This is a genomic window from Arenimonas aestuarii (assembly GCF_054781715.1).
In genome coordinates, this window is record NZ_BAAGTW010000008.1 from 1 (window position 1) to 56,100 (window position 56,100).

General features: G+C 68.3%; 49 protein-coding genes (1 of these 49 only partly in view). 20 read left to right on the top strand and 29 right to left on the bottom strand.

What is annotated here, in order from left to right; translation table 11 throughout:
• The 6 genes from ACYVJH_RS11930 to ACYVJH_RS11955 form a co-directional block, all read right to left on the bottom strand.
• Window positions 1–3,266 (bottom strand): non-ribosomal peptide synthetase (locus ACYVJH_RS11930; protein ID WP_460454876.1); only part of this gene is annotated, 3,266 nt, incomplete at its 3' end.
• Between the two features lie 6 nt (window positions 3,267–3,272).
• Complete coding sequence (locus tag ACYVJH_RS11935; protein ID WP_460454877.1) at window positions 3,273–3,998, bottom strand: 4'-phosphopantetheinyl transferase family protein; 726 nt, start codon at window positions 3,996–3,998, stop codon at window positions 3,273–3,275.
• On the bottom strand, window positions 3,977–4,495 hold the full coding sequence (locus ACYVJH_RS11940; RefSeq protein WP_460454878.1) for a GNAT family N-acetyltransferase: 519 nt from the start codon (window positions 4,493–4,495) through the stop codon (window positions 3,977–3,979). The genes ACYVJH_RS11935 and ACYVJH_RS11940 overlap by 22 nt, the downstream gene beginning before the upstream one ends.
• The gene (locus tag ACYVJH_RS11945) at window positions 4,492–5,745 is read right to left on the bottom strand and encodes a pepsin-like aspartic protease (RefSeq protein ID WP_460454879.1); all 1,254 of its coding nucleotides are present in this window, start codon (window positions 5,743–5,745) and stop codon (window positions 4,492–4,494) included. The genes ACYVJH_RS11940 and ACYVJH_RS11945 overlap by 4 nt, the downstream gene beginning before the upstream one ends.
• Window positions 5,746–5,872: 127 nt before the next feature.
• A complete protein-coding gene (locus ACYVJH_RS11950) occupies window positions 5,873–6,565 on the bottom strand; it encodes a hypothetical protein (RefSeq protein WP_460454880.1) in 693 nt (230 codons plus the stop codon).
• Between the two features lie 90 nt (window positions 6,566–6,655).
• Window positions 6,656–7,909 (bottom strand): S8 family serine peptidase, encoded by a 1,254-nt coding sequence (locus tag ACYVJH_RS11955; protein ID WP_460454881.1) that lies wholly within the window; start codon window positions 7,907–7,909, stop codon window positions 6,656–6,658.
• 114 nt (window positions 7,910–8,023) lie between these two features.
• Here ACYVJH_RS11955 and ACYVJH_RS11960 point away from each other — a divergent pair, with 114 nt between their 5' ends.
• From ACYVJH_RS11960 to ACYVJH_RS11970, 3 genes are all read left to right on the top strand, one after another.
• Entirely contained in the window at window positions 8,024–8,536 is a 513-nt protein-coding gene (locus ACYVJH_RS11960) for an RNA polymerase sigma factor (RefSeq protein ID WP_460454882.1), read from the top strand.
• A complete protein-coding gene (locus ACYVJH_RS11965; RefSeq protein ID WP_460454883.1) occupies window positions 8,533–9,255 on the top strand; it encodes an anti-sigma factor in 723 nt (240 codons plus the stop codon). The genes ACYVJH_RS11960 and ACYVJH_RS11965 overlap by 4 nt, the downstream gene beginning before the upstream one ends.
• Window positions 9,256–9,340: 85 nt before the next feature.
• Window positions 9,341–10,954, top strand: coding sequence for an HD domain-containing phosphohydrolase (locus tag ACYVJH_RS11970; RefSeq protein ID WP_460454884.1), 1,614 nt, complete (start codon window positions 9,341–9,343; stop codon window positions 10,952–10,954).
• 18 nt (window positions 10,955–10,972) lie between these two features.
• Here the strand turns inward: ACYVJH_RS11970 and ACYVJH_RS11975 are convergent, their stop codons facing one another.
• The 8 genes from ACYVJH_RS11975 to ACYVJH_RS12010 are packed head-to-tail and all read right to left on the bottom strand — an operon-like array spanning window position 10,973 to window position 21,587.
• Window positions 10,973–12,721, bottom strand: a complete 1,749-nt coding sequence (locus tag ACYVJH_RS11975) for a carboxypeptidase regulatory-like domain-containing protein (protein WP_460454885.1) — start codon at window positions 12,719–12,721, stop codon at window positions 10,973–10,975.
• Window positions 12,718–14,820, bottom strand: coding sequence for a hypothetical protein (locus ACYVJH_RS11980; protein WP_460454886.1), 2,103 nt, complete (start codon window positions 14,818–14,820; stop codon window positions 12,718–12,720). Before ACYVJH_RS11980 ends, ACYVJH_RS11975 begins: the two co-directional genes overlap by 4 nt.
• Window positions 14,817–15,971 (bottom strand): BatA domain-containing protein, encoded by a 1,155-nt coding sequence (locus tag ACYVJH_RS11985; RefSeq protein ID WP_460454887.1) that lies wholly within the window; start codon window positions 15,969–15,971, stop codon window positions 14,817–14,819. The genes ACYVJH_RS11980 and ACYVJH_RS11985 overlap by 4 nt, the downstream gene beginning before the upstream one ends.
• A complete protein-coding gene (locus tag ACYVJH_RS11990) occupies window positions 15,968–16,864 on the bottom strand; it encodes a DUF58 domain-containing protein (RefSeq protein WP_460454888.1) in 897 nt (298 codons plus the stop codon). Before ACYVJH_RS11990 ends, ACYVJH_RS11985 begins: the two co-directional genes overlap by 4 nt.
• An 8-nt stretch (window positions 16,865–16,872) precedes the next feature.
• The gene (locus tag ACYVJH_RS11995; protein ID WP_460454889.1) at window positions 16,873–17,865 is read right to left on the bottom strand and encodes an AAA family ATPase; all 993 of its coding nucleotides are present in this window, start codon (window positions 17,863–17,865) and stop codon (window positions 16,873–16,875) included.
• Window positions 17,866–17,881: 16 nt separating this feature from the next.
• Window positions 17,882–18,580 (bottom strand): DUF4159 domain-containing protein, encoded by a 699-nt coding sequence (locus ACYVJH_RS12000; RefSeq protein ID WP_460454890.1) that lies wholly within the window; start codon window positions 18,578–18,580, stop codon window positions 17,882–17,884.
• 22 nt (window positions 18,581–18,602) lie between these two features.
• The gene (locus tag ACYVJH_RS12005; protein WP_460454891.1) at window positions 18,603–19,937 is read right to left on the bottom strand and encodes a TldD/PmbA family protein; all 1,335 of its coding nucleotides are present in this window, start codon (window positions 19,935–19,937) and stop codon (window positions 18,603–18,605) included.
• 21 nt (window positions 19,938–19,958) lie between these two features.
• On the bottom strand, window positions 19,959–21,587 hold the full coding sequence (locus tag ACYVJH_RS12010) for a TldD/PmbA family protein (RefSeq protein WP_460454892.1): 1,629 nt from the start codon (window positions 21,585–21,587) through the stop codon (window positions 19,959–19,961).
• 161 nt (window positions 21,588–21,748) lie between these two features.
• Between ACYVJH_RS12010 and ACYVJH_RS12015 the strand changes: the two genes are divergently transcribed.
• From ACYVJH_RS12015 to ACYVJH_RS12030, 4 genes are all read left to right on the top strand, one after another.
• Window positions 21,749–22,564 (top strand): DUF3014 domain-containing protein, encoded by an 816-nt coding sequence (locus ACYVJH_RS12015; RefSeq protein ID WP_460454893.1) that lies wholly within the window; start codon window positions 21,749–21,751, stop codon window positions 22,562–22,564.
• A gap of 40 nt (window positions 22,565–22,604) precedes the next feature.
• Window positions 22,605–23,360: a C40 family peptidase gene (locus tag ACYVJH_RS12020; RefSeq protein WP_460454894.1), complete on the top strand. Its 756-nt coding sequence runs from the start codon at window positions 22,605–22,607 to the stop codon at window positions 23,358–23,360.
• 94 nt (window positions 23,361–23,454) lie between these two features.
• Window positions 23,455–24,483, top strand: a complete 1,029-nt coding sequence (locus ACYVJH_RS12025; protein WP_460454895.1) for a class I SAM-dependent methyltransferase — start codon at window positions 23,455–23,457, stop codon at window positions 24,481–24,483.
• Complete coding sequence (locus ACYVJH_RS12030) at window positions 24,480–25,184, top strand: pseudouridine synthase (protein WP_460454896.1); 705 nt, start codon at window positions 24,480–24,482, stop codon at window positions 25,182–25,184. Before ACYVJH_RS12025 ends, ACYVJH_RS12030 begins: the two co-directional genes overlap by 4 nt.
• 27 nt (window positions 25,185–25,211) lie before the next feature.
• On the opposite strand, the gene ACYVJH_RS12035 is transcribed toward ACYVJH_RS12030, so the two are convergent.
• A complete protein-coding gene (locus tag ACYVJH_RS12035; protein ID WP_460454897.1) occupies window positions 25,212–25,694 on the bottom strand; it encodes a YajQ family cyclic di-GMP-binding protein in 483 nt (160 codons plus the stop codon).
• 184 nt (window positions 25,695–25,878) lie between these two features.
• Here ACYVJH_RS12035 and ACYVJH_RS12040 point away from each other — a divergent pair, with 184 nt between their 5' ends.
• Entirely contained in the window at window positions 25,879–26,553 is a 675-nt protein-coding gene (locus ACYVJH_RS12040; protein ID WP_460454898.1) for an RcnB family protein, read from the top strand.
• Window positions 26,554–26,607: 54 nt separating this feature from the next.
• Here ACYVJH_RS12040 and dinB read toward each other — a convergent pair whose 3' ends face one another.
• Window positions 26,608–27,702 (bottom strand): DNA polymerase IV, encoded by a 1,095-nt coding sequence (gene dinB, locus ACYVJH_RS12045; RefSeq protein ID WP_460454899.1) that lies wholly within the window; start codon window positions 27,700–27,702, stop codon window positions 26,608–26,610.
• A complete protein-coding gene (locus ACYVJH_RS12050) occupies window positions 27,699–28,583 on the bottom strand; it encodes a LytTR family DNA-binding domain-containing protein (RefSeq protein WP_460454900.1) in 885 nt (294 codons plus the stop codon). The genes dinB and ACYVJH_RS12050 overlap by 4 nt, the downstream gene beginning before the upstream one ends.
• A gap of 151 nt (window positions 28,584–28,734) precedes the next feature.
• On the opposite strand from ACYVJH_RS12050, the gene ACYVJH_RS12055 reads away from it, so the two are divergent.
• A complete protein-coding gene (locus ACYVJH_RS12055; protein ID WP_460454901.1) occupies window positions 28,735–29,925 on the top strand; it encodes an acyltransferase family protein in 1,191 nt (396 codons plus the stop codon).
• Here the strand turns inward: ACYVJH_RS12055 and ACYVJH_RS12060 are convergent.
• From ACYVJH_RS12060 to ACYVJH_RS12070, 3 genes are all read right to left on the bottom strand, one after another.
• Window positions 29,875–30,882: a GlxA family transcriptional regulator gene (locus ACYVJH_RS12060; RefSeq protein WP_460454902.1), complete on the bottom strand. Its 1,008-nt coding sequence runs from the start codon at window positions 30,880–30,882 to the stop codon at window positions 29,875–29,877. The genes ACYVJH_RS12055 and ACYVJH_RS12060 overlap by 51 nt on opposite strands.
• Window positions 30,869–31,303, bottom strand: coding sequence for a hypothetical protein (locus ACYVJH_RS12065; RefSeq protein WP_460454903.1), 435 nt, complete (start codon window positions 31,301–31,303; stop codon window positions 30,869–30,871). Before ACYVJH_RS12065 ends, ACYVJH_RS12060 begins: the two co-directional genes overlap by 14 nt.
• Before the next feature lie 106 nt (window positions 31,304–31,409).
• A complete protein-coding gene (locus tag ACYVJH_RS12070) occupies window positions 31,410–32,294 on the bottom strand; it encodes a hypothetical protein (protein ID WP_460454904.1) in 885 nt (294 codons plus the stop codon).
• A gap of 165 nt (window positions 32,295–32,459) precedes the next feature.
• On the opposite strand from ACYVJH_RS12070, the gene ACYVJH_RS12075 reads away from it, so the two are divergent.
• From ACYVJH_RS12075 to ACYVJH_RS12100, 6 genes are all read left to right on the top strand, one after another.
• Complete coding sequence (locus tag ACYVJH_RS12075) at window positions 32,460–32,987, top strand: EF-hand domain-containing protein (protein WP_460454905.1); 528 nt, start codon at window positions 32,460–32,462, stop codon at window positions 32,985–32,987.
• 424 nt (window positions 32,988–33,411) lie between these two features.
• Window positions 33,412–34,764 (top strand): dihydrolipoyllysine-residue acetyltransferase, encoded by a 1,353-nt coding sequence (aceF, locus tag ACYVJH_RS12080; protein WP_460454906.1) that lies wholly within the window; start codon window positions 33,412–33,414, stop codon window positions 34,762–34,764.
• Between the two features lie 7 nt (window positions 34,765–34,771).
• The gene (locus ACYVJH_RS12085) at window positions 34,772–35,830 is read left to right on the top strand and encodes a mechanosensitive ion channel family protein (RefSeq protein ID WP_460454907.1); all 1,059 of its coding nucleotides are present in this window, start codon (window positions 34,772–34,774) and stop codon (window positions 35,828–35,830) included.
• 55 nt (window positions 35,831–35,885) lie between these two features.
• Window positions 35,886–37,451 (top strand): GNAT family N-acetyltransferase, encoded by a 1,566-nt coding sequence (locus tag ACYVJH_RS12090; protein ID WP_460454908.1) that lies wholly within the window; start codon window positions 35,886–35,888, stop codon window positions 37,449–37,451.
• A 26-nt stretch (window positions 37,452–37,477) separates the two neighbouring features.
• Entirely contained in the window at window positions 37,478–39,274 is a 1,797-nt protein-coding gene (lpdA, locus tag ACYVJH_RS12095; RefSeq protein WP_460454909.1) for a dihydrolipoyl dehydrogenase, read from the top strand.
• Between the two features lie 2 nt (window positions 39,275–39,276).
• A complete protein-coding gene (locus tag ACYVJH_RS12100) occupies window positions 39,277–39,906 on the top strand; it encodes a hypothetical protein (RefSeq protein ID WP_460454910.1) in 630 nt (209 codons plus the stop codon).
• Window positions 39,907–39,989: 83 nt separating this feature from the next.
• Here ACYVJH_RS12100 and ACYVJH_RS12105 read toward each other — a convergent pair whose 3' ends face one another.
• The 8 genes from ACYVJH_RS12105 to ACYVJH_RS12140 all read right to left on the bottom strand — a co-directional run bounded on the left by ACYVJH_RS12105 (window position 39,990) and on the right by ACYVJH_RS12140 (window position 47,585).
• Window positions 39,990–40,196, bottom strand: coding sequence for a DUF2061 domain-containing protein (locus ACYVJH_RS12105; protein WP_460454911.1), 207 nt, complete (start codon window positions 40,194–40,196; stop codon window positions 39,990–39,992).
• Between the two features lie 294 nt (window positions 40,197–40,490).
• Window positions 40,491–41,858 (bottom strand): SLC13 family permease, encoded by a 1,368-nt coding sequence (locus ACYVJH_RS12110; protein WP_460454912.1) that lies wholly within the window; start codon window positions 41,856–41,858, stop codon window positions 40,491–40,493.
• A 2-nt stretch (window positions 41,859–41,860) separates the two neighbouring features.
• Window positions 41,861–42,193, bottom strand: a complete 333-nt coding sequence (locus tag ACYVJH_RS12115; RefSeq protein ID WP_460454913.1) for a Na+/H+ antiporter subunit G — start codon at window positions 42,191–42,193, stop codon at window positions 41,861–41,863.
• The gene (locus tag ACYVJH_RS12120; RefSeq protein ID WP_460454914.1) at window positions 42,190–42,459 is read right to left on the bottom strand and encodes a K+/H+ antiporter subunit F; all 270 of its coding nucleotides are present in this window, start codon (window positions 42,457–42,459) and stop codon (window positions 42,190–42,192) included. Before ACYVJH_RS12120 ends, ACYVJH_RS12115 begins: the two co-directional genes overlap by 4 nt.
• Window positions 42,456–42,941: a Na+/H+ antiporter subunit E gene (locus ACYVJH_RS12125; protein WP_460454915.1), complete on the bottom strand. Its 486-nt coding sequence runs from the start codon at window positions 42,939–42,941 to the stop codon at window positions 42,456–42,458. The genes ACYVJH_RS12120 and ACYVJH_RS12125 overlap by 4 nt, the downstream gene beginning before the upstream one ends.
• Window positions 42,938–44,464: a monovalent cation/H+ antiporter subunit D gene (locus tag ACYVJH_RS12130; protein ID WP_460454916.1), complete on the bottom strand. Its 1,527-nt coding sequence runs from the start codon at window positions 44,462–44,464 to the stop codon at window positions 42,938–42,940. Before ACYVJH_RS12130 ends, ACYVJH_RS12125 begins: the two co-directional genes overlap by 4 nt.
• Complete coding sequence (locus ACYVJH_RS12135; protein ID WP_460454917.1) at window positions 44,464–44,820, bottom strand: Na+/H+ antiporter subunit C; 357 nt, start codon at window positions 44,818–44,820, stop codon at window positions 44,464–44,466. The genes ACYVJH_RS12130 and ACYVJH_RS12135 overlap by 1 nt, the downstream gene beginning before the upstream one ends.
• Window positions 44,820–47,585, bottom strand: a complete 2,766-nt coding sequence (locus ACYVJH_RS12140; protein ID WP_460454918.1) for a monovalent cation/H+ antiporter subunit A — start codon at window positions 47,583–47,585, stop codon at window positions 44,820–44,822. Before ACYVJH_RS12140 ends, ACYVJH_RS12135 begins: the two co-directional genes overlap by 1 nt.
• A gap of 163 nt (window positions 47,586–47,748) precedes the next feature.
• On the opposite strand from ACYVJH_RS12140, the gene ACYVJH_RS12145 reads away from it, so the two are divergent.
• From ACYVJH_RS12145 to ACYVJH_RS12165, 5 genes are all read left to right on the top strand, one after another.
• Window positions 47,749–48,594 carry a Rossmann-fold NAD(P)-binding domain-containing protein gene (locus tag ACYVJH_RS12145; RefSeq protein ID WP_460454919.1) on the top strand — a complete coding sequence of 282 codons (846 nt, stop codon included), beginning with the start codon at window positions 47,749–47,751 and terminating at the stop codon, window positions 48,592–48,594.
• A 137-nt stretch (window positions 48,595–48,731) separates the two neighbouring features.
• Complete coding sequence (locus ACYVJH_RS12150) at window positions 48,732–50,759, top strand: DUF1302 domain-containing protein (RefSeq protein ID WP_460454920.1); 2,028 nt, start codon at window positions 48,732–48,734, stop codon at window positions 50,757–50,759.
• A gap of 17 nt (window positions 50,760–50,776) precedes the next feature.
• On the top strand, window positions 50,777–52,144 hold the full coding sequence (locus tag ACYVJH_RS12155; protein WP_460454921.1) for a DUF1329 domain-containing protein: 1,368 nt from the start codon (window positions 50,777–50,779) through the stop codon (window positions 52,142–52,144).
• Between the two features lie 91 nt (window positions 52,145–52,235).
• Window positions 52,236–53,441, top strand: coding sequence for a WD40/YVTN/BNR-like repeat-containing protein (locus ACYVJH_RS12160; RefSeq protein WP_460454922.1), 1,206 nt, complete (start codon window positions 52,236–52,238; stop codon window positions 53,439–53,441).
• A gap of 10 nt (window positions 53,442–53,451) precedes the next feature.
• On the top strand, window positions 53,452–55,950 hold the full coding sequence (locus ACYVJH_RS12165) for an efflux RND transporter permease subunit (protein ID WP_460454923.1): 2,499 nt from the start codon (window positions 53,452–53,454) through the stop codon (window positions 55,948–55,950).
• 1 nt (window position 55,951) lies between these two features.
• On the opposite strand, the gene ACYVJH_RS12170 is transcribed toward ACYVJH_RS12165, so the two are convergent.
• On the bottom strand, window positions 55,952–56,100 hold the 3' portion of the coding sequence (locus ACYVJH_RS12170) for a DMT family transporter (protein ID WP_460454924.1). Its footprint extends 739 nt past the window's final position; the window shows 149 of its 888 coding nt (coding positions 740–888); the start codon falls outside the window, past its right edge — the gene reads right to left on this strand; the stop codon is at window positions 55,952–55,954.

The following is a 56,100-nucleotide window of genomic DNA, read 5'->3' on the forward strand; positions in this document are numbered from 1 at the left end:
TGGGCGAACAGGTCGGCCAGGACGACGTCCACGCCCAGCGACTGGCGGACCCGCGAGATCACCTGCACGGCGAGCAGCGAATGGCCACCCAGATCGAAGAAATGGTCGTCGCGGCCGATGCGGGGGAGGCGCAGAAGCTGCGACCAGAGGTCTGCAACCAGTCGTTCGCAATCGCCAAGAGGCTCATCGCAGGAGCCGTCCGGCGCCTCTGACAAAGGCGCAGCTTCCAGGGCTCGACGGTCGACCTTTCCGTTCCGGTTCAGTGGCAGACGACCTACGCGAACAAAAACCGCTGGGACCATGTGCGCGGGAATGCACGCCCTCAGTTTGTCGCGCATGTGCTTCGAATTCAGTTCTATCGATGCTTCGAAGTAAGCAATAAGTCGATTCCCATAGTCAGATCCAGTTTCCACTACGACCGCCGCCGCGACAACGCCACTGATAGCTTTCAGGTGGTGCTCTACTTCACCGATCTCGACTCGGAAGCCTCGAATCTTGATCTGGGTATCTGAGCGGCCCAGGAACTGCAGCTGGCCATCCGATTTCCAGCATCCGAAATCTCCGGTCCGATACATTCTCGAGCCGGGGCGGCGCGAGAATGGATCCGGAAGAAACCTCTCTTCAGTGAGCTCGGGGCTGTTGAAATAGTGACTAGCAACGCTACTTCCTCCCACATACAGCTCTCCGCGGACGCCTGTGGGCTGTGGTTTTCCAGCGCTGTCCAGGACATATACCCTAGAGTTCGAGAACGGGCGTCCGATCGGCGGGTGGTTCTCCAAATTTTCGGAAACGCGGTACGCAGTACAAATCACCGTTGTCTCGGTCGGACCATAGACGTTTGAAAAAATGCGGTTGGTCCGCCACTTGTTGACGAGATCCTTTGAGACTGGCTCTGCGCCGGAGAGTAGGCAAATTACCGACTTCAAGTCAGACAAATGATCGAGGGTGGCAAGGACGCTTGGTGGGATGAAGGCGTGTGACGGGCGCAGCCGGTTGACCTGTTCAGCCAAATCGTCGCCTGCAAGTGTGATACCTGGTGCCGGTATGCAGAGCGTTGCGCCACGAGCAAGTGACATTGCCAATTCCATGACGAACGCATCAAAGGTAAATGATGAGAACTGAAGAATCCGGCTCCCCAGCGTTGGCTCACAGAACTCGCTAGCGATGGAAAGGAACGCCTCGTATGCCGCGTTCGTGGTGCAAACGCCCTTGGGATTGCCGGTAGTTCCGGACGTGTAAATGATGTAGGAGATGTCGTCCGGACGGCTTGTTGGTTCCGGATAGCTGACGTCTTCATCAACCGCTCCAGACTCCAGATGCGCGAGATCAAGCACCGCATCCAACCCAAGGAGGTTGATCGCGGAAACGGTCGTCGAATCTCCAATGACAGCTGCGGGAGTGCAGTCATCAATGACTCTGCGAAGACGACTTGTCGGATGATCGGGGTCAATCGGGACGAATGTCGCCCCTACCTTTTGTAAAGCCAGGAGCGATACGATCATGCCGGCGCCTCGGCGCATACAGACGGCGACGCGTTGCCCGTCACGGATTCCTGAAACGTAGAGTCTCGAGGCAACTCGATTCGAGCGTTCTTCCAGCTGGCAAAAGCTTACGTGACCATCAGTACAATCAATCGCCAGTCGATTTGGGGCGATTCTTGCCCATTCCTGCACTAAGCGGAACAGGGGTTTCCCATCTTCGAGGAAGCCTTCGTTCGAGGAGTTCGTCAACGAAACGTGGGCCGCTTCTTCTTCAGCTGACATCAGGCCGTGGGAGGAAATTTTTCCGTCCGGATCAGATGCTACCGACCTCAATAGGTTCTTCCAGTGGCTTATCCAGCGGAGCACGGTGTCACGTTCGAGGAAGCTGGTGGAAAACTCGATACCGCAAGCAATTCGACCATCGACTTTCCACGCAGATACGGCCAGGCTGTGCTTGGCGTACGCAGACGTGGAGGTTCCCCCGAACGCCGTTAATGAATAGGCGCCAGCATCATTCTTCCGGAATGGTTCGGGCTTTCCGAAACCAAACTTCTCGCTTGAGCAGGCCAAAACTTCTACGTCAAGACCGCTGAACTCTGGGGCTTTTTCAGGAGGATGCGGCCAGGTGAAGCTGGTTTGGAATACGGGATGAATTTTCGGATCGCGCGGCCCACGCGTTAGCTTTACAAGCTCGCCGAACGAAAGTGATTGGTGCTCCTTGGCGAGCGAGACCTTTCGTTTAACCTGAGTCAACAGAGTTGAAAATGACTCATCACGCATGGCGATTCGAATTGGCAACATGCCAACCTGAAATCCAATGAAATCCTTGTCGACTTGAGCTCCGATCTTGTTCACTGCGACGCCGACGACCACTTCATTCTGATTGGCCAGCTTTGAGATCAGCACTGACCAGATTGCGAACATTGCGGTGAAGGTTGAAACGTCATGTTTCCTTGCTAGAGAGCCCAGGGCGCGCGTGTCCTCTTCATCGAAGTGGAAGCCGACTTGATCACCAATATGTCTGGGTGCAGTAGGGTTGGCGTGATCCCAGGGTAGGTCGGTGAAGGGAGGTGCGCCCCGCAACTCTTCCTGCCAGTAGCGGGCGTCTTCCATTCGCTTGGCTTGAAGCTCAGGCGACAGTTGCGAACTGATAGGGCCCGCAACTCCATGGGGCTTAGGGGACGGTAATGCGCTGCCTTGGGAGGCTGACGTGTACAGGCTGGCCAGCTCATTTCCGATCAGCGCCATTGATCGGCCGTCGGAGATGAGGTGGTGGACCGTAAATAGGAACGTAACGCGCGAGTCGGACTCTCTTATCAGCACGACACGAGCTAGCGGACCATCCGAGACGTTGAACGGGGTTCTAAGCTCATCGCCCGCAATGCGTTCGATGTAGGTGTCCGATGGCGCGCTATCGGGAAGTGTGAGCTCTACGACAGGCAGCGTGAAGTCCTCTACGTTTGCGACCCTACATAGGGCTTCTCCGTCGACGTCGGGAAAGCTGCATCGAAGGCTCTCGTTATTCGATGCTAGCTGTTGAAACGCCCGTTTTAACGCCGGAAGATCTACTCTCCCGGTCAACGTTAGTCCCATCGATAGGTTGTACGACGCATTGACATCTTCGCTTGCCTTGCACTCGAACCAAAGGCCCTGCTGGTCAGGCGTCAAGGGGACGATTCGACCTGAATTCCCCGGGGTATAGATGGAGCTATTCATAAAGGAATTGGACTTTTTCGTGTCTTGTGGGCTATGGACTAAGGCGGTAGGAACATCATTTGGCATCATGTCGCTTCAGTCTTCCGCGTCGGGGTTCGATACCACGAGCGTAAGGATGGTTGTTTGATCGAGGCGTGCGTACAGACCCGGCCGGCTGCACGTCCGAACGTGAGGCCGGACGTCCCTCACCTCAAAGCCCGCCCCGATGTCACCGGCGATGACGACGCGAAAGGACAAAAAACTACAGCCCGCGCGCTCTTCAGGCGGCAGAGACTTGAATGCACTCTCCTTGGCCGAAAAGAGCAATGTCAGTGCCAGGTGCCGGTCGCCCAGAGTGCGCTCAGCGGACTCGAGTTCACCTTCAGCGGCCACCAGTTCCACCATGTCCCTGAATGCGGAGACTCCGATGATCGACTCGCAGTCAATGCCAGGCCGGACGCGCTGCGTGGTTGAAACAACGGCGGTGGCCCAAGATGCGCTGTGGCTTATCGACCCGTTGCAGCCAGTAGGCCAGTCGGGAGCCCCGCCTGCACCGATGGGAATATTGGGGCGACCGCAGCCCAGCGACTCAAGGGCGGATTGGGCACAGCGACGCCCCGCAAGGAATTCGCAGCGACGCGCACAACCGGCCCGGTAAAGTTCGCTGGGCTGCGCGACGCCATGGCGGGCGAAGTCATCGTCCGTGAAATGCCGGGGGTTAAGACGCAGCGCACGAATGGCAAGCCCCGTCGCGAGCGGGTTGGCGAGCAGCAGCGGGTGGGGTTCGTCCGGGCGCATGGTCAGGCGCGGCTGGCCCGCCATTGGCCGGCGGTCAGTTCCCAGTACCGGCTATCGTCCCCGTTGCGGGCCGGCAGAACCACGAACCCCAGCGATGCCATCAGGCCGCCGGCCAGCTGGTGGCCGGCTTCATGCCGGGTATGCAGGCGCTCGATGCCAAGTCCGTCGAAGGCGGGTTCAAGCAGGCAACGAACGGCGTCCGTGGCGAGGCCCTTGCCCTGGTGTTCGGGCGGAAGCACCACGCCCAGTTCGGCGCTTGCGGGGCCATCCCAGTGCAGTCCGATCAATCCGAAGGCAAAGCCGGTGCGTCCGTCTTCGATCACCCAGAACCGAGCGGTCGGAGTGGCGTCCAGGTTGAGGCGGCAGGCCGCGAGGAAGCTGCGCCGTACCTGCTCGTCGTCCAGGGGCGGGCAGACGTGGCGCATCGTGGCTGCGTCGCCGTAGAGCTGTTGGTAGAGCCCCTGGTCGGTGGCGTCCAGCAGCCGGAGGCAAACCGCCGGATGCGAAGGGCCGTCATTCATGCCGTCGGTCTCAGGTCTGCGAAAGCGATGCGCCCTTCGGTGCCGACATCGCGTTCGAACGCGACGTATCGGCCTGCCATCAGCGGCAAGCCCAGGATGGTTTGTCCACGGAAGTGCGGCAGCTGCGACATCAGCAGGCACAGGCTTTGGCCGGCCTTGAGTGCGTTCTTGGGCCAATAGTGGGAAGCCGGGACACGCAGCTCGGTATCTGATCCGTCGGGTGCTTCGAGCGTGACGTGCAGGTCGGGCCAGTGTCTGGTGTCGATGAGATGGTTGGGGACGCCTTCATCCCGCGTCAGGGCCTCCTGGGCCCGTGCCACCAGCGCCGGGAAGTCAGGGTTTCGTCTCCCCAGCGCGGCAAGCACCGCCTCAAACACCGTCGCGTCCAGCACCAGGAAACTGCTGCCGGTATCGAGCAGGGCATTGCTGTAGCGGGTGGCCTGTTCCGAAGCTGGCAGCGCGGGCACGATGATGGGCGCCTCGTTTCCGACCCGGATCGCACGCAGGTTGATGTTGTAGTAGTGGTCGTGGAGTACCCGTACCGGGTGGAACGCCCCTTGGTAGAGATGCTGGAGCTCGCGGCCGCCGCCCAGCACGAGCCGGCCCTCGTTGAGTTGCGCGGACGCCGCCTCCGCGGCCGACGACGCGCTTTCCGCGACATGGACGACCGCCCGGCCGATCACCATGGCGAAACGGTTGCTCACGATGCCTTCGTCCTCCAGGGCAGTGAACGCCGGCTCCAGATGGGTCCGCGGCTGCGTTTGCAGGCGCGTCCTCAGCCCCGCCAGATCCAGCGCGTGCCCCTGCGGGAACGGCCAGGGCCAGCTGAGGCTGCTTTGGCTGCCCTGCGACGCCAGCAGGGCGGCCACGTCGTAGGCGGGGTTCAAGTCGCGATAGGCCAGGCCCCAGATGCCATCGGCCTGGCGCAGCACCGGCGCCTCGGATTCGATGACTCCGAACGGGACCTCCGGCAGACGCCGCGCATGGTGGCCGTGGCCGAAACCCAGCGTCGAGCGCACGACGGGTCCCGCCCAGGCGCCACCGCCGTAGTTGATCTCCTGCACCAGCGACGTGGCCTGCACATGGGCATCCTGGCCCGGGTCGTAAACCCGGGTCAGGACGGCCAGCGAACTGCTCCCGGTGTCCAGAACCAGGTTGGCCTGGCTCGCCAGGCCGCCGAAACTCGCCGTGGCGGTATAGGCCCCCTTGGCATGGGCAAGCGTCGTCGGGATTTCAATGGTGGCCGGCATGGCCCAAGCATAGGGGACGCCCACCATCCGGCGCACCTGATGCGCGCGGCCGGATCGGTGAAAGCACGCACGCGGCAAGCGGGCGCCGCGATGACGCCCGCCTGCCGGTGCGACATGGCCGCGATGTTTAGCGCTCGACCTCGGCGTCGCCGCGGGCCGACGCCGATGCGCCGAGCGAGGCCCCGTCGCGCGACGCGGACGCGTCGGCATTTGCTTCCGCCTCGCCGCGGGCGTTGGCGCGCGGCGTATCGCGGTTGCTGGTCGCGGGGGCTTCGTCGCCGGACTCGGCGTCGTCAGGCTGACCACCATCGGCCGGCGGCATGGCCTGGCGCTCGAGCGACAGCGCGCCGTCGAGCGTGCCCTGCAGCGACGCCGTGGCGTCCTGCGCCTGGCCGGTGGCGGCACCGGCCAGCGAAGCCGCACCCTGCGCCTGGCCATCGTCGCGGCTGGGCATCGCGCCGGAAGCGGTCAGCAGCCCGGCGTCCCGGCGGTTATCGGCCTGCGCGGACGCAGCGGCTTCGGCAGCGGCCTCGGCAGCGGCCTCGGCAGCGGCGCGTTCGGCACGCTGCTGGCGGCGAAGCTCGCGCAGCTCGGCACGGCGTTCGGCCAGGCTGCCCCTGAGCTCCCGCTGCACGCCGTTCACGGTGTCACGCGCGCCCAGGCGACCGATCGAATCCTGGCCGCCAAGGCCCCCGGGGCCAACGCCAACGGCGCCGCGCAGGTTGCCGGTGGCACCTCCGACGAGCGATTGCGCATGCAGCATCGGGCTGGCGGAAAACAGCGCGGCGAAGACGGCGGTTGTGATCAGTTTGTTGTTCATGGCGGTCTCCTTGGATGCCGCGGCTCATCCGCGGCTTCAAGGGGACTTACGAACCAACGCTTGGTTTTCTTCCGGGCCGGAGGGTTTCGTTCAATCTTCGTTCACAGGCGCGGCCCAGACCGCGCGCGCCTCGGCCGAAAGCAGGCCGTGGCCGAAGCGCGGGTCGGGGCCACGTGACCCAAGGTCCCGGGCGCGGCTGGCCAAACGCTGCATCACGCGCCCGCTCGCGCCCGGTTCGGGCGAATCAATCTCGACGGCGGCCAATCGCGCCACCAGGGGCGCCGCGAAGGACGTGCCACGCACCCGGGACCGGCTGCCGCCTGGCGCGGCGGCCCAGAGCTCGCTTCCCGGCGCGGCGAAATCGACGGCGTCGCCGCGCAGCGCCTCGGGCAACGGCCGGTCACGCGCGTCAACCGCCGTCACCCCGATCACGCCCGGGTAGGCGGCCGGGTAGAGCGGCCGGGCTGCGGGGCCGTCGTTGCCGACCGCCGCCACCAGCACGTGGCCACGCTGCTGCATCGAGCGCACCAGGGACTCAAGCAGCTGGTTGGGCGGACCCACCAGGCTGAGGTTGATGACCGCCACGCGCTCGCCGGCGAGCCAGGCTAGGGCTTCTGCCAGGGACGTAACGGACCCGCCGGTCGGTTCGCCGCAATAGATGTCGGCGGCGAACAGCTGGCCGCCGCGGGCCTGGCCGGCGGCGTCACCGGCCAGCAGCGACGCGACCGCCGTGCCATGGGCTTCGGCCTGGCCGCGTCCCTGGCAGCCCCACTGTTCGACTGCGACGCCCGCCAGCAGGGGGTGGGAGGCATCGACGCCACCGTCCACCAGGCCGACGCGGCCAGCTGCGGTGGGTGGGCGTGGTCCGGCTGGCGGGACGGTGCCGCGCGATCCACCCAGGCTGCCGGAGCCCAGGTAGATGTGGTTGTACTCGTAGTGTCCGTCCGGATCGATGCGCGCCAGGCGTCGCAGCGCCCTGCGGACACGCATGCCGTCGGGTGCGCGCAGGACAACGATGCGCAGGTCCAGCGGCGCCAGGGTCGACTCGCGGATCTGCTCGAATCCGGCGGCCTGCGCCCGTGCCAGTGCGTCCGCGTCCGGGGCTATCGCCACGACTTCGCTGCGCACCACGGGCGCGCCCCGCGGGTCGGCCTCCAGCCACCGCCGATGTTCACGCAGGAGCGTGCGTTCCCGCAGGCGGCGCACCTCCCGTCCGGTTTGCTCCAGGGTCTGCTGCACGGGGCCGGGCAGGGTCGCGGGCAGCTGCGGCACCGGCAGCGCGAGCGCCGCCGACTTGAGCGGCGACAGCAGCAGGACCAGCAGCAGGGGCAGGTATCGGGGCATATCAATGGCCTACGTCCGGGCGGGGTGGCTTCTTCCAGGGGGGTGCTAGCATCCGGCCGCCGTGCCCTGAAGCACGAACCGGGAACAAAATGCCCCTCCGGGACGTAATCAAGCATGACCGTCACTGACACCGGCATGAATTTCAACCAGGAACTGTGCTCGCTGCTGCCGCGTCTGCGGCGCTTCGCCCGCAGCCTGGCGGGAAACCCGGCCGATGCCGACGACCTGGTCCAGGTCGCGCTCGAGCGCGCGCTGGCACGGGAGTCGCAGTGGCGCCCGGGAACGCGCCTGGACGCCTGGGTGTTTGGCATCGTGCGGAATGCCTGGATCGACGAAGTGCGGTCAAGGCAGCGCGGCCAACGGATCTTTGCACCGGAGGAACAGGGAGCGAACGTGGGCGAAACACCATTCGAAGGACAGGACCTGGCGCTGTCGGTGCAATCGGCGCTGGCCCGACTGCCGGAGGAACAACGCATGGCGATTGCATTGGTGCTGATCGAAGGCCTGTCCTACCGCGAAGCGGCCCAGGCCATGGACGTGCCCATCGGCACGCTGACCAGCCGGCTCGCACGCGGCCGCGAAGCGCTGCAATCGCTGCTCGGCGGTGCCGCCGGGGTGGGCGCATGAAGCCGACCGACGACATGCTGATGGCTTACGTGGACGGCGAGCTGGATCCGGACGGCGTGGCGCGGGTGGAAGCCGCGATGGCCGCCGATCCCGATGTCGCCGCGACAGTGGCCGCCGCCCTGGCGCTGCGCGCGCGCCTGCGCGAGGCATTCGATCCCGTGCTGGACGAACCGGTGCCAGCGCACCTGCTCACGATCGCCCGCGAAGGGCCGGTATCGGCCGGGGCGACGGTGCATGCACTGCCGGCGCCGGCGCGCCGGCGCTGGGCCTGGCCGGAATGGACGGCCATGGCCGCGGCGCTGGCGCTGGGCATCGCGCTGTCGCAACTCGCGCTTCGACCGGCGGCCGGACCCTTCGATGCCGGCGCCGGCGGCCTGGTGGCCGGCGGTGCGCTGGCCGAGTCGCTCGAATCGAGCCTGGCTGCCGATCCGGTAGGAAACGTGCGCGTCGGACTGAGCTTCCGGAGCCGCGACGGTGGCTACTGCCGCAGCTTCCGGCTTGAAGGGGACCGGGACCTGTCGGGCCTGGCCTGCCGCGACGGTCGCGGCAACTGGCAGGTGCCCGTGCTCGTAGGCTCCGATCCCGGCCTCCGGGGCGAACTGCGCCAGGCCACCGGCGCACTGCCCGCGGCCGTCGTGTCGGAAGTGGAGGAACGCATGTCCGGCGAGCCACTGGACGCGGGCCAGGAGCGCGCGGCGCGCGACGCCGGCTGGCGCTGAGGAAACGGGCCGCGGCACGGGGTGCGGATTGCGTGCCGATGCATTTGGCGTCATGTTGGCGGCCGAACCCAGGCCGGCCGCCACCGTGACCAGCGAAACCGAGATCCTCAGCCGTCTTGAGACCCTCAACGCCATCGGCGTGGCCCTGTCGCACGAACGCGACCTGGCGACGCTGCTCGAACGCATCCTCGAGGCCGCCCGGGATTTCGCCGATGCCGACGGCGGCACGCTTTACCTGCGCGAGGGCGACAGCCTGCGCTTCGAAGTTCTGCGCAACGACTCGCTGGGCTATTTCATGGGCGGCCGCCACGGCAAGCCCATCCAGTTCCCGCCGATCCCGCTGCATCGCGAGGACGGCAGCGGCAACGATTCGATGGTGGTGGTGCACGCGGCGCTGTCGGGCCAGACCATCAACATCGCCGATGCCTACACCGCCGAGGGTTACGACTTTTCCGGCACCCGCGCCTTCGACGCCAAGACCGGCTACCGCTCGCAGTCCTTCCTGACCGTGCCGATGAAGGACCACGACGGCCAGGTCATCGGCGTGCTGCAGCTGATCAACGCCAAGGGGCCCGACGGCAGGATCCTGGTGTTCGAGCCGGCGATCCAGCAGCTGGTGGAGTCGCTGGCCTCGCAGGCGGCGATCGCGCTCAACAACCGGCGGCTGATCGACCAGCTTGAAACCCTGTTCGAGGCCCTGATCAACCTGATCAACACCGCCATCGACGAAAAATCGCCCTATACCGGCGGCCACTGCGAACGCGTGCCGGCGCTGACCACGCTGCTGGCCGACGCCGTGGCGCGCACGAAGGCGGGCCCACTGGCGGACTTCGACATGTCCGAAGCCGACCGCTACGAGCTCAAGATCGCCGGCCTGCTGCACGACTGCGGCAAGATCACCACGCCGGTGCACGTGGTCGACAAGGCCACCAAGCTGCAGACGCTGTTCGACCGGATCGAACTGGTGGACACACGTTTCGAGGTGCTCAAGCGCGATGCCGAGATTGCCCTGCTCAAGGGGGAACTCGACCAGGCGGCCTACGACGCGCGCCTGTCGCAGCTCGATGCCGACCGCGAGGCGGTGCGCCAGGCCAATACCGGCGGCGAGTTCCTGGGTGACGACCGGATCGCCGCGCTGCAGCGCATCGCGGCGCATACCTGGCGCGGCCCCGACGGCAGCGAACAGCCCTTCCTGTCGGCCGAAGAACTCGACAACCTGTGCATCCGCCGCGGCACGCTCAACAACGCCGAGCGCGAGATCATCAACCACCACATCACCATGACCATCCGCCTGCTCGAGGCCTTGCCCTGGCCCAAGCACCTGCGCAACGTGCCCGAATACGCCGGCGGCCACCACGAGCGCATGGACGGCAAGGGTTATCCGCGCGGCCTGACCCGCGAACAGATGAGCGTGCAGGCGCGGGTGATGGGCATTGCCGACATCTTCGAGGCCCTGACCGCCAGCGACCGGCCCTACAAGCCCGGCAAGACGCTCAGCGAATCGCTGACCATCCTGGGCCGCATGAAGCTCGACCACCACGTCGACCCGGACCTGTTCGACGTCTTCCTGCGCGAGAAGGTCTACCTGGAATACGCCGAACGTTTCCTGCCGGCCGAACAGATCGACCGGGTGGACTGGTCGAAGATCCCCGGCGTCTCGCCGGAGCTGGCGGCGGAACTGAATCGCCGCGACGCGTAGGGGCGCCGCCAGGCGCTCCTATGCGGAGCGAGGGCGGCGTTCGTGGAACCACAGCGCACCGCTCGCCAGCAGCCAGGCCAGCCACCACGGCCAGCGCGGGCCGGGTTGCTGGTGCGGCGCCGGTTCGACGGCGGGCGCCTGGGCCGCCAGGCCCTTGGTCGCCGCCTGGCGCTGGGCCGCGATCATCGCCGGGTAGGCGTCGGGATCGCGCACAAGCAAGGGCAGGGTGGTTTCGCCGCGATTGATCTGGTGCACGCCCAGCTGCGCCGGCCAATAGCCCGCGCACGCCGCCGCGCCGCTGGCAGGGTCGATGGCCAGCGCAGTCCGGCTGCCGTCGGGGGCGGTCACGCTGTCGCCGTCGGAGAGTCCGCACAGCATCGTGCGTTCACCCGCCCAGGCTGGTGCCGGCGCGGCCGTGCTGCCTTCGCCGCGTGCCCGCGCAAGCGTCTGCACGGTGGTCGCCCAGAGCTGGCCGTGGGCCGCGCGCCGGCCGGACAGCCACAGCCGGTAGCTGTCGGAAAGGATCGTCGCGCCGACCCGGCCGCGGCCCTCGTTGCGCCAGGCCACCAGGGCGGCGCCGTCGGGCGCCAGGTGCAGGGCCCGGCCGTCGGTCGCGGACAGGTGCAGCGGGCGGCGCGACAGCACCGGCGCGGGATTGTTCGCCGCCGCGGCGGCGTCGGCGTCCTGCGCAAGCGGCCAGCGCAGGCTGCGCACCGCATCGGAATCCTCCAGCATCACGCCCCAGGCGCGCAGCGTCGCCAGGTCGTCCGCACCCAGGCGGCCGGTGATGCGCAGCAGCAGGCCCAGGCCATCGCGCACGGCGTCGCGCAGGCGGTCGCGGCCACCCGGGCCGAGCTGGCGCCACGCGCGCTCGTCCAGCAACACCAGGTCGAACTCCGCCAGCGTGGCGGCGTTGACCGGCAGCGGGCGGTCGCCGAGCTGCACGCCACCGCCCAGGTCGATCACGGTGTGCAGGTCCAGGCCGGCATCCACCGCCCAGCGACGAAGGTATTTCAGCTCCGGGCCCGGGCCGCCGGCGAGTGCGAGCAGGCGCGGACGCGCCGGGCCGGTGACGTCGAGCGGCAGGGTTTCTTCACCAAGCAGTCTGCCTTCGGCGTCCAGCCAGCGCAGGCCAAAGGCCGTGGGGCCGGCCGGGCCGGCCTGGGCCGACAGCACGAAGTCGCCGTCGTCGCCGGGACTTGCCGTGGCCAGGGTTTCGCCGCGCGGGTCGTGCAGTTCGACGGTGCCGCCAGCGAGACCCTGCACGCGACCACGCACGCTGAAGGCCTGGCCCTGCACGGCGCTCGTCGGCATCGCCAGCGACTGCAGGCCAGCGGGCAGAGGCGTCGGCTCGAAGGCCAGCGGCAGCCCGGCGGCGGCGTCGTGATCGCGCGCGGGCAGGCCATGGCCATGCACGCGCACCGAGTCACTGGCGGGATACCGGCGCAGCGCCGTTCCCAGGTCCGGCATGCGTTCGATGTCCGCGCCGGGCATCGCGCCGGGCAAGGCGACCCGGACCTCGCCCGGCCGCAGCGGCGGCAGGTCGTGGGCGCCGGGGGCCAGCACCACCAGCGGGTTCGCGGGCGCGGTAACCGGCGGCGGGAACAATGCGAACCAGAGCAGGCCGGCGACCAGGCATTGGCCGAACACCCGGATCGCGGCCGTTCCGGCGGGCAGCGACTTCGTGGAAACGCGCCAGCCCAGTCGCGCGCCGGACAGCAGCACAGCCAGGGCCAGCAGCCACAGGACGAGGGTCGCCGGCGTCATGGCCGCTGCTCCGCCGACAGCGCATCGAGATAGGCCTGGCCGGCCGCATCGGGCGTCGGACGTTCGGCCACGCCCGCCGCCGGCTGGGGCAGCAGCGACCAGAGCAGGGCGCGCAGGCGCTGGCGGCAATCGCTGCAATCGGGCCGTGCGCGCAGGGTTTCGATGGCGGCCACCAGGGACAGCGGGTCTTCGAGGCGGTCGGCGTTGGTTTCCAGCCAGTCGCTCATCGGTTCGAGTTCGGGCCTGCGGTCTTCATCCGCCAATGCCCGCCACAGGTCCGGCACCGGCGAGTCCGGCGTCGTCGCGGGCTGCAGTCCGTCGCGCCGGTCGGCGATGCCTTCGCGCTTGCCGGTCATGCGCCGGCTCTCATCGATCGGCGGCAGCTCCAGGCCCACGCGCGCCAGGTAGATGCGGCTGGCCTGCTGCACCTGCTTGATGAACGCCAGCGCGCGGTAGGCATGCGGCAGCGCGCGCTGCGGTTCACCCTGGCGCAGTTCGCCTTCCGAGGACCACATCGCGTCCAGCGCCTGCTTGAGCAAGGCGCGGGTCTGCGGGTCGAGCAGGGTGGCGGCCTCGGTATCGTCGTGGGTGTGGCCGTAGTCCTCGAGCACGCTGATCGCCGTGCCCAGCGGCGCGTCGCTTCCCGGGCCGTGGTCGTGGCCGTCGTCTTCGCTGTGCTCACCTTCCAGGCCGGGCGGCGCTTCGGGCTGGCCCTCGTTTTCTTCGCCCAGGAACTGGCCGTAGCGCATGCGCAGGATGCGCTGGTCGAAGCCGATCGCGTCCGAGCGCGACACGAACTCGTCGGGCGCCAGTCGTGGTCGCTGTGGGATGAGGGCTTCGATGTCGAGGATGATCTGGCGCTGGCTGCGGAAGAAGGCCGGCAGCGCCTTTTTCACCAGCCCCTCCATGCCCGTGGCCTCCGTGGCCGGCGGCATCGGCCAGCGCAGGATCAGGCTGGGGCTGCGGCTGGCCTGCGGGGCCGGCGCACGGTTGTCGCTGACGTCCAGGCGCACGATCAGGTCGTCGCCTTCGGCCAGGCCCAGCGCGGCCAGGTCCAGGGCACGGCGGTAGCGCCGCTGCTTCAGCTCGCCCTCGCCGCGCAGCGCCAGGCTGCGTTCGCTCACGGTCACCTGCTCGCCGCTTCCCTGGGCCAGGGTGATGTGCAGGCGGGCCGCGCCCAGGCCGTGGTCGTCGCTGGCCTCGAACACCAGCGGCCAGGTGCGCTGGCCGTCTTCGCGCAGGGTCAGCGGCCGTTCGGGGGTGATCACGCGGATGACCGGCGGCTGGTCGGCGATCGCATCGAGGCGGTGCAGTTCGTCTTCCGCCGGGGGCAGCGACGCGGTGATCGCGATCCGGTAGAGCACGGAACGGTGCAGCGTGTGTTCGCCGGTCCAGTGCTCGCCCTCGCGCCGCAGCGCCAGTTCGCCGCCGTCGTGCCAGCGCAGCACCACCGCCTCGGGCTGCGGCGAAAACCGCAGGCGCCAGCGCAGGCGCGAACCTTCCGGCGCCTGCAGCGACAGCATCGATTCGGTGCGGGCGGGCAGTGCGGTGTAGTCCGGTGCCTGCACGTCGACGCCGACCTCGACGAGCGCTACGGCGGTGGCGACGATGTCGCTGGTTTCGCCCGGAGCGCGCGGCGTCGTCGGCGCTTGCGTCGAAGCGTTCGGCCAAACCAGCGCCGCCAGCGTCAGGACGCTGCCCAGTACCAGACTGGCCAGCAGGGCGCGGTGCGGCCAGGCCGGACGCAGGTCGGGCGCAGGCAGGCTGGCCAGTTGCTGCGCCAGGCGTTCGTGCTGCAGCGTCTGCAGCGGGCCCAGGGTGGCGGGGTCGGAGAACAGCAGGTCGGCGCTGTCCTGCCAGCGGGGGTCGGCGTTGAGCCGGCGAGCCAGCCAGCGCTCGTCGTGACGCGCCCGCTGTCGTCGCCACCAGGCGAAGGCCAGGAGCGCCAGGACCGCGGCGGCCAGGCCGGCGGGCAGCGGTGCCTGCAGGCGTTGTCCCCAGGCTGCCGTCGCCAGCAGCAGCGGCAGCAGCAAGAGCAGCGCCGCGGAGGCGAGGCGCAAGCTCACGGCGCGCCGGGCTACGTGCAGGCGCGTAGTCACGCCGGCCTCCGCATGGACTGGCCGGCGGCGAGCCAGCGTTCAATCAGGAACAGCGCGGCCAGCCCCACCGCCAGCCAGGGCGCCAGCGGCTGGCCCGGCGGTGCGTAGGTGGCGGCGCCTGGCAGGGGCGCGTAAGCGCGTGCATCGCTGCGCGTGGGAGCCGGAGGTGGGGGCTGCAAGTGCGCCTGCAGCCACTGCGGGAAGCGGGCGTCGAGAAGTTCGGGGAAGGCCGCGGGTTCGAGCGGCACCGCGAACTGCAGCAGCCGGCCCTGGCCATGGCGGGCGGCAGCCAGGAGGACCTCGCCGTTTTCTCCGCGCCAGACGGCTTCCGCCGGTGCTGGCAGCGGCCAGGGCGTGGTCTCGCCAAGCAGCAGCGTGCCGCCATTGTTCGCGAATGCCAGTACCGGCTCGGGCACTTCGTCTTCGGCCAGCCAGGTGAGCAGTTTCGTGTCCGCGGGCCAGGGCGCGTCCAGCGGGGCAAAATCTACCTTCGCGTCCTCCTGGCCCGCCGTAACGAACCACGCCGCCTGCGCCGCGACCAGCCAGCGTGACTGCGTGGCCAGGCCGGGCGCGTGGCGGATCACCATGTCGGGCGGTGCGGGCGCCGGCGATACGGCGTCGGCAACCGGCGGCGAGGCTTCGACAACCCACTGCACCGGTCGCGACAGCCGCGGGCGTTCGCCGTCCGCGCCGTCGAGGATCGCCGGAACGTGCACGACCAGGCCACGACCCGCTGCCAGTTCGGCATCGGCCTGGCGCAGCAGGCTGGCCACCGGTTGGCGTGCGTTGGGCGCCGCGGTGTCGATGTGCGGGAAACCGGGCGCCAGCCAGCGCACGTCGGCCTCGGCGCCGGATGTGGGCGGGGCCAGCGCGGGATGCACCAGCACGCGCGCGCCGCCACCGCCGTCGTGCAGGAACCAGGGCGCGGCCAGCAGCAGCGCCAAACCCGCCACCAGCAGCAGGCGTAGCGCCAGCAGCAGCCACTGTTCAAGACGAAGTTTTTGCCGCGGCCGTCGGACGGCGCGCAGCCAGCGCAGCGCGGCGAACATCGTCGGCTGCTGCTGTTCGCGCCGCGCCAGGTGCACCAGCAGCGGCAGCGCCAGCCCGAGCAGGGCCAGCAGGCCGAGCGGGAAGGCCAGGCCGAAACTCATGCCCGCTCCGCGGCGCCGGGCGCCAGCAGCCGCCGCAGCGGCAGGTCCATGGGTTCATCCAGCCACGCCGTCTCGCTGCGGATGCCGGCGGCGGCCAGGCGGGCGTGCAGGGCCCGGCGCGCGGCGCCGAACTCCGCCAGGAAGGAGGCGCGGGCGGCGGGGGCATCAGTCACCCGTTCCCGCCCGGACTCGGGGTCGCGGAAACGGTGGCCGCCGCGGAAGGGGAAGTCGCGTTCCTCGGCGGTGAGCAGCTGCAGGTTCAGGACCTCGCGGCGGGCGGCAGCCAGTTTCTCCATCAGCGCGACGCTCGCCTCGTCGAAGTCGTCACCCAGCACCATCACCAGGTGGCCGGGGCCCAGGCGTTCCCAGAGCGGGCGCAGCGCCGGCTCGGCGGGCCAGGCGCCGCCGGCCCGCAGGCCGTGCAGTTCCAGCAGGCAGCGGTCGCGGTGGCGCGGGCCGGCACCGGCCGGCACCAGGCGCAGGCCGTCGCCGCCCACCGCCGCCAGGCCGAACTGGTCGCCCTGGCGCAGCGCCAGTTCGAAGACGCAGGCCGCCAGGCCGCGGGCCAGGTCCAGTCGACTCCAGTCGGGTCGGGCGGCATCGGTCTGTGCCATCGAAGCGCTGGTGTCGATGACCACCCAGGCGGTGAGCGGGCTGTCGCGTTCGGCTTCGCGCACGAAAAAGCGGTCGGAGCGCGCGTAGAGCTTCCAGTCCACCTGGCGCAGTTCGTCGCCCGGTTCGTAGGCGCGGTACTGCGCGAACTCCAGGCCGGCACCGCGACTGCGGCTGCGGTGCTGCCCGAAGCCATGCCCGCCCGTGGCCCGGCGTCCCTCGAGGCGCAGGTCGCGCAGCCGGGCACGCACCGCGGCGGGGATGAAATCCGGGCCGGACATGCTTGGCCTCAGGCCGGGTGCGGGACCGCGCGCAGCAGCGCCGCCACCACGTCGTCGGGCGATTTGAGCTCGGCCTCCGCGGCGAAGGACAGCAGCAGGCGGTGGCGAAGCACCGGCGCGGCCAGCGCCAGCACGTCGTCGCGGGTGACGGCGAAGCGGCCGTTGAGCAGCGCGCGCGCCTTGCAGGCCAGCACCAGCGACTGGCCGGCGCGTGGGCCCGCGCCCCAGCGCACGTACTGCGCGATCTCCGCCGGCGCGCCGGGGCCGGGCCGGCTCGAGCGCACCAGCCGCGTGATCCAGTCCAGCAGGTCGGCGCCCAGGTGGACTTCGCGCACGCGCGCCTGCAGGGCCAGCACGTCGTCGCCGCTCATCACGCGCGGCACCTTCGGGGTCTTGCCGCCGGTGGTCTGTTCGATGATGTCGCGTTCTTCGGCTTCGCTCGGGTAGTCCACCCGGATGTGCAGCAGGAAACGGTCGAGCTGGGCTTCGGGCAGGGGGTAGGTGCCGGCCTGTTCCAGCGGGTTCTGGGTGGCCAGCACGAAAAAGGGTTCCGGCAGCGGGTGCGTGGTGCCGGCATAGCTGACCGTGTGCTCCTGCATGGCCTCGAGCAGCGCGGCCTGGGTCTTGGGCGGCGTGCGGTTGAGTTCGTCGGCCAGCAGCAGGTGGGTGAAGACCGGCCCGGGCTGGAACTTGAAGTGGCGATGGCCGGTGCCGTGGTCCTCTTCCAGGATCTCGGTGCCCAGGATGTCGCTGGGCATCAGGTCGGGCGTGAACTGCACGCGCCGGAAGCCCAGGTCCAGGGCCTGGCCCAGCGTGCGAACCAGTAGGGTCTTGCCCAGGCCGGGCACGCCCTCGAGCAGGCAGTGGCCGCCGGCCAGCAGGCCGGTGAGCAGCTGTTCGACGACGTCGTGCTGGCCGACGATGGCCTGGCCGATCGCCTCGCGAAGCGGGGTGATGCGGTCGAGCAGGGTTTGCAGGTCGTCGGGGGTCTTGGTGTTCATCGCGGTTCCATCCGGGTCAGGCGGTCAGTGCGTACATCACGATGTTGACGGCGAACTTGGTGTTGTCTTCGGCCAGCCAGCGTTTGTTGCGCCAGTCGTAGTCCCATTCGCAGCCATAGTCCTTGTTGCTGTAGAGCACGCCCAGGCGGCCGTCGACCTCGATGCCCTTGAGGTGGTCGTGCACCAGGTCGTCGCCCCAGCCGTTGAGCTCGAAGCCCGTGGTGGGTGGGCCGTCGAAGCGGAAGAAGCTCGAATACAGCGGGTGCCGGTTCGAGAGCTTCTGCAGCGCGCGCGGGCCGAAGATGGACGCCATCTCGGCTTCGAACGATGTCGCGAACAGGCCGTCTATGTCGTGGTTGCAGTCGTCCACGAATACGAAGCCGCCGGCGCGCACGTAGGCCTCGAAGTTGCGGCGTTCGTCCGGGTTGAACTCCACCAGCTTGTGGCCGGCCAGGTAGCAGAACGGTGCCTGCAGCATGCGCGGGTCGGCCAGCGCCAGCACGTGCTCCTTCGGGTCCACGCGCAGCCGGGTGTAGTCGATCAGCGAGGTGATGATGTTCGCCGGCATGCGCTGGTCCACGTCCCAGTCGCCCGAGTCGTACATCAGCCGGGTGAACCAGAAGTCGTAGTCGTCGGACGCCGCGAAGGCGCGGCGCCCCGGCAGGGCCAGGGCGCCGGAGGCGGCGAGCAGGGACAGGAAACCGCGTCGGTTCATCGGTTTCCCATCCCCGCGGGCATCACACCGCGTCGGACAGCGAGGTGAAGGTGAAGTCGCGCAGCTTCATCGGCGGGATCATCATCGTGAACGGGGACTCGTCGCCGCTGATGCGCACCGGCTTGCCCAGTTCCTCGATGTTGTTGAGCATGATCACCGGCGATTCGTTGAAGCGGAAGTTCTTCACCGGGTGCTTGATCTCGCCGTTTTCGATGTAGAAGGTGCCGTCGCGGGTCAGGCCGGTCAGCAGCACGGTCTGCGGGTCGACCATGCGGATGTACCAGGTGCGCGTGACCAGGATGCCCTTCTGCGTGCCCTTCACCAGGTCGGCCGTGGACTTGTCGCCACCGGCCATCAGCAGGTTGCCGGGCTGGCCCATGGCGCGCTTGCCCTTCTCCTTGGCCCAGAAGCGCGAGTACTGCAGGTATTCGACCTTGCCGTCCTTGATGATCGGGTGCTTCTCGCGCGGCAGGCCCTGGTCGTCCCAGGGCATGACCGCGGCTTCGGGATGCCAGGGGTCGGCCATGATGTTCACGCGCGGGTCGTAGACCTGCTCGCCCAGGCGCGTGCCGCCGCCCTTCTTGGACAGGAAGCTCCGGCCCTCGTCGGCCTGGCGGGCGTCGAAGAAGAACATCATGAAGCTGATCAGGCCGGCGGCCGCGGCCGGTTCAAGGATGACCGTGTACTTGCCGGGCTCGAGCGCCTTGGCCTCGGCCGAATCGCGCGCCTTCTGGATGGCCACGGCGATGGCGTCGTCGGCGTCGAAGTCGCGGATGTCGCCGGTGTTGCGCGTCACCCAGCCCGAACCGCGGCCGTCTTCGGTGCGCACCGTGCAGGTGTAATTGACGTTGGTGGCCTTCTGGTAGCCGAAATTGCCCTTGGAGTTGGCGAAGGCGAAGAAGCCGTTCTCGTCCTGCAGGAAGCCGGCAGCGATCAGGTTGCCGTCCTTGCTGGGACCGATCGAGGCCGCGGCCACCTGGGCGCGCTGCGCGGGCGTGATGTCGGCGGTGGCCTGCACGAAGGTCGGCGAGGGCTTGTAGTCCTGCTTGCCGATGATGGACATGTATTCCGGGTTTTCCGGCGCCAGTCGCGCCAGCTCCTCGGAGCGCCGGACCACGCGCTCGAGCGAGGCGTCGTCGAAGCTGTTGATGGTGGTGATGCCCTCGCGCTTGCCGAACGCCGACTGCACGATCAGCTGGGCGTTGGAGACGATGCCGCTGGTCGAGACGTTGTTCAGCGCGAAACGGATGTTTCCGCTGATCGAACCCGACAGGGTCGCCGTGCATTCGTCGGCCTGCGACAGCTTGATGACCTTGTCGAGGATCGCCTTGGCCTGTTCTTCGGTGTAGATGCTCATGGTTTAAGGCTCCTGCGCCGGTCAGCCGAGGTTGCGGGCGGTGTTGATGACGTTCATGCCGTCGAAACGGGCCGTGGACGAACCGTGCGAGACGGCGGAAACCTGGCCGGGCTGGCCCTTGCCGTCGAAGAAGCTGCCGCCGATGCGGTAATCGGATTCGTCGCAGATGGCCGTGCAGGCGTTCCAGAATTCCGGCGTGCGGATCTGGTAGGCCACGTCCTCGAGCATGCGGGTGATCTTGCCGTTTTCGATTTCGTAGAACAGCTGGCCGCCGAACTGGGCGTTGTAGCGCTGCTGGTCGATCGAGAACGAACCGTCGCCGATGATGTAGATGCCCTTCTCGACGTCCTTGATCATGTCCTCGACGCTGAGCTTCTTCTTGCCCGGCGCCAGCGACACGTTGGCCATGCGCTGGAACTGCACGCTGGCCCAGGAATCGGCGTAGCAGCAGCCGTGCGATTCCTCTTCGCCGATGATGTGGACCTGGTCGCGGATGGCCTGGTAATTGACCAGCACGCCGTCCTTCACCAGGTCCCATTTCTTGGTCTTGACGCCTTCGTCGTCGTAGCCGACCGCACCCAGGCTGCCTTCCTGCACCTTGTCGGCGAACAGGTTGACGATGTCGCTGCCGTACTGGAACTTGTTCTCGCGCTTGTCGAGCGTGGCGAAGCTGGTGCCGGCGTAGTTGGCCTCGTAGCCCAGCACGCGGTCGAGCTCGAGCGGGTGGCCGACGTTTTCGTGGATGGTCAGGAACAGGTTGGTCGGGTCGAGCACCAGGTCGTACTTGCCCGGCTTGACCGAGGGGGCCTTGAGTTTTTCCCGGGCCTGCTTGGCGGCGGCGACGGCGTCCTCGATCATGTCGTAGGACTTGCCGTAGTTGACGATGCCATTGGGCGAGACGAAGCGGTCGCCCGGCTTGCCTTCCAGGTATTCGTAACCCAGGCCCATCGGCGCCGAAAGGCCGTCGCGGGTGCGGAACTTGCCGCTTTCCTTGTCCACGGCGGTCACCGTGAACGGCGCCCAGATGCGGTGCACGTCCTGGTCGATGTAGCTGCCGTCGGTGGACGCGAAGTATTTCTGTTCGTTGACCAGGAACAACGTGGAATTGACGAAGTTGGCGCCGGCGGCCATCGCCGCGGCGTTCACGCCCAGCAGCAGGTCCACCTTCTCCTTCACCGGCACTTCCATGGCGTTCTTGACGATCGGCGTGCGCCAGCTGACCTCGCCGAAGCCCTTCACCGGCGCCAGCTGCACCGGCGTGGTCTGCAGGCCGGCGTTGGCCTTGGCGATCGCGGCGGCCTGGCGGGCCGCGTTGGCGACGCCGGACGTGCTCAGGTCGCTGGTGGCGGCGAAGCCCCAGGCGCCGTTGGCGATCACGCGGATGCCGACGCCGGTGGATTCGGTGTTCACTACGTTCTGCACCTTGTCTTCGCGGGTGACCACGAATTGCTGCAGATAGCGGCCGATGCGGACGTCGCAGTAGCTGGCGCCGGCGTCGCGGGCGGCCTGCAGGGCAGCGTCGGCCATCGCCTTCTTGATGCTGATGTCGAGGGAGGTGACCAGTTCGTCGGCGGCGATAACGCGACCGAAGGGCATCATCAGGCCGGCGAGGCCCACTCCCGACATCGTCAGGAAATTACGTCTGTCCATCGTGTCACTCCAAAGGCAAGGGGCTGGCCCGCCCGACTCTGGGTTGGCGCGGCGGGGGGCGTCAAGTGACGATTGGCCTAGGCTCGGTCGTGCGCGCGTTCCGCGGAACTTAAGCGCACTGGCGTAGTCTCACGGGGCGTCCCGCCGCAAGGAGTCTTCACATGAGCAGACAATTCAAGGCCGGCCCCTGGCTGGCCGTCGCCTTCCTCGCCGTATGCGGCGTACTGGCCTGGAAGTACTACCCGCGTGAAGACGCGGTGCCGGCGTCGCCGGCCGAAACCATTGCACCGGCTCCCGAGGCTCCGCGCGAGCCGCAGGTGCTGCACCCGATCGAGGACGTGCCGGTGCTGCCGGAAGAAGCCCCCGCCGAACCGCTGCCGGCGCTGGCCGACAGCGACGCCGTGGCCTGGGCGGCGCTGGCGGGCCTGCTCGACGGAGGCGACCTTGCGGCGTTCCTGGTGCCCGACTACCTCGTGCAGCGCCTGGTGACGACCATCGACAACCTGCCGCGCCGCGACATCACCCGCCAGGCCTATGCCGCCCGCCCCGTGACCGGTGACCTGGCCGTCGGCGTGTCCGGCGAGCAGCGTTACCTCGACCGCGCCAACTTCGCCCGCTACGACACCGCCGTGGCCACGTTCGAGCGCGTGGATTCGCGCCGGCTCGTTTCGGCCTACGTGCGCCTGTATCCACTGTTCGAGCAGGCCTATCGCGAGGTCGGCGTGCCCGGGCGGACCTTCAACGACCGCCTGGTGGAAGTCATCGACCACCTGCTGGCCGCGCCCGAACCGGGCGACAACCTGGCCTTGGTGCCCGTGCCGGGCCGGCCGCGCTGGGCCTTCGCCGACCCGCGCCTGGAACAGGCTTCGATCGGCCACAAGGCGCTCTGGCGCATGGGTCCGGACCATGCCACCCGCGTGAAGGCCAAGCTGGGCCAGCTGCGCGAGCTGCTGGCGGCCCAGCGCCCGGCCGGCTGAAAGCTGCCCGGGGGCCGGGCCATGCGCTAGGCTGCGGCGCATGTCGCCACTCCGATCCATCGGGCGCCGGCTGGCCCGTTTCCTGGCCAAGCCGCGCGAACGAAGCAGCCACCTCCCCACCAGCCCGCCGCGGCTGCTCGCCGCGACCCTGCGCAAGGGCGACGTGCTGCTGGTCGAGGGCAGCAGCCGCTTCGCGACGGCCATCAAGTACCTGACGCAATCCACGTGGTCGCACGCGGCCCTGTGCATCGGTGACACCCTCGGGCCGGCCGCCGACGGCGACGAGCCGCGCATCTTCGTGGATGTGGACGTGGTCGAAGGCGTGCGCACCATCCCGCTGTCCACCTTTGCCGGCCTGCACGCGCGCATCTGCCGGCCGGTGGGCCTGCTGGACGAGGAGATCGACGCGCTGGTGCGCTTCATGCTCGATCGCAAGGGCATCACCTACGACCTCAAGAACATCTTCGACCTGGCGCGTTACCTGGTGCGCACGCCGCCGGTTCCCGGTTCGATGAAGCGCCAGCTGCTGGCGCTGGGCAGCGGCGAGCCGACCAAGGCGATCTGCTCGACCCTGCTGGCCCAGGCCTTCGAATCGATCCGCTATCCGATCCTGCCGGAGATCGAACGCGTGGACGCCGGCACCCTCGGTGGCAAGCTTGCCCGCCGGGAGATCCTGCACATCCGCCACCACAGCCTCTACGTGCCGCGCGACTTCGACGTCTCGCCGTTTTTCGAGATCGTCAAACCGCGCCTGGCCCAGGGTTTCGACCACCGGGCGCTGGAATGGAAGGCCTGAGGCCGCCCCCGGCAGCGACCCGCGAGCGCATCGCCGCCGACGCCTGAAGCCCACGGGTTAGACTTGCGGCCCCGCTGCCGCTACCGCCGAATTCGTGACTGCCGATCCCGCGCTCGACACCTTGTTGTTGCCCCTGGCCTCCGGCGCGCTGGAATGGCCGGCGCCGGGTGCTTGCCTGTTCCTGCGCGCGCGCACGGGCCCGGCGCTCAATGCCGCGCGCCGGCACCGGCCGGTGTGCGAGCAGGGTTTCAAGCCCTGGGCGGACGCGCTGGCCAAGGATGGATTCGCGGTCTCGGAATCCAATACCGGCCGTTTCGGGCTGGTGATGCTGCTGGCGCCACGCCAGCGCGAAGAATCCCGGGCGCTGCTCGCGCGTGCGGTCGACCAGGCGGGCCACGGCGGCGTGGTGCTGGCCTGCGCGGCCAACAAGGAAGGAGCGCGTTCGATGCAGGACGACCTCGAGCGCCTGGCCGGTTCGGTGCACGTGCTGGGCAAACACCATTGCCGGGCGGTCTGGACCGCGCCCCTGGGCGAGTCCGTTGACAGCGTCCTGCTGGCCCAGTGGCGTGAACTGGATGCGCCGCGGCCGATCCTGGACGGGCGATTCCAGAGCCGGCCGGGCCTGTTCGCCTGGGACCGCATCGACGCCGCGTCGGCGCTGCTGGCGGCGAACCTGCCCACCGACCTGGCGGGCGAGGGCGCCGACCTGGGGGCCGGCTGGGGTTACCTGGCCGCCGAGGTGATGGACCGCTGCCTCGGCGTCACCGCGCTCGACCTCTACGAAGCCGAGGCCCGCGCGCTGGCACTGGCCCGCAGCAACCTGGCGGGCCGGCGGTTCACGCCCGGCCTGCACTGGCACGACGTCACCGCCGGCCTGCCGCGGCGCTACGACTTCGTCGTCTCCAACCCGCCCTTCCACCAGGGCCGCGCTGACCAGCCCGAGCTGGGCCAGGCCTTCATCCACGCCGCGGCCCAGGCGCTGCGGCCCGGTGGCCGCCTGTGCCTGGTGGCCAACCGCCACCTGCCCTACGAACAGGCCCTGGCGCGGGGTTTCGGCGAGGTGCGCAAGCTCGCCGATGCCGGTGGTTTCAAGGTCATCCACGCGGTGAAGGCGGGCGCATGAAACTGGTCAAGCTCATCGCCAACCTCGGTTACGGCAGCCGCAAGCAGGTGGCGCTGATGTTCCGCGAAGGCCGCATCACCGACGCCGCCGGCGAGGTGCTGTACGCCGACGACGCGGTGGAGCATGCCGACGTGCGCGTCGACGGCGAGCCGCTGGACCCGCCGCAGGGTTTGCTGCTTTTGCTGCACAAGCCGGTGGGCTACACCTGTTCCACCAAGGACCCGGGGCGGGTGGTCTACGACCTGCTGCCGCCGCGCTTTCGCCTGCGCAACCCGGCCCTGTCCACGGTCGGACGGCTCGACCGCGATACCTCGGGCCTACTGCTGATGACCGACGACGGTGCGCTGCTGCACCGGATCACCTCGCCCAAGGCGATGCTGCCCAAGATCTACGAAGCGGTGCTGGCCGAAGACCTGCGTGGCGACGAGGCGGCGATATTCGCCAGCGGCACGCTGATGCTGGAATCGGAGAAAACGCCGCTGGCGCCCGCCGGGCTCGACGTGCTGGAGCCGCGCCGCGCCCAGGTCACCCTGGTCGAAGGCCGCTACCACCAGATCCGCCGCATGTTCGCCGCGGTTGGGAACCACGTGCACAGCCTGCACCGCCACCGCCTGGGTGGCCTGGACCTGGACGGGCTGGCCCCCGGCGAGTGGCGGCTGCTCAACGACGCCGACCGCAGCAGGCTCTTCAATCCCGGCTGATCCCCGCCTGGGAGGAGTCCGGGGGCGTCAGTCGCGGAAGTTGTCGAACTGCAGCGGGATTTCCAGGTCCGACTTCTTCAGCAGGGCCATGGCGTCCTGCAGGTCGTCACGCTTCTTGCCCGAAACGCGCAGCTTGTCGCCGTTGATCTGGGCCTCGACCTTGATCTTGGCTTCCTTGAGCGTGGCGACGATCTTCTTGGCCAGCTTCTGCTCGATGCCCTGCTTGACGGTGATCTTCTGGCGCGCCTGGGCCAGGTTGATCTCCGGTTCGCCCTCGTCCAGGCAGCGGATGTCGATGCCGCGGGCAATCAGCCGTGCGCGCAGGATGTCGAGCATCTGCTTGAGCTGGAAATCACTCGGTGCCTTCTGGGTGACCACGAAGCCGTCAAGCTCGAAGCTCGCGTCCTGGCCCTTGAAATCGAAGCGGTTGCCGAGCTCGCGATTGGCGGTGTCAACGGCGTTGGTCAGTTCATGTTTGTCCACTTCGGACACGACGTCGAACGAAGGCATGGCGGCTCCCGGTTGGTTTTTGGCCATTCTAGCCGAGCCGGACCGGCATTCATCCGGCTGAACGGGGGGCTGGCCTTCACGCCGGGCGAACGGCGGATTCAAGGGCAATTCAGCGCCGCGAACACAATCATTCGCTCCGTGGACGGCCCTGCCGCCCGCGCTCCGTAGCCCGAGGGATCCGAACATGAAAAGAGTATTGATGGTTTCGATGGCCGTCCTGCTGGCCGGTGCCACGGTGATGCCGGCCGCGGCACAGGACGTGCGCGCCCGCGTCGTCGCAGGTGCGTCGGCCCAGGACAACAAGGGCCCCGTGCGGGTGGATCGCCGCGATGATCGTCGCGAAGACCGCCGCGGCAACCGCGGCAATCACCGTGACGACCGCCGCGACTGGCGTGCCGATCGCGGCAGCGAGCGGCATGAGCGGCATGATCGGCGGGATAACCATCGGGACTGGCGCGCCGATCGCCGCGAGGACCGCCATGACGGTCGCCATGATCGCCGCGAATGGCGCCAGGACCGTCGGGACGATCGCCGCGACTGGCGCCACGACCGTCGCCACGACCGTCACTACGCGCGTCACGACGACCGCCGCTGGCGCGGTTACCAGTGGCGCCCCGAGTATCGTTACCGCGCGTCGACGCGCTACGTCTATCCGTCGGGACACCGCTACGTGCGCTGGGGCGTTGGCCACCGGATGCCGCCGGCGTACTACAGCCGTCCGTATTACGTCGACTACAGCCGTTACCAGCTCCCGCCGCCGCCCTACGGTCACCGCTGGGTCCGTTCCGACCGTGACGTGGTGCTCGTAGCCCTGGCCACCGGTCTGGTGCTGGACGTGCTCTACGACCTGTACTACTGAGCCATCGTGCGAGGTGGTTCTCCGACGGGCGGCCGCAAGGCCGCCCGTCTTGTTTCAGTCGCCGGCGTCCTGCCCGCCATCGAACAGGCCCGGCTGCGGCGGTGCTTCGTGATCGCCGCGGAAGTTGGCCAGGCCCACGCCCACCAGCCGGAAACGCGTGCTCGCCGGCAGGTCCACGCGCTGGCGCAGGTCCAGCGCAAGCGCCGTGAATTCCTCCAGGGTGGCGGGCATCACGGCCGGCGTCAGGCTGCGGGTGAGGATGCGGAAGTCGGCGGTCTTGAGCTTGAGCACGATGGTGCGCGGACTGCGCCCGGGTTCGCGCCGGGCCGCGGCCCAGGCCTTGGCGGCCAGGCGAACGATGGCGTCGCCGGTCTGTTCCAGCGGCAGGTCGGCTTCGAAGGTGTCCTCGGCCGAGACCTGGGTAGTGGGGCGTTCGCTTTGCACCGGATGCTCGTCGATGCCCAGCGAAAGTTCGTGCAGTCGCCGGCCCCAGCGTCCGAACCGGGCTTCCAGGGCTTCGCCGCCAAAACCGCGCAGCTGACCCACGCTTTGGATGCCCAGCGCGGCCAGCTTGCCTTCCATCACCCTGCCCACGCCCGGGATCTTGCCGACCGGCAGCGGTGCCAGGAAGTCAGCCACCATGGCCGGCTTGACCACGTAGATGCCGTCGGGCTTGCGCCAGTCGCTGGCGATCTTGGCCAGGAACTTGTTGGGCGCGACGCCGGCCGAGGCGGTCAGCGCCGTTTCCTCGCGGATCTGGGCGCGCACCGATTCGGCGACGGCGGTGGCGCTGGCCAGGCCGAGCTTGTTTTCGGTGACGTCCAGGTAGGCCTCGTCCAGCGAAAGCGGCTCCACGAGGTCGGTATGCCGGGCGAAGATCTCCCGCACCTGCCGGGACACCGCCTTGTAGCGCGCGAAGTCGGGCGGCACGAACACCGCCTGCGGGCATAGTTTTTCCGCCCGCAGCGCCGGCATCGCCGAGCGCACGCCGAAGGTGCGCGCTTCGTAGCTGGCGGCGCAGACCACCGACCGGGCCCCGCGCCAGGCCACCACCACCGGACGCCCGCGCAGCGAAGGGTCGTCCCGCTGTTCCACGGAGGCGTAGAACGCGTCCATGTCCACGTGCACGATCTTGCGCGGCGCGGTCACGGTGTGGCGCCGAGCCGGTCCTTCAGGGCGGCCCGGTAGCGGCGGCTGCAGGGCAGGATGCTGCCGTCGTGCAGGTGGATGCGGGCGTCGCCGGTGTCCAGGGGTTCGATGCTGGCGACATGATCGAGATTGACGATGTGGCTGCGGTGCACCCGCTGGAAGCGGGCCGGGTCGAGCCGCGCCTCGATGGCCGAGATGGTCGTGCGCAGCGGGTACTCGCGGCCGCGCACGCGCAGGTTCACGTAGTTGCCCGAGGCCTGCAGGGCCTCGATGTCGCTGGCCGCGACCAGGAATTCGCGACCGAGCTTGCGGACCAGGAAACGTTCCGGGCGTTCGACCGGTTCCTCGGGCGGGGCATCGTCGGGGGCATCGAGCAGGCGTGCTTCGCCCTGGAGGCGCCGGAGCACGAAGCGATAGGCTTCGATCAGCAGCACCAGGCCGGCGTAGGTCCGCACGTCCTTGAGGTACTCGTAGGTCAGCTGACGGCCCCAGGGTCCGAAGTCGTAGCTCTCGCCAGCCGCGGCGTACACGGCCATGCGCAGGGCCACCATGCCCAGCACGTGCAACGCGCAATACGCCAGGCTGCCGGCGACATGGGCCGCCAGCACGCGCCGCCAGTCGTCCAGGACCAGGGGGAAACGCCGGGTGTACCAGACCACCGCGGGCACCAGGGCCAGGAAGACCAGATTGCTCGACCATTCCCAGATCGCCGGTTCCAGGGGGTGGTGGGCGATGCCGGCCCGGCGCAGCTCCATGCCCACGGTGAGGGTATTGGCGGTGGCGCTGACAACCACCACCCCGATCCAGTAGCCCCATTCCAGCCAGCGGCGGTGGGGCAGGAAGCGTTCATAGGCGGTGCGGGGCGGGGACGGCGCGGGCATCGGCGCATTCTAGGCGGCAGCCGGCAAAAGCGCGCCCCGGTTCGTCCCGGGATACCGCGATTCGTCCCCGGGACCCGGCAACCGGTCACCCCGCGCTGGCGGGGCGCAGGGCGCCGCGGCGAGGCTGCCCCGACGTCCACCGGAGCCCGCCATGCAACGCCGCCACGACCTCGACGCCTTGCGCGTCCTCGCCATCCTGTCCCTGATCGCCTACCACTGCGGCATGCTCTACGTCGCTGACTGGGGCTGGCATATCAAGTCCAGCTACCTGCAGGAGTGGCTGCAATGGCCGATGCTGGCCATGAACCGCTGGCGCATGGCCCTGCTGTTCCTCATCTCGGGCCTGGCCATCGGCCTGTACCAGCCGGAGCGGGGGCCGGGACGTTTTGCCCTGCTGCGCACCTGGCGACTGTTCCTGCCCCTGCTCTTCGGCATGCTGGTCATCGTGCCGGTGCAGGCCTACTGCCAGGGCGTGGTCAATGGCACGGTGTCGCCGGGCTACGGCGCTTTCCTGCTGCGCTACTGGGAACTTCGCCCCTGGCCCGAGGGTGGTTTCGACGGCGCCGAACACGGGGTCACCTGGAACCACCTGTGGTACCTGGCCTACCTGTGGGTCTACAGCCTGTTGCTGGTTGCGATACTGCCGCTGCTGCGGTCCCGGCCCGGCCAGCGCCTGCAGGCGGCCCTGGGCGGTCTGCGCGGCTGGCGCCTGGTGCTGGTTCCGGCGCTGCCCTTGGTGCTCTACATGAACGTGCTGATGCCTCGGTTCGAGTCCACCAACGCCTTGCTCGACGACTGGTTCCAGCACGCGCAGTTCTTCACCGTGTTCGTTTATGGCTACCTGCTGGCCCGCGTGCCGGGCTTCTGGGCCGAACTGGCCCGCCTGCGCAGGCCGCTGGCGATGGCCGCGGTGGCGATGTTGCTGGTCTACGTGCCGGTGCTCAAGCTCGATGTTGTCTTTCCTGAGTGGGCGCTGGTGGCGATGCGCTGCCTGCGCGGCCTCATCGTGTGGACGGTGCTGCTGGCGGTGCTGGCCTGGGCCCGCCACGCCCTGGACCGTCCGTTCCGCTGGCTGCCCTATGCCAGCGAGGCGGTCTACCCCTGGTACGTGATCCACCAGAGCGCCACCGTGCTGCTGGCCTACTGGCTGGTGCCGCTGGAGCTGGGCGCATGGCGCGAAGCCACGCTGGTGGTGCTGGGCACGCTGGCCGCCTGCGCCCTGGGCCACGAAATCGTCCGGCGGGTGGGCGTGCTGCGGCCGCTGTTCGGGCTCAAGCGCCGCAAGCCGGCGTCAGTGCGGCCGCAGGCGGAACCGCTCGCGGTAGTCGGCGGGCGTGAGTGAGGTGGCGCGCTTGAACAGCTTGCGGAAGCTCGACGTATCCGAATACCCACAGCGCTCGACGATCTCGTCGAAGCTCAGCAGCGTCGTCTCCAGCAGCGCCTTGGCCCGTTCGACCCGCAGGTGCTGCAGGTGGGCGAGCGGGCTGGCGTTGTAGTGCTGGCGGAAATGCCGCAGCAGGCTGCGCTCACTGGTGCCGCAGTGCCTTGCCAGCTCGGTGATGGTCAGCTCGCGGTGCAGTTCGCGCTGCAGAAAGCCTTCGGCCTTTTCCGACAGCGAGTGCCGCGGTCGTTCGGCCAGGGCCAGGCTGATGTAGGGCGCCTGGCTGGTGCGGTCGGGGTCGAGCAGCATCATGCGGGCGGTGTTCTGGGCCAGCGCGGGGTCGGTCACGCGCCCGAGCAGCTGGAGCAGGTAGCCCATCACCGCGGTGCTGGCGCCGGTGGTGGCGATGTTGCCGTCCTCGACCACCATGCGCTGCACGTCCAGTCGCACCCGCGGGTAGTGGCTCCGGAAGGCGCCGTCGAGCCACCAGCTGGTGGTGGCCTCGTGGCCATCGAGCAGGCCGGCTTCAGCCAGCAGCAGGCTGCCGCAGCAGCTGGCGGCCAGCGGAACGCCGCGCAGCGACAGTGCCCGCAGCAGTTCGATCTCGGGGCCGTAGGCGTGCAGCTGTTCCAGCGCGTCGTGCACGCTGGCGTGCATGTAACCGGGCACCAGCAGCAGGTCGAGCGCGCGGTCGGGTGAGTGCACGGGGCCGATCACAAGACCGTCGCCGACGGTGATGGTGGCCTGGCCACGGGCGCCCACCAGCACCGACTCCAGTCTCAGCCCGGTGGCCGGGTCGCGAAGCTGGGCCAGCTTCTGCGCGATCTTCAGCAGGTCCATCGCGCCGGTGTAGGAGGACGGCATGGCGCCATCCATGGCCAGCAAGCCAAGGGTGAACCGGCCTTCAGCGGGCGACATAGATCGACCCGGAATTATCCGACAGCCAGTCCAGCAGCACCCGTGGCACGGCCATGGCCGGCAGCGGGCCGGCGGTGGCCTGGCTGCAGTCGAGCAGCCGCACGCGGCCGGGGTGGCCTTCGGGCAGGGCCGTCGCCGACGGCGCCACCAGGGTTGGCTGTCCCTGGTCGTCACGGGTCAGCAGCCACAGGCCCGGCGGGGGTGCGCTGCCGAGTTCACAGCTATCGGCGACCCGGAGCTTCAGGTCGGGGCCGTCGGCCGGCAGCAGGCGCCAGCGGCGCAGGGGGGCATCGAAAACGGCGTCGTAGCGCGTGCCTTCGACAAAAATCGACTCGTCGGCGACCGGTGCCGCGGCTTGGGAGGCCACGGGGTGGACGGACAGCATTGCGGTCAGCAGGGCCAGGATCATCAGGCGTTTCATGGCGGATTCCTCGTGTCCCGGGCGGGGGTGCCGGGGTGCACATAGGGTCGCGCTGGCGAGTTTGGCCCGGCAGTGGCGAAAACGCCACCCTAAGGGCGAAATCCGCCTAGTCGTCGGCCTGGCAGCCGTCGCTGTAGTGCAGCCAGCCGGTGACCAGGCCGCCGTCGGTCTCGATCCGCTCGACCCGGCCGCAGGTCAGCATGGGTCGGTTTTCACCCGGGGGGTACCAGCGCGGCTGGTCCTCGCCGGGCAGGATGTCGGCGGTCGGCACGGGTTTGACCGATTCGATGTCGCCGGCGCCCAGGTCCACCAGGCAGTCGAAGCGGTCGCCGCCCGAATCCACCAGGCGCACTGCCGCCTTGCCGTTGTCCAGGGGCCAGGCGGTGCTGGCAGCTTCGGTGACCACGCCGCCGTCGAAGGCACAGCGCAGGACCGCCTTGCCCAGGGCGGGCAGGTTGCGGCTCCAGTCCTGCGAAGGCTTGCCGCCGGCATCGAACACCGGCGCGTTTTCCAGGTCCAGGCCATATTCCACGCGGCAGCAGCCGCTGCCTTCGCGGCCGTCGGCGAACCGCAGCGCCGCACTGAAGGGCATCGCCGGGCCATCGGCCATGGTGTCGAAACACTGGGCCGGCGACAGCACCGCGCCGGTGAAGGCCGCCGGATCGTCCTCGGGCGCGCCGCGGAAGGTCCAGGCCCCGGTGCCGGTGGGCGCGAGATCCCCGACCATCAGGGTTTCGGTCCCGGGCTCGGAAAGCACGCCGCCGTGCACGCCCAGTTCAAGGGACCAGAAAGGCTCGTTGCCACTGCAGCGGAAGCTCCGGGGTACCTGGCCTGGCGCGGGCTCGGACTCGGCCGGCGGGGCCGGCATCGGCATGGCTTCCACGGCCGGTTCCGGCGCGGTGATGTCCGTGGCGGGCACCTCTGCCTCGGGCGCCCGGGAGCACGCGGCCAGGGCAAGGGCGGTCAGTGACAGCAGCAGCATGGGGCGCATGGCGAACCTCCGGCACGAAGGCCCACGATGCCGCAGGGTCCCTGCGCCGGCAAGCTGAACGAACCCGGGGCACACGGGGACGCCCGGTCAACCCGGAGGCCTGGCGGGCGTTCTGGAGGGGCAAGGGCGGAATCCACCGCCACGAACACGAAACGGAGAACGCACATGCGCAAGACCCTGGTTTTCACTGCGCTGGCCCTGGCCAGTGGACTCGTGATGGCGCAGCAGGCCGGCCCCGCCGACACCGGTACCGACCGCGAAGCCATGCGCGCCCAATGGCGTGCCAAGGCGGATGCCCGCTTCACCGCGGCCGACAAGGACGGCGACGGCCAGCTCGACCGTATCGAGGCCCAGGGCCTGGGCGAGCGCCTGGCCAGGAACTTCGAGCGGGTCGACGGCAATTCCGACGGCCGGATCAGTCGCGACGAGATGGCGGCCATGCATGCCCGGATGCGTCACCACCACGGCGGCAAGGCAGGTCATCGCATGGGCTACATGCATGGGCTGATGAAGGGCATGGACGACGACGGCAACGGCGCGATCAGCCGGGCTGAGCTCGGCGACAAGCTGCCGAAGTTGGCGGAGAACTTCGCGACCATCGACAGCAACGGCGACGGAGAACTGGGTCGCGACGAAATGCGCGCATTCCACAAGGCCCGGCACGCCGGGCGAAACGCCGCGAAAACGGACTGAGGCAGGGTGGTGGCCGGAGCGGGGCGCGGGGGCGCCCCGCTCCGGAGCGATGCCGAACGTCCGTTCGCCGCAGTCCGGCGCCGAATGAAGGCTGCTTGGGCGTGATCAATCCGGGATGAACCCGGCGCCAAGGCCGGGTGAAGCCAACGCCCGATGAACGCCAGGGGAACCAAATCCCGGGCAGCGTGTCCCAAATGGCACAGGTGCCGCCAAGATGTCCGGGCGACCCTGTTCCCCGAGCAAGGGACTATCGGAAGCAGATCATTAGGCGCATGGGCCGCAATGGTCCCGTCCGGATGCGAACAGCACGCGCATCCCCAGGCGTTAGCGCCGCCCACGCCCCCCAGGGATCAACCGGGGGGTTTTTTTTGGGGCCAACCGGGGGACAATGCAAAACCCTCCGTTCGAAAACCCCAGGTGGACCATGGCCGAGCTCAAGGAAGCGCGGGTGCCGGATATCGGCGACGACAAGGACGTGCCGGTGATTGAAGTGCTCGTGAAGCCGGGCGACACCGTCAGCAAGGACCAGGGTCTGGTCACGCTGGAGTCCGACAAGGCAACGATGGAAGTGCCGGCGCCCTTCGACGGCGTGGTGCGCGAGGTGAAGGTGAAGGTTGGCGACGAGCTGTCCGAAGGTTCGGTGGTGGCGCTGATCGAGCCCGCCGCGGAAGTGGCGGACAAGCCGGCGGCGAAAGCCGAGGCAAAGCCTGCGCAAAAGACCGAAGCCAAGCCCGGGCCCAAGGCCGAGGCCGCGCCTGAAGCCAAGCCGGAGCCAAAGTCCGAGCCCAAGGCCGGGCCGGCCCAGCCCTCGACGCCGGCCATGAACGCCGGCAACCCGAATTCCCCGCCCGTCACCTTCGATGCCGAGGCCCTGATGCCCGGCAAGGTGCCGCACGCCAGCCCGGCCGTGCGTCTGTTCGCCCGCGAACTGGGCGTCGACCTGGACCAGGTCGCCGGCAGCGCCCGCGGTGGCCGCATAAGCAAAGAGGACGTGCAGGCCCACGTGAAGTCGGTGATGGCCGGCGGCGGCGCCGCACGCGGCGGCGGCGGCCTGGACCTGATCGCCTGGCCCAAGGTCGACTTCTCGAAGTTCGGCGAGGTCGAGCGCAAGCCGCTGTCGCGCATCCAGAAGCTCAGTGGCGCCAACCTGGCCCGCAACTGGGCGATGATCCCGCACGTCACCCAGTTCGAGGACGCCGACATCACCGAGATGGAGGCTTTCCGCAAGCGCCTGGGCGAAGAAAACAAGGACACCAAGGTCACGCCGCTGGTGTTCCTGATCAAGGCCGCGGTGGCGGGCCTGAAAAAATTCCCGGCCTTCAACGCCTCGCTCGACGGCGACGAGCTGGTGCTCAAGCAGTACTTCAACATCGGCATCGCCGTGGACACGCCCGATGGCCTGGTCGTGCCGGTGATCCGCGACGCCGACCGCAAGGGTCTGCTGGAGCTGGCCCGCGAACTGGGCGAGATCAGCGCCAAGGCGCGCGACAAGAAGCTGTCGTCGGCGGACATGCAGGGCGGCTGCTTCTCGATCAGTTCGCTGGGCGGCATCGGCGGCACGGCCTTCACGCCGATCATAAACGCGCCCGAAGTGGCCATCCTGGGCGTTTCGCGCAGCGCCATGAAGCCGGTCTGGAACGGCAAGGAATTCACGCCCCGGCTGATGCTGCCGCTGAGCCTGAGCTACGACCACCGGGTCATCGACGGCGCCGCCGCCGCGCGTTTCACCAGTTACCTGTCGCAGGTGCTGGGCGACCTGCGCCGGCTGCTGCTGTGACGGGTTCATGAGCGCACCGGCCGCACAAGCAAGCCAAGCCGCCGCTGATACGGCCGCCGTCGCGGGCAAGGGCTGGTGGAACCAGGTCCTGGTGGAAATCGGCGGTGTCAGCCTGACCCCGGCCGGGCTGACCGGCGCGGTCAGCGTATTCGTCATCGCCTGGCTGGTGTCGATGGTGCTTCGCCGCGGCCTGGCGCGGCTTTCCGAGCGCAAGGGCACGCGCGATCGCCGCGCCGCCATCTACGCCGTTGGCCGCATGCTGCACTACCTGCTGCTGTTCATCGCCTTCCTGGTGGCGCTGGAACTCATCGGCCTGCCAGCCAGCCGCTTCGCGGTGTTCGCCGGCGCGATCGGCGTCGGCCTGGGCTTCGGCCTGCAGGCGATCTTCAACAACTTCATCTCCGGCATCATCCTGCTGTTCGACCGCAGCCTGAAGGTCGGCGATTTCGTCGAACTCGAATCGGGCGTGCATGGCGAGGTCAGCGACATCAACATCCGTGCCACCCGCATCACCACCAACGACAACATCGAGATCCTGGTGCCGAACTCCGAGTTCGTCAGCGGCCGGGTGGTGAACTGGACCCACAACGATGTTTCGCGCCGGCTGCGCATTCCCTTCGGCGTGGCCTACGGCAGCGACAAGGAAACGGTGAAGACCGCGGCGCTGGAAGCCGCCGCCGCCGTTCCCTTCACCCTGGCGCAGGAAGGCCCGCGCCGGCCCCAGGTGTGGTTGACCGAATTCGGCGACTCCAGCCTGAACTTCGACCTGGTGGTCTGGCTTACCGCCGAAGCCACCAAGCGCCCGTCGGCGGTGAAGGCCGCCTATAACTGGGAGCTGGAAACCGCGCTGGCCAGGCACGGCCTCGAGATCCCATTCCCGCAGCGCGACCTGCATATCCGCAGCGCCTTCGGCCTGCGCGACAAGGATGCCTGGACAGCGCTGGGCCGGCCGGCTCCGGAGGAGAAGCAGGCGCCGCCGCCGGTCCGGTCCGGCGACAACGACGCCACCGAGGACGTCAAGCGCGAAATCGCCGAAGCGCCCGCCAAGCCCGCACCCGAAGAATGACGTCTGGCGCCAGGCTCCTGCTGCACAACCTGCTCCGCAAACAAGGATTGAATTGATGTCCCGTAGTGACGACGACAGCCGATCCAAACTTTTCGTGCGACTTGCCACGCGCGCCGACATTCCCGCGATCATCGCGCTTTCCGCGCGCACCTACGGCGAGCACATGGCCTACACGCCGGAAATGGTCGGCGGCCAGCTCACGCAGTTCCCGGGAGGCCAGTTCGTCGCCGAATACGATGGCGAAGTCGTGGGCTACTGCGCCACGTTCTGCATCGCCGAGGCCGTAGCCCTGGCGCCCCACGGCTGGCGGGAGATCACCGGTGGCGGCTATGCCTCGCGCCACGACGTCGCCGGCGATTGGCTTTACGGCATGGAAGTGTGCGTGGACCCGGCGCGTCGCGGCCTGCGCATTGGGCGGCGCCTGTACGACCGGCGCAAGCGCCTGTGCATGCAGCTCGACCTCAAGGGCATCGTCTTCGGCGGCCGCCTGCCGGGCCTGGCCAAACGATTCAAGCAATTCGGCAGTGCCCAGGCCTACGTGGACGCGGTCGAGGAGGGCAGGGCGCGCGACATGGCGCTGTCGTTCCAGCTGAGCAACCAGTTCGAGGTGATCGGCGTGCTGCCTGATTACCTGCCGTCCGACCATGAATCACTGGGTTACGCCGCCCACCTGGCCTGGCGCAATCCCAGCTTTTCCGACCATCCGGAAATCCGCAAGGCCCAGCTCAGCGGCGACCTGCCGTTGGCGGTGCGCGTGGCGACCGTGCAGTACCAGCAGCGACGCATCAAGACCTTCGAGGAATTCGCCACTCAGATCGAATACTTCGTCGACATCGCCGCTGATTACCGCAGCGATTTCGTGGTGTTCCCGGAGCTGATCACGCTGCAGTTGCTGTCTATCGAGAACAAGCCGCTGTCGCCCTCCGACTCCATCCGCACGCTGACCAAGTACACCAACCAGTACCGCGAGCTGATGAACAAGCTGGCGGTGTCCTACAACATCAACATCATCGGTGGCTCGCATCCGACCCAGATGGACGATGGCGACATCCACAACATCTGCTACGTGGCCCTGCGCGACGGATCCATCCACGAACGCGAGAAGATCCACCCCACGCCCAACGAAGTGCACTGGTGGAAGATCGCCGGTGGCGACAGCGCCGAAGCCATTCCGACCGACTGCGGCCCGATCGGCGTGATGATCTGCTACGACTCCGAGTTCCCGGAGCTGGCGCGGCACCTGGTCGACCAGGGCGCGATGATCCTGTTCGTGCCCTATTGCACCGACGTGCGCCAGGGCCACCTTCGCGTCCGCTATTGCTGCCAGGCGCGCGCGGTCGAGAACCAGGTTTACGTGGTTACCTCGGGTAACGTCGGCAACCTGCCGGGCGTGAACAACTTCGACATTCAGTACGCGCAGAGCTGCATCATCACCCCCTGCGACTTCCCGTTCGCGCCCGAAGGCATCGCCGCCGACACCACGCCCAACGCCGAGCAGGTGGCCTTCGCCGACCTGCGCCTGGACGACCTGATGCAGGCCCGCGCCTCCGGCACCGTGCAGAACCTGCGCGACCGCCGCCACGACCTCTACCAGACCACCTGGAAAAAGCGCCGCGTTTGAGGCGCCTGGAACCCCAAGGAAAGACCATGGCCAAGACCATTGAACTGAAGGTGCCGGACATCGGCGACGACAAGGACGTGCCGGTGATCGAGCTGCTGGTGCAGCCCGGCGACACCGTGGCCAAGGACCAGGGCCTGGTCACGCTCGAATCCGACAAGGCCACGATGGAAGTGCCGGCCAGCGACGCCGGCGTCATCAAGGAACTGAAGGTGAAGGTGGGCGACACGGTGTCGGCCGGCGACGTGCTGGCGATTGCCGAACCTGCGGACCGTGTATCCGGCGACGACAAGAAGGCCGCCGGCAAGGCGGACGAGGCCACCAAGGAATCGACGCCCGATTCGGATGCCGGCGGCGAAAAAAAGAACACCGGCGCGCCGGCGGCCCAGGCCGCTGGCGCCTCCGGCCGCAAGCCCGACCTCGAATGCCGCATGCTCGTGCTCGGCGCCGGCCCCGGCGGTTACACCGCCGCCTTCCGTTCGGCCGACCTGGGCATGGATACCGTCCTGGTCGAGCGTTATGACGCGCTCGGCGGCGTCTGCCTCAACGTCGGCTGCATTCCTTCCAAGGCCCTGCTTCACGCCGCCGAAGTGCTGGTTGAGGCCAAGCACGCGGCCGACTTCGGCATCAGCTTCGGTGAGCCCAGGATCGACCTCGACAAGCTGCGCGGCCACAAGGAAAAGGTCGTGGGCCAGATGGTCAAGGGCCTGGCCGGCATGGCGAAGCAGCGCAAGGTGCGCACGCTCACCGGCACCGGCAAGTTCATCTCGGCCAATGAGATCGAAGTCGACGGCAAGGATGGCAAGACGCTCGTTCGCTTCGAGCAATGCATCATCGCCGCCGGTTCCCAACCGGTGAAGCTGCCGGCTTTCCCTTGGGACGACAAGCGCGTCATGGACTCCACCGACGCGCTGGAACTGGCCGACGTGCCCAAGCACCTGCTGGTGGTCGGCGGCGGCATCATCGGCCTGGAGATGGCCTGCGTGTACAGCGCGCTGGGCAGCGAGGTCACCGTCGTCGAATTCATGGACCAGTTGATGCCGGGCGCCGACAAGGACCTGGTCAAGCCGCTGGCCGATTTGCTGAAGAAGCGCGGCGTCGCGGTGCACCTGGGCTGCAAGGTCACCGACGTCGCCGCGAAGAAGGACGGCCTGCACGCCAGCTTCGAAGGTGGATCAAAGCCCGAGCGCAGAAAGTTCGACCGCGCCCTGGTGTCGGTGGGTCGCGCCCCCAACGGCGGCAAGATCGACGCCGGCAAGGCCGGCGTCGAAGTCACCGACCGGGGTTTCATCCCCGTTGATCGTCAGATGCGCACCAACGTGGCTCACATCTTCGCCATCGGCGACATCGTCGGCCAGCCCATGCTGGCTCACAAGGCCACGCACGAAGGCAAGCTGGCGGCCGAAGTGGCCTTCGGCGAAAAGAAGGAGTGGGTGGCGCGCGTGATTCCCTCGGTGGCCTACACCGATCCGGAAATCGCCTGGGTCGGCGTCACCGAGACCGAAGCCAAGGCCAAGGGCCTGAAGGTCGGCGTGGCGAAGTTCCCCTGGGCGGCCTCGGGCCGCGCCGTCGGCATCGGCCGCACGGAAGGCTTCACCAAGCTGATCTTCGATGAAGCCAGCGACCGCATCATCGGCGGTGGCATCGTCGGCGTGCATGCCGGCGACCTGATCACCGAAGTCGCCCTGGCCATCGAAATGGGCTGCGAAGCCGCCGACATCGGCCACACCATCCACCCGCACCCGACGCTCAGCGAGTCGGTGGGCATGGCCGCCGAGATCCAGGACGGCAGCATCACCGACCTGTACATTCCGAAGAAGAAATAGGCATGGGCTGGATTCGGGGCATCCTGTCGAGCCTGTTGCTGATGCTGGCCTTGCCAGCCGAAGCGTGCTCGTGCGGACCGGACGGCTATTGGGACACGCTTGAGAAGCGAATCGACAAGGCTGACCGGGTGGCACTGGTTCGAATTGAGTTCGCCTACCTGCGGGCGCTGCCGGCTGACCATTGGTATGCACCCCATGAAACGCCTACTGTGGAAGCGCCGCAGGGCTTTGGTGCAACGCGCTATGGTTTCCGTGAAATCGAGCGATTCAAAGGCGAAGGCCTTGAGCTTCCGGTGATCCTCAACGAAAACGCCAGCAACTGTGCCAGGCGCCTGCAGCTGGGGACCTATGTACTGATCCTTGCTGAGCCCGGCACCTCGGAGGTTTGGCATCGCATGTGCCTTCCGCATGAGATTGAGGACCTCGGGCCAGTCCTCGCCTTCCAGCGCGAATGGTTGAAAGGCGTGCGCGCCTACATCTCCGGGCGTAGTCCGATTCATGCGTGTGACAACTTTGCGGTGCCGCCCAAGGCGCTGGACAAGGTTTGCCACGAACGTCGGCTGGAACATCGCAATGCCGGCTTGCGTGAGCTGCGCCCCGTCTTCGCACCACTACGTCGGCCAAGGCAATAAAGAAACGCCCCGGCGAACTGTTCGCCGGGGCGCCGATCCCGACGCGGCGCTCCTGCCCCGGTGCGAGGCGGCGGGATACGTGGCTAGATTCTCAGGGGCGCGCTGAACGCCGCCTTCGCGCGGCGGGCCTCAATTCGCTTCCAGACCTTTTCGTGGAAGTGGTACGCCACCGTATTGCAGGCCGGTTCAACCAGCGCCAGCACGCCACCCACCACCACGCTGCCGGTCAACGCGTACCCGACGCCGAAGGCGCGACACCTCCTCAGCGTTACGTCGCGGCCGATGGGCAAGCTGCTTCTCGGCAAATTGGAGCATCAGCGCATTCGTTGCAGGCTAGCGAGCGCGCGATGCGCTCTTGATCTCCTGTCGGCCCCGACGTCCATTCCAGGAGGTAGCGTGCAGTCGCCCTGGCCGACTCTCGGAGACATGGATGTCGACGAGAAGCCCCCATGGATGGGTTCACGGCGTGTCGGCCAGGGCGACTGCGCGCTGCCTCCACTCGCGCAAGGAACTCGTACCGGCGCTTCGCTTGGCCAAAGGCCAAGGGCCAAGAGCTCGGGCCTGAAGTCCCTCCCACAAGGGCTTCAGGAGAAGGCGAACCAGCAGACGGTGCAGATGACCACGGCGGCCAGCACGTTCAGCATCGCGCCCTCGCGGAACATGCGCTGGGCGCTGACCAGGCCGCTGCCGTAGGCGATGGCGTTGGGCGCCGTCGCGACCGGCAGCATGAAGGCGCCGCTGGCCGCCAGCACCGCCGGGAACATCAGCAGCGCCGGGTCGACGCCGATGGCAACGCCCGTGGCCGCCAGGATCGGCATCATCAGCACGGCCGTGGCGGTATTGCTGGCGATCTCGGACATCATCAGCACCGCCACCACGATCACCACCAGCAGCAGCGGCAGGGGCAGCGTGCCCAGGCCCGCCAGGTGCCCGGCCAGCGCGCCGCTGAGTCCCGAAGACTGGAAGGCGGTGGCCAGCGCGATGCCGCCGCCGAACAGCACCAGGGCGCCCCAGGGAATCGATTCCGCGGTTTCCCAGTCCAGCAGGCGGCTGCCCTTGCCATCGGGGATCACGCACATCAGCACCACGGCCAGCAGGGCCACCGCCGCGTCGTTGGCGCCGGGCATCAGCAGCCAGGTGCTCCAGCCGCCGAAGGGTTCGGTGCGCGTCACCCAGGCCAGCGCGGTCAGCGCGAACACGATCACCACGCGACGCTCTCCGGGCGTCCACAGCCCCGACGCCGGCAGCTGCGCCGCCGGCGTGCCGGCCAGGCCCCGGCCCAGCCACCAGCCCACCATCGGCAGCAGAAGCAGCACCACCGGGATGCCAATGCTCATCCAGTCCAGGAAGCCATAACGTGTGCCCGTGGTTTCCGCGTAGACCTGCATGAACACCAGGTTCGGCGGCGAACCGATCGGCGTTCCCAAACCGCCGATGCTGGCCGAATAGGCGATCGCCAGGATCAGCGGCGCCTGCAGCCGCTTGTCCGGATACACCTGCAGGATGGCCAGCGCCACCGGCAGCATCACCAGGGTGGTGGCGGTGTTGGAAATCCACATGCTCAGCGCGCCACAGGCGGCGATGAAGCCGAACAGCAGGCTGCGCCCGCTGCTGCCCCCGAAGGCGCGGACCATGCCCAGGGCCAGGCGGCGGTGGGCGCCGCAGCGTTCGAGCGCGCGCGAGAGCATGAAGCCACCGCCGAGCAGCAGGATCAGTTCGTGGCCATAACTTTGCGCCACCTGTTTGGCGTCAAGCACGCCCAGCACCGGGAACAGCGCCAGCGGCAGCAGGGCGGTGACGGGCGCGCGCACGGGCTCGAGCACCCACCACAGCGCGCACCACCCGGTCATGCCCAGCGTGGCGGCCAGCGCGTGCGGGCTGCCCTGCGACGTGGCGAAAAAATAAAGCGAAACCGCAAGCAGCGGGCCGGCCGGCAGGGCAAGCCGGCGCACGCTCAGGCGTCCCCGTCCTGGCCGGGCGGCGGGCCAGGTCGCAGCGAGGGGTCGCTGGACAGGGCGGCGCGCGCCACCAGGTAGGCGCTGACCGGTGCGGTCATGAACAGGAACAGCGTGATCAGCAGTTCGCGCAGGCTGGGTGTGCCCTGCATCGCCTGCCACAGCATCGACGCCAGCAGCACGCCGCCGACGCCCAGGGTGCTGGCCTTGGTCGGGCCGTGCAGGCGCTTGAAGATGTCGCCGAGCTTGGCCAGGCCCCAGCTGGCGACCAGGGCGAATCCGCTGCCGGCCAGCAGCAGGGTGCAGACGAGCAGTTCAAGGGCATAGGTCATTCGACGATGTCCCCGCGGATGACGAATTTCGACAATACGATCGTGCCCACGAAGCCCAGCATCGCGATGATCACCGCGGCCTCGAAGTAGATCGTGCTTCCGTCGCGCAGGCCGGCCAGCACCAGCAGCGCGATGGTGTTCACGTACAGCGTGTCCAGCGCCAGGATGCGGTCGGGAATGCCCGGGCCGCGCAGCAGGCGGTAGAGGTTGAGCACCATCGCCAGCGCGAAGGCGGCCATGGCGATGTTCAGGCTGGTCTGGATCATGGGAACACCTCCCGCAGCGGCGCTTCGTAGCGCGCCTTGATCTGGGCGATGGCGGCGTCGGCGTCCTCGAGGTGCAGGAAGTGCACCAGCAGGTGGCGCCGGTCGGGCGAAAGCTCGGACGACACCGTGCCCGGGGTCATGGTGATGATGCCGGCCAGGGTCGAGATGCCGTGCCGGTTGGTGAGGTCCAGCGGTATCCAGACGAAGCCCGGGCGCATCTTCGATTCCCGGCCCAGGATGCGCCGCGCCACTTCGATGTTCGACAGCACGATGTCCCACAGCACCACCACCACCAGGCGCGCGGCGACGCCGGGCCGGCGCATGTGCGCCCTGTCTTCGCGCAGGCGCTGCGCCACCAGCGGCAGGAGCACCGCCAGCACGGCCGCGAGCAGCACGTGCGCCAGCGCGGTGGTGGCCACCAGGAGCAGCCAGAGCACGAACACGGCCAGGCTCAGCAGCGGTGCGGGCAGCCAGCGTTTCATGGTTCCACCCCTGGCTTGGGAAGGGCGCCGCGCACGGCGTCGATGTAGGCGGCTGGCGCCACCAGCTGGGCGCCGGCGTCCTGCGCGTAGCGCAGCACGGGCCCCCCGAAGACGCTCAGCAGTGCGCCCATGGCGAGCAGCGCCAGCGTGGCGCCAACCTCGGAAGCACGCAGCCGCGGTATCGCCCCTGGTGCGGCGGGTTCGCCGCCTTCGCGCCAGAACAGCTGGCTGGCGGCGCTGGCCAGGGCCACCAGCACCAGCAGGCTGGTGCCCAGGATGACCGGCCAGAGCCAGCCGGCCTGGGCATCAGGCACCGCCGCGAGCAGGCTGAACTTGCCGACGAAACCCGACAGCGGCGGCAGGCCGGCGACCGAGACCGCCGCGACGAAGAACATAAGGCCGAGCAGGGTGCGGTGTTTCATGTGGTCAAGCTTGCGCAGGCTGTCGCCGGCGTTGTCGCGGTGGCGCCGGATCAGGTCGGCCAGGAGGAACAGCGCGCCGCCCACCAGGGTGCTGTGCAGCAGGTAATAAAGGCCCGCGCCCAGCGCCTCGGCGCTGGCCAGGCCCAGGGCGATGAACAGCGTCGCCGCCGAGCCCAGCACCAGGTAGGCCGCCATCAGGCGGAGGGAGGGCGCCGCCAGCGCGCCCAGCGTCGCCAGCACCAGCGTCGCCGCGCCCAGCGGCAGCAGCCAGGGCCAGGCCAGGTTTGCCAGCTCACCGGCCTCGGCGCCGAACACCAGGGTGAATACGCGCAGCACGGCGTACACGCCCAGCTTGGTCATGACCGCGAACAGCGCGGCGACCGCGGCCGGGCTGCGCGCGTAGGTTTCCGGCAGCCAGAAGTACAGCGGCAGCAGCGCCGCCTTGGCGCAGAACACCACCAGCAGCAGGCCGGCGGCGGCCTTGAGCGGGGCTGCCTCGGCCGCCGGCATGGCCGCCACGCGCACGGCCACTTCGGCCATGTTCAGCGCGCCGGTGAGGCCGTAGATGTAGCCCACCGCGAACAGGTACAGCGTGGAGGCGGTGATGTTGAAGGCCACGTACTGCAGGCCGCTTCGCACCCGCGCGCCGCGGGCGCCGCTGAGCAGCAGGCCGTAGGAGGCGATGAGCAGCACTTCGAAGAACACGAACAGGTTGAACAGGTCGGTGGTGAGGAAGGCGCCGTTGAGGCCCATCAGCTGGAACTGGAACAGCACGTGGAAGTGCAGCGCGCGCCGGTCCCAGCCACCGGTGGCGAACCACAGGCAGGGCAGGGCCAGCAGGCTGGTGGCCAGCAGCATGATCGCCGAGAGCCGGTCGGCGGCCAGCGCGATGCCGAGGTCCGCGGCCCAGTTGCCGACCAGGTAGACACGCGTGCCACCGTCATCGGCCTGCACCGCCAGCGTTGCCGCCACGGCCACCAGGCCGGCGCAGGACAGCAGCCCGACAAAACGATGGATGGCGATGCGCCGCGTCGGCACCATCAGCAGCACGATCGCTGCCAGCAGCGGCAGCAGGATCGGCACGATGGTCAGGTGCGCCATCACGGCTGGTTCTCCCGACGCGGTTCCGTGCCGTCGACGTGGTCGCTGCGGCTGTCGGACCGGCTGCGCACGGCGGTGACCAGCAGCACCGCGGTCATGGCGAAGGCGATGACGATGGCGGTGAGCACCAGTGCCTGCGGCAGCGGGTCGGAATGGTTGGCCAGCGTCGGGTCCAGGGCCTTGTCCAGGATCGGCGGCTTGGCCACCGCCAGCCGGCCCATGCTGAAGATCAGCAGGTTCACGGCATAGGAGAGCAGGGTCAGGCCCAGGATGACGTCGAAGCTCCGGGCCCGCAGCAGCAGGTAAACACCAGCCGCGACCAGGGTGCCGATGAAGATCGAAAGCGCCAGTTCCATCAGCGCGCCCCCCCGTGCAGCGGCGGCCGCACGGCGGCCATCATGCCCAGCATCAGCAGGCTTCCGGCGGCCACCACCAGGTACACACCAATGTCGAAGACCATGGCACTGGCCATCGGCAGCTTGCCCAGCAGCGGTACGGCCACGTAGTCGGTGTGGCTGGTCATGTACGGATAACCCAGCACCCAGCTGCCGACGCCGGTGAGCAGCGCCAGCATCAGGCCCAGGCCGATGACGCGCGGGTAGTCGAAGCCCAGCCTTTGTTCCATGTACTCATTGCCCGACAGCACGTACTGCAGCAATACCGGCACCGCCAGCACCAGGCCGGCGATGAAGCCGCCGCCGGGCAGGTTGTGCCCGCGCAGGAACAGGTACAGCGACACCGCCAGCGCCAGCGGCAGCAGCAGGCGCGCGACGGTGTTGGGAATGACCAGCGGATCGGGCGGCCCGTCGGCACGGCGTTCGGGCAACATCCGCGCGCGCCGCAGCATGGCGTGCACCACCAGGCCGGCGATGCCGAACACCGCGATCTCGCCCAGGGTGTCGAAACCGCGGAAGTCCACCAGGATGACGTTGACCACGTTGCTGCCGCCGCCTTCGGGCAGGGACAGGGCCAGGATCTGCGAGGCCACCGTGTCCAGCGGCCGGGTGATGATGGCGTAGGCCAGCGCCGCCACGCCGCCGCCCGCGGCAAGCGCGATGGCGCCATCGCGCCAGCGGCGCAGGCGCGAGGGCTCGGCTGCGGACTCGGCCGGCAGGTAGTTCAGCGACAGCAGCATCAGGGCGATCGTCACCATTTCCACCAGCAGCTGGGTCAGCGCCAGGTCGGGCGCCGACAGCAGCACGAAGGCCAGGCTGACCGCCAGGCCGACCGCGCCCATCACCACCAGCGCCAGCAGGCGGCGGCGGTGCAGCACGACCGTGGCCACGGTCGCCACCATGCCCAGGCCCCAGACCAGCCAGGCCAGCGGCGGCATCGGCTGGGACCGGCCGCCGAATACCAGGTCGGACGACAGGAAGGGCGCCATGCCCAGCGCCAGCGCCGACAGCACCACCAGCATCAGGTAACGCTGCAGGCTGCCGTTTTCCAGGCGCGCGGTGAGCTTGCCGGCCAGGCGCACGGCTTCGGCCACCTTCCATTCGTACAGCCGCCGGCCGCGCGAGTCGTAACTCACGCCGTAGAGGTCGATCAGCCGGCGGATGCCGAAATACAGCGCGATGCCGGCAGCCAGGCCGGCCAGGCTCATCATGAAGGGCGTATTGAAGCCGTGCCAGATCGCCAGGCTGTAATAGGGCACGTTGTCGCCCAGCACGCCCTGGGCGGCGGTCTGCAGCACCGGTGCGATGGTCAGCGCAGGCGCCACGCCCACGGCCAGGCACAGGATCACCAGGACCTCGACCGGGATTCGCATGAAGCGCGGCGGTTCATGCGGCGTGCGCTCGATGCGCACCGGCCCGGCGCCGAAGAAGGTGTCGTGCACGAAACGCAGGCTGTAGGCCACGCCGAAGGCGCCGGCCAGCACCGCGGCACCGGCGATGCCCCAGCGCATGAACATGTGGCCGCGGATCTCGAGCGCTTCGGTGAAGAACATTTCCTTGGACAGGAAACCATTGAGCAGCGGCACGCCCGCCATCGCCAGCGAGGCGATGATCGCCAGGATCGCGGTGTAGGGCAGCACGCGCAGCATGCCGCCGAGGCGGCGCATGTCGCGGGTGCCGGTTTCGTGGTCGATGATGCCGGCGGCCATGAACAGCGAGGCCTTGAAGGTGGCGTGGTTGAGGATGTGGAACAGGCCGGCCACCACCGCCATCGGCGTGGACAGGCCGAACAGCAGCGTGATCAGGCCCAGGTGCGAGATGGTCGAATACGCCAGCAGCCCCTTGAGGTCATGCTGGAAGATCGCGTGCCAGCTGCCCACCAGCAGCGTGATCGCGCCGACGCCACTGACCAGGTAGAAGAACAGGTCGCTGCCCGCCAGCGCCGGGTGCAGGCGCGCGAGCAGGAACACGCCGGCCTTCACCATCGTCGCCGAATGCAGGTAGGCCGAGACCGGCGTCGGCGCCGCCATGGCATGCGGCAGCCAGAACTGGAAAGGGAATTGCGCGCTCTTGGTGAACACCGCCAGCAGCACCAGCACCAGCGCGTAGGGATACAGCGGGCTGGCCAGGATCTGCGGCCCCGCGGCCAGCACCACGTCCAGTTCGTAGCTGCCGGTGATGCGGCCCAGCAGGATCACGCCGCCCAGCAGCGCCAGGCCACCGGCGCCGGTGATCGCCAGCGCCATCCGGGCGCCGTCGCGGGCGTCCTGGCGGTGGTTCCAGAAGCCGATCAGCAGGAAGGAGCTGATCGAGGTCAGCTCCCAGAACACCGCCAGCAGGACCAGGTTGCCGGCGATCACCATGCCCAGCATCGCGCCCATGAACAGCAGCAGGAAGGCCAGGAAGCGCGGCATGCTGTCGTTCGCGTCCAGGTAATAGCTGGCGTAGAGCACGATCAGCGCGCCGATGCCCAGCACCAGGCCGGCGAACATCCAGGCCAGGCCGTCGAGCCGCAGCGACAGGTCCAGGCCCATGGCGGGAATCCAGGGCACGAGGCTGCGCACGCCTTCGCCCGACATCACGTCGGGGGTCATCAGGGCGAGCAGCACCAGGCCGGCAACGGGCGCCAGCCCGGCCAGCCAGGCGGCCGCACGGCGCTGGCGGTCGGGCAGCAGGCCCACCAGCAGCGCGAGCACGAAGGGGATGGCCAGCAGTGTTCCGAGCATCGCGTTCCTTGCCTGGCCGCGCTCGGGCGGCCAGGGGCCGGGGCGGCGGTTTCGGGTGTCGTTGCACGACGAAGTTGGCCGCCGAGTCTATCGCATCGTTCCGCCAACGCGCCGTGCACGCGGCCCCCTTCGGTATGCTCGGCCCATGGAGAAGCGCGGGGGAGTGGCCGGGAGTTGGGGTGTATTCGGTCTGACCGGACTGGTCGGCGATTCCCTGCGCGCGCAGCTGCGGCCAGGCGACCCGCTGGCCTGGGCCGTCACCCGCCGGCCACCGGCGGGCGGGGACCGGCTGCCCTGGATCGTCGGCGAGCTGCCCGGCCTGGCCGATCCACCGCCGGTGCATGCCATCGCCAGCCTGGGCCCCCTGGATGCTTTCACGGACTGGTTCGAGGCGTCGTCGCTGGCGCCGGGACGGGTGGTGGTGCTGGGCTCGACCAGCCGCCACGGCAAGGCCGACTCGCCGGACCTTGCCGAGCGGGCGCTGGCCGGCCGGCTTGCCGACTGCGAGTCGCGCCTGGCGGCCTGCTGCGAAAGGCGCGGCAGCGCGCTGACCCTGCTGCGCCCCACCCTGATCTGGGGCCATGGCCGGGACCGGAACCTGGCGCGCCTGGTGGCGCTGGCCCGGCGCTGGCGCTGGCTGCCGCTGCCGCGCACGGCACGGGGGCTGCGCCAGCCGGTGCATGCCGATGACGTGGCCGCGGCGGTATTGGCGGCGCTGCGCGCACCCGAGCCGGTGCCGGGGGCCTTCGACCTGCCCGGCGGCGAGACCCTTCCTTATGACGTCATGGTGGCGCGCTGCCTGGCCGCGGCCGCGCCCGGCGCGCGCCTGCTGCGCGTGCCTGGGCCGCTGTTCCGGCTGGCCCTGGCCCTGGCCGGTCGGCGCGGTCCCGGCCCGGGCGTCGTGGCCCGGCTGGACCGCGACCTGGCTTACGACGGCGGCCCCGTAAGGGCTGCGCTGGGGCTTCCGGCCAGGCCATTCCGGCCGGGTCCGGACGATTTCCCGAAATGACCATACGCAACAGCATTGCCATTTCCTAACGAACTATTAATATGCCTAGAGGAAATGCTCTAGAGTCTGGGGGGAGCCAGATAGCCATGAACAACGCCCGGAATCCGCACCGTCGATCTGAACCCGAGGAAGCACTCATGAAGAAACTGCATGCAAACCACGGGCGGGTCGCTCGTGCCCGCCTGGCCGCCGCCGTTGCGGCCGGCCTGCTGATGGCCCCGGCCGCCCAGGCCATAGAGTTCTCGCGCGGCGAGCTCCAGGGCAGCTTCGATACCACCGTTTCCTACGGTTACTCCTGGCGTGTCGAGGAGCAGGACCCGAACCTCATCGGCAAGTCCTGGTTCGACCCGCTGCTGTGCACCCAGAACGTGCCGCTGGGTCCGATCCCGGTCGGCCCGGGTCGCTGCACCAGCACGGGCGGCGTGCCGGGTTCCCCGGCGCAGATCGCCGCGATGGGCCGTTTCTCGGCAAACCGCGACGACGGCAACCTCAAGTACGACGAAGGCGACGCCATCTCCAGCGCGATCAAGCTGACTTCCGAGCTCAGCCTGAACTACCGCGACTGGGGCATGTTCATGCGTGCCACGTACTTCCACGACTTCGAGAACGAAGGCCGTGACGACCTGACCGAAGAAGCGCAGGACCGCATTGGCCAGCGTTTCCGCATGCTCGACGCCTTCGTGTTCAAGAATTTCTCGCTGGCCGACGACGGCAGCCTGGCCGGCACCGTCCGCCTGGGTCGCCAGGTGGTCAGCTGGGGTGAGAGCACCTTCATCCAGAACGGCATCAACGTCATCAACCCGGTCGACCTTTCGGCGCTGCGCGTCGCCGGCGCCGAGTTGCGCGAGGCCTTCCTGCCGATCGACATGCTGTACGGCTCGATCAGCCTGAGCGACAACGTCTCGCTTGAGGCGGTGTACCTGTTCGAGTTCGAGGAAATCGAAATCGATGCCGCCGGCACCTATTTCAGCTCCAACGACTTCGCCAGCCCGGGCGGCACCTACGTGATGCTGGGCTTCGGCACCACGCCGCAGCCGGTCTACAACCCCGAGCGCTTCTTCAGCACCTGCTACAACGGCCCGGCTGGTTTCGCCACCTCCGACCGCTTCGCCGACCTGGCCGCGATCTACGGCCCGGCCACCGCCGGCCAGATCATCGCCATCGGCTGCGGCAACGCCGTGGGCCGCCTGCCCAACCGCAACGCCAGCGACAACGGCCAGTACGGCATGGCGCTGCGCTGGTTCGCGCCGGCGCTGAACGAAACCGAGTTCGGCTTCTACTTCCTGAACTACCACAGCCGCGTGCCGCTGCTGTCGGGCCGCGCGGTCAACAACCCGCTGGTGGGTGCCGCCTCGGGTCGCTTCTTCGCCGAGTTCCCGGAAGACATCCAGCTTTATGGCCTGAGCTGGAACACCACGCTGCCGGGCGGCGTCGCCTGGCAGGGTGAAATCAGCCACCGTCCGAACATGCCCCTGCAGGTTGACGACGTCGAGCTGCTGTACGCGGCGCTGACCCCGCTCAACCCGTTCATCCCGGTGCCGGCCCTGCAGTTCAACAGCCAGCTGGGCAACTTCGCCCTGGGCCAGGAAGTGCGCGGCTGGCGCGAGCATGAAGTCAGCCAGCTCCAGATGACCTTCACCAAGCTGTTCGCCGACGTGCTGGGCGCCAACCAGCTGGCGATGGTGGCCGAGATCGGTGGTACCGAGGTCTGGGACCTGCCGTCCCATTCCGAGCTCCGCTACGAAGGCGAAGGCACCGACACCGGCGGCGGCTGCGACGTTGGCGACTCGCTGGCGGCCGGCTTCCCGGGCCCGGGCGCGCTGGCCTTCGGCTGCATGCGCAACCCGCAGACGCTCGGCGGCGGCTTCCCGACCGCGTTCTCCTGGGGCTACCGCATCGCGGCGCGCGCCGACTACAACGGCGCCTTCGGCACCGCGCTCACGCTGTCACCACGCATCGCCTTCAACCATGACGTGAACGGCATCACCCCGGGACCCGGCGGGAACTTCCTGGAAGATCGCAAGTCCCTGACCCTGGGCGTCGAAGCGAACTACCTGCAGCAGTGGGTGTTCGACCTCAGCTACACCTCGTTCAGCGGCGCCAAGCAATATAACCAGATCCACGACCGCGACTTCGCGGCGTTCACCGTCAAGTACTCGTTCTGAGCCCAGGAGGCATACGGATGAAGATGAACAGGAAACACGCACTGGCCATCGCGGCCGGCGCCGTCCTCGCCGCTGGCACCGGAATGGTGCAGGCCGCGGTCAGCGCCGAGGAAGCGGCCAAGCTGGGCCGTGAACTCACCCCGGTGGGCGGCGAGAAGGCCGGCAATGCCGCCGGCACCATCCCGGCGTGGGATGGTGGCATCACCCGCCCGCCCGCGGGATTCCGCGTCGGCACCTTCCACCCCGACCCGTTCGCGGCCGACAAGGCGCTGTACTCGGTGACCCGCGCCAACCAGGCGCAGTACGCCAACGTGCTGTCGCCGGGCCAGAAGGCGATGTTCGCCAAGTACCCGACCTTCCGCATGGACGTGTACCCGACTCGCCGCAGCGCCTCGTTCCCGCAGCGGACCTACGAGTTCACCAAGCGCAACGCCACCCAGTGCACGCTGGTTTCCAACGGCGAAGGCGTGCGGAACTGCGCTGAGGGCATTCCGTTCCCGATTCCGCAGAACGCCTACGAGGTCATCTGGAACCACAAGCTCAAGTACAAGGGCCTGTCGGTCATCAGCTACTCGAACCAGGCCGCGCCCTCGTCCAGCGGCAACTTCACGCTGACCAAGGTGCGCGAGGAACTGCTGGGCCTGTACTACAAGCCGGGCAACACCTCCGAGAACATCAACAACATCCTGCTTTACTTCAAGCAGGAAGTGCTCGGCCCGGCGCGCCTGGCCGGCCAGGTGCTGCTGGTGCACGAAACCCTGAACGCGGCCGACGCGCCGCGCCAGGCATGGGTCTACAACCCGGGCCAGCGCCGCGTGCGCCGCGCCCCGAACGTGGCCTATGACAACCCGGGCACCGCTTCGGACGGCCTGCGCACCAATGACATGACCGACATGTTCAACGGCGCCATGGACCGATTCGATTGGGAGCTGGTCGGCAAGCGGGAAATGCTGGTCCCGTACAACGCCTACAAGGCGCACAGCGACAAGGTCAAGGTTGCCGACCTGATCCGCCCGGGCCACCTCAACCCCGACCACATGCGTTACGAACTGCATCGCGTGTGGGTGGTCGAGGCCAAGCTCAAGGAAGGCATGCGCCACATCAACAGCCGTCGCACCTTCTACGTGGACGAAGACAGCTGGCAGATCATGCTGATCGACCATTACGACGGCCAGGGCAACCTGTGGCGCTATTCCGACGCGCCGTCGGTGAACTACTACGAGGTCCCGACCTTCTGGTCCACCCTCGAAACCCACCACGACCTCAAGTCCGGCCGCTACATCACCATGCTGCTCGACAACGAGGACAAGGTGCGTGACTTTGGCTACCAGAGCACGCCGGCGAACTACTCGCCGCAAAACCTGCGCACCTCGGGCGTGCGTTGATCCACGAGTGAAGGAAACACCAGCCGCGCCCGAGAGGGCGCGGCTGCGTTAAGGGCCCCGCGCGACGCGGGGCAGCCGGAAGGGGGAGACGATGTCGAGCAAGCCAATCAACCGCACGCGCCTTGCGGGTGCCCTGCTGCTGGCGATGCTGCTGCCGCTGGCCGCGCAGGCCCAGGACGCACAGGCGCCTGCGACCGATGACATGGCCGAAGAGGCGATGCCCGATCCCACCGAGTCCATGGACGATTCCGCCATGGGCGTCGGCGAGACCGCCGCCGCTGCAGACCCGGCTTCGCAAGACGCGGAAATGATGCCGCGCGCCAGCCAGTCGCTGCTGCTCGACGCGGTGCAAACCGCAGCCGGTTACTTCGTCGTTGGCGAACGCGGACACATCCTGATGTCGGAGGACGGCCAGGCCTGGAAGCAGATGCCGGTGCCGACCCGTTCCACCCTGACTTCGATCTCCAGTTCCGACGGCGTGCTCTGGGCTGGCGGCCACGATGGCGTCATCGTGCATTCCACGGACGGCGGCCAGTCCTGGACCCGTCGTCGCCTGCAGGTATGGACCCCGGACTACGCCGATCCGCTGGACGGCGTGCCGGTGATGGACATGCTGATGGTGGATGGCATGAACGGCTTTGCGGTCGGTGCCTACGCCATGTTCCTCGAAACCACCGACGGCGGCGTCACCTGGTCGCCGCGCGGCATCATCAACTACGACGAGCCCGAACCGGCGGCCGAGGCGGCACCCGCCGCCGGGTCGGAAGCGCCCGCGGCCGATGACTGGACCTTCGATGCCTCCGACCTCCAGCTGGAGGCCGAGTCCGATCCGCACCTGTACGCCATGGCACGCACCGACCAGGGGCACCTGGTCATCGCCGGCGAGCGGGGCGCCTTCTTCCGCTCGACCGACGGCGGCCAGACCTGGGAACGCGACCGCTTGCCCTACGAGGGCTCGATGTTCGGCATCCTGGCCTTTGGTGGCCAGCACCTGCTGGTGCATGGCCTGCGCGGCAACGTGCTTGAGTCGCGCGACCTCGGCCGCAGCTGGACCGCTGTCGATACCGGCGTGAACACGTCCCTCATGGGCGGCCACGCCCTGGCCAACGGCGGCGCGATCCTGGTGGGTGCCAACGGTGTCGTGCTGACGCGACCCGACGCCGATTCACCGTTCACCGAAACCCGCTTCGAGATGGCGAACGGCGAAACGCCGAACCTGACCGGGGTCCTGCCGGCCGGCGATGCCGGCTTCATCGTGGTCGGCGACAAGGGCGCCGGCCTGTTCCGCCCGCAGTAAGGGAGTTCACATGAGCCTGCCCAACAGCCAGCCCGGACCACTCGCCCGGATCGCCGAGAAGATCGTCTTCGCGAACCGGCCGGTCATCCTGGTCCTGTTCGCCCTGATCACGGTGGCGATGGCGTACTTCGCCAGCCAGCTCGAGGTCGACGCCGGCTTCAAGAAGCAGGTGCCGCTGCAGCACGAGTACATGCAGACCTTCCAGGATTACGAAGCCGAGTTCGGCGGTGCCAACCGCGTGCTGGTGGCCGTGATCGCGAAGGACGGCGACATGCTCGACCAGCGGTTCATGGCGACGCTGGAGAACGTCACCGGCGACGTGATCAACCTGTCGGCCACCGATGACGCGCGTGCTCGCTCGCTGTTCACGCCCAATGTCCGTTTCATCGAGGTCGTCGAGGATGGCTTGTCGGGTGGCAACGTCATCCCGCAGACCTTCACTCCCAACGTGGAAGGCTTCGAGGCCCTGCCCGAGGACTTCGAGCAGATCCGCAGCAACATCATCAAGGCCAACATCGTCGGCCGCCTGGTCGCCAAGGATTTCTCCGGCGCGATGATCTGGGCCGACCTGATCCCGGAAAGCGACGTCAACAAGCTCGACTACCAGGAGGTCGCCGACCAGTTCGAGGCGATCCGCCAGAAGTACGAAGATGAGAACCACAGCGTGCACATCATCGGCTTCGCCAAGATGGTGGGCGACATCAGCGACGGCGCGCGCTCGGTCATCAAGTTCTTCGCGCTGACCATCGGCTTCACCTGGCTGTTGCTGTTCCTTTATTCGACCTCGGCGAAACTGGCTTCGCTGACGGTCGCCGCGGCCCTTGTGTCGGTGGTGTGGATGCTGGGCGCGCTGCAGCTGATGGGCTTCGGCATTGATCCGATGAACATGCTCACGCCCTTCCTGATATTCGCGATCGCGGTCAGCCATGGCGAGCAGATGATCAACCGCTTCCGCGGCGAGATCTTCTTCGGTGGCCTGGAGGAGGGCACCGTCGAGGAACTGCGGGCCAGCGCCAAGAACGCGGTGGCGCCGCTGGAAGCCGCGCGCCTGTCCTTCCGCATGCTGCTGATCCCGGGCACCGTGGCCCTGCTGGCCGGCTGCATCGGCTTTGGCGCGATCATGGTGATCCCGATCGACATGGTGCGCGAGCTGGCGATCACCGCCACCGTCGGCGTTGCCCTGACCATCCTTACCGACCTGGTCCTGCTGCCGGTGCTGCTGAGCTACACCAAGCTGCGCAACCTGGACCGCAAGCGCGAGTTCCGCCTGCGCCAGCTGACCCGCTTCGACCGCATCTGGGCGGCGCTTTCGCGCCTGAGCCGGCCGAAGGTGGCCTGGCTGGTCGTGGCCGTGGGCGTGCTCGGCTGGTTCTTCGCCTGGCAGCACGGCAACAAGGTGATGATCGGCGATGCCCAGCAGGGCGTGGCCGAACTGCATGCCGACGCCCGCTACAACCAGGACGCCGTGCTGATCGCCGACCGCTTCGCGCTGGGCGTGGACATCCTCAACGTGATCGCCGAAGCCGGCCCCTCGGCCTGCACCACCTCCTTTGCGGCGATGGAAACGATCGACCGTTTCGCCTGGCACATGCAGAACGTCGAAGGCGTCGAGCAGGTGATCACGCTGCCGGCCGCCGCCAAGATCGTCAACGCCGGCTGGAACGACGGCCTGGCCGCCTGGCGGGTGCTGCCGCGCGACCCGGACACCCTGCGCCAGGCCACCCAGAGCTTCGAAACCGACTCGGGCCTGCTCAACAACGACTGCAGCGCCATTCCGATCACCATCTTCACCTCCGACCACCGGGCCACCACCATCGACCGCGTGGTCGCGGCGGTGAAACAGTTCCGCGAGGAGAACAACGCCTACGCCGAAGGCAACCTGCGCGTGCGCCTGGCCGAGCAGGCCGCCAACGAGCCGGGCTTCACCTCCGACCAGGTCAACCTGCGCCTGGCGACCGGCAACGTCGGCGTGATGGCCGCCACCAACGACACCGTCCGCGCGTCCGAGCACACCATCCTGTACCTGCTGTACGCGGCGGTGTTCGTGATGTGCCTGATCAGCTTCCGCAGCCCGCTGTCGGCGCTGTGCATCCTGCTGCCGCTGGTGCTGGTGACCGAACTGGGTCACTCGGTGATGGTCGAGCTCGACATCGGCATGAAGGTCAACACGCTGGCCGTGGTCGCCCTGGGCGTCGGCATCGGCGTCGACTACGGCATCTACATCTTCGCGCGCATGCGCGAGGCCATGCAGACGCCGGGTCGCACGCTGTCGGAGAGTTATTTCATCGCCCTCAAGACCACCGGCATCGCGATCTTCTACACCGCGCTTACCCTGGCCGTGGGCGTGGCGATGTGGATCTTCTCCGACCTCAAGTTCCAGGCCGACATGGGCATCATGCTGACCTTCATGTTCATCGTGAACATGATCGCCGCCATCATCTTCCTGCCCGCCCTGTGCCGCCTGCTGCTGCGTCCGGGCGAAAAGGACAGCTGGACCCCGCGCCTCTGAGTCAGAGCTCTTCGGCCACCGGCGCGGTCCGGGCCTTGGCCTGGCTGCGCAGGCTGATGAGCAGGATGCCGGCGAGGGTCATCGCGCCGCCGACCAGCAGCTTCGGCCCTGGTCGGTCGCCCCAGAAGGCGATGCCCAGGCCGGTGGCGA

Coding starts and splice junctions, on each gene's coding strand:
- ACYVJH_RS11960 (WP_460454882.1), top strand. CDS start 8,024: ATGACCGTCACTGACACCGGCATGAATTTCAACCAGGAACTGTGCTCG.
- ACYVJH_RS11935 (WP_460454877.1), bottom strand. CDS start 3,998: ATGGCGGGCCAGCCGCGCCTGACCATGCGCCCGGACGAACCCCACCCG.
- ACYVJH_RS12010 (WP_460454892.1), bottom strand. CDS start 21,587: ATGGACAGACGTAATTTCCTGACGATGTCGGGAGTGGGCCTCGCCGGC.
- ACYVJH_RS12050 (WP_460454900.1), bottom strand. CDS start 28,583: ATGCCCGCGCCGTCCCCGCCCCGCACCGCCTATGAACGCTTCCTGCCC.
- ACYVJH_RS12060 (WP_460454902.1), bottom strand. CDS start 30,882: ATGTCGCCCGCTGAAGGCCGGTTCACCCTTGGCTTGCTGGCCATGGAT.
- ACYVJH_RS11975 (WP_460454885.1), bottom strand. CDS start 12,721: ATGACGCCGGCGACCCTCGTCCTGTGGCTGCTGGCCCTGGCTGTGCTG.
- ACYVJH_RS11945 (WP_460454879.1), bottom strand. CDS start 5,745: ATGCCGGCCACCATTGAAATCCCGACGACGCTTGCCCATGCCAAGGGG.
- ACYVJH_RS12070 (WP_460454904.1), bottom strand. CDS start 32,294: ATGCGCCCCATGCTGCTGCTGTCACTGACCGCCCTTGCCCTGGCCGCG.
- ACYVJH_RS12160 (WP_460454922.1), top strand. CDS start 52,236: ATGTCGAGCAAGCCAATCAACCGCACGCGCCTTGCGGGTGCCCTGCTG.
- ACYVJH_RS12140 (WP_460454918.1), bottom strand. CDS start 47,585: ATGCTCGGAACACTGCTGGCCATCCCCTTCGTGCTCGCGCTGCTGGTG.
- ACYVJH_RS11955 (WP_460454881.1), bottom strand. CDS start 7,909: ATGCCCCGATACCTGCCCCTGCTGCTGGTCCTGCTGCTGTCGCCGCTC.
- ACYVJH_RS11965 (WP_460454883.1), top strand. CDS start 8,533: ATGAAGCCGACCGACGACATGCTGATGGCTTACGTGGACGGCGAGCTG.
- aceF (WP_460454906.1), top strand. CDS start 33,412: ATGGCCGAGCTCAAGGAAGCGCGGGTGCCGGATATCGGCGACGACAAG.
- ACYVJH_RS11990 (WP_460454888.1), bottom strand. CDS start 16,864: ATGTCCGGCCCGGATTTCATCCCCGCCGCGGTGCGTGCCCGGCTGCGC.
- ACYVJH_RS12035 (WP_460454897.1), bottom strand. CDS start 25,694: ATGCCTTCGTTCGACGTCGTGTCCGAAGTGGACAAACATGAACTGACC.
- ACYVJH_RS12165 (WP_460454923.1), top strand. CDS start 53,452: ATGAGCCTGCCCAACAGCCAGCCCGGACCACTCGCCCGGATCGCCGAG.
- ACYVJH_RS12100 (WP_460454910.1), top strand. CDS start 39,277: ATGGGCTGGATTCGGGGCATCCTGTCGAGCCTGTTGCTGATGCTGGCC.
- ACYVJH_RS12125 (WP_460454915.1), bottom strand. CDS start 42,941: ATGAAACGCTGGCTGCCCGCACCGCTGCTGAGCCTGGCCGTGTTCGTG.
- ACYVJH_RS11950 (WP_460454880.1), bottom strand. CDS start 6,565: ATGAACAACAAACTGATCACAACCGCCGTCTTCGCCGCGCTGTTTTCC.
- ACYVJH_RS12150 (WP_460454920.1), top strand. CDS start 48,732: ATGAAGAAACTGCATGCAAACCACGGGCGGGTCGCTCGTGCCCGCCTG.
- ACYVJH_RS12055 (WP_460454901.1), top strand. CDS start 28,735: ATGCAACGCCGCCACGACCTCGACGCCTTGCGCGTCCTCGCCATCCTG.
- ACYVJH_RS12040 (WP_460454898.1), top strand. CDS start 25,879: ATGAAAAGAGTATTGATGGTTTCGATGGCCGTCCTGCTGGCCGGTGCC.
- ACYVJH_RS11940 (WP_460454878.1), bottom strand. CDS start 4,495: ATGAATGACGGCCCTTCGCATCCGGCGGTTTGCCTCCGGCTGCTGGAC.
- ACYVJH_RS12085 (WP_460454907.1), top strand. CDS start 34,772: ATGAGCGCACCGGCCGCACAAGCAAGCCAAGCCGCCGCTGATACGGCC.
- ACYVJH_RS12000 (WP_460454890.1), bottom strand. CDS start 18,580: ATGAACCGACGCGGTTTCCTGTCCCTGCTCGCCGCCTCCGGCGCCCTG.
- ACYVJH_RS12115 (WP_460454913.1), bottom strand. CDS start 42,193: ATGACCTATGCCCTTGAACTGCTCGTCTGCACCCTGCTGCTGGCCGGC.
- ACYVJH_RS11985 (WP_460454887.1), bottom strand. CDS start 15,971: ATGAGTTTCGGCCTGGCCTTCCCGCTCGGCCTGCTGGCCCTGCTCGGG.
- lpdA (WP_460454909.1), top strand. CDS start 37,478: ATGGCCAAGACCATTGAACTGAAGGTGCCGGACATCGGCGACGACAAG.
- ACYVJH_RS12065 (WP_460454903.1), bottom strand. CDS start 31,303: ATGAAACGCCTGATGATCCTGGCCCTGCTGACCGCAATGCTGTCCGTC.
- ACYVJH_RS12075 (WP_460454905.1), top strand. CDS start 32,460: ATGCGCAAGACCCTGGTTTTCACTGCGCTGGCCCTGGCCAGTGGACTC.
- ACYVJH_RS12015 (WP_460454893.1), top strand. CDS start 21,749: ATGAGCAGACAATTCAAGGCCGGCCCCTGGCTGGCCGTCGCCTTCCTC.
- ACYVJH_RS12090 (WP_460454908.1), top strand. CDS start 35,886: ATGTCCCGTAGTGACGACGACAGCCGATCCAAACTTTTCGTGCGACTT.
- ACYVJH_RS12130 (WP_460454916.1), bottom strand. CDS start 44,464: ATGGCGCACCTGACCATCGTGCCGATCCTGCTGCCGCTGCTGGCAGCG.
- ACYVJH_RS12005 (WP_460454891.1), bottom strand. CDS start 19,937: ATGAGCATCTACACCGAAGAACAGGCCAAGGCGATCCTCGACAAGGTC.
- ACYVJH_RS12030 (WP_460454896.1), top strand. CDS start 24,480: ATGAAACTGGTCAAGCTCATCGCCAACCTCGGTTACGGCAGCCGCAAG.
- ACYVJH_RS11995 (WP_460454889.1), bottom strand. CDS start 17,865: ATGAACACCAAGACCCCCGACGACCTGCAAACCCTGCTCGACCGCATC.
- ACYVJH_RS12135 (WP_460454917.1), bottom strand. CDS start 44,820: ATGGAACTGGCGCTTTCGATCTTCATCGGCACCCTGGTCGCGGCTGGT.
- ACYVJH_RS12120 (WP_460454914.1), bottom strand. CDS start 42,459: ATGATCCAGACCAGCCTGAACATCGCCATGGCCGCCTTCGCGCTGGCG.
- ACYVJH_RS12155 (WP_460454921.1), top strand. CDS start 50,777: ATGAAGATGAACAGGAAACACGCACTGGCCATCGCGGCCGGCGCCGTC.
- ACYVJH_RS12020 (WP_460454894.1), top strand. CDS start 22,605: ATGTCGCCACTCCGATCCATCGGGCGCCGGCTGGCCCGTTTCCTGGCC.